The organism is uncultured Xanthomonas sp., assembly GCF_964278005.1.
In the GTDB taxonomy this organism is placed as follows: Bacteria; Pseudomonadota; Gammaproteobacteria; order Xanthomonadales; family Xanthomonadaceae; genus Xanthomonas_A; species Xanthomonas_A sontii.
On record NZ_CAXYKF010000022.1, the window covers coordinates 57,672 to 111,531 of the forward strand.

Annotated in this window: 63 protein-coding genes (2 of these 63 only partly in view); 42 read left to right on the top strand and 21 right to left on the bottom strand. The window is 67.6% G+C overall.

The features are described from left to right. The 3 genes in view from aroD to ACHWVH_RS13960 are tightly spaced (at most 36 nt apart) and all read right to left on the bottom strand, a layout consistent with a single transcriptional unit that may run on beyond the window. Positions 1 to 169 carry the beginning of a type I 3-dehydroquinate dehydratase gene (aroD, locus tag ACHWVH_RS13950; protein WP_394687396.1) on the bottom strand. It extends 737 nt beyond the left edge of the window, so only the first 169 of its 906 coding nucleotides appear in the window; its start codon is at positions 167 to 169; its stop codon lies beyond the left edge, outside the window. 36 nt (positions 170 to 205) lie between these two features. Beyond that, positions 206 to 1,501 (bottom strand): carbohydrate porin, encoded by a 1,296-nt coding sequence (locus tag ACHWVH_RS13955; RefSeq protein WP_394687397.1) that lies wholly within the window; start codon positions 1,499 to 1,501, stop codon positions 206 to 208. Continuing rightward, positions 1,498 to 3,006, bottom strand: a complete 1,509-nt coding sequence (locus ACHWVH_RS13960; RefSeq protein WP_394687398.1) for a nitrous oxide reductase family maturation protein NosD — start codon at positions 3,004 to 3,006, stop codon at positions 1,498 to 1,500. The genes ACHWVH_RS13955 and ACHWVH_RS13960 overlap by 4 nt, the downstream gene beginning before the upstream one ends. 276 nt (positions 3,007 to 3,282) lie before the next feature. Here ACHWVH_RS13960 and ACHWVH_RS13965 point away from each other — a divergent pair, with 276 nt between their 5' ends. From ACHWVH_RS13965 to ACHWVH_RS14000, 8 genes are all read left to right on the top strand, one after another. Beyond that, positions 3,283 to 3,822: a gamma carbonic anhydrase family protein gene (locus ACHWVH_RS13965; protein WP_017915009.1), complete on the top strand. Its 540-nt coding sequence runs from the start codon at positions 3,283 to 3,285 to the stop codon at positions 3,820 to 3,822. A 97-nt stretch (positions 3,823 to 3,919) separates the two neighbouring features. Further along, a complete protein-coding gene (locus tag ACHWVH_RS13970; RefSeq protein ID WP_394687399.1) occupies positions 3,920 to 4,843 on the top strand; it encodes a DUF2167 domain-containing protein in 924 nt (307 codons plus the stop codon). A 172-nt stretch (positions 4,844 to 5,015) separates the two neighbouring features. Beyond that, positions 5,016 to 5,693, top strand: a complete 678-nt coding sequence (locus ACHWVH_RS13975; RefSeq protein ID WP_043094282.1) for an RDD family protein — start codon at positions 5,016 to 5,018, stop codon at positions 5,691 to 5,693. Beyond that, entirely contained in the window at positions 5,690 to 6,751 is a 1,062-nt protein-coding gene (locus ACHWVH_RS13980) for a stage II sporulation protein M (RefSeq protein WP_295928910.1), read from the top strand. The genes ACHWVH_RS13975 and ACHWVH_RS13980 overlap by 4 nt, the downstream gene beginning before the upstream one ends. Continuing rightward, positions 6,741 to 8,426 (top strand): DUF4129 domain-containing protein, encoded by a 1,686-nt coding sequence (locus tag ACHWVH_RS13985; protein ID WP_394687400.1) that lies wholly within the window; start codon positions 6,741 to 6,743, stop codon positions 8,424 to 8,426. The genes ACHWVH_RS13980 and ACHWVH_RS13985 overlap by 11 nt, the downstream gene beginning before the upstream one ends. Further along, positions 8,423 to 9,610, top strand: a complete 1,188-nt coding sequence (locus ACHWVH_RS13990; RefSeq protein WP_267095626.1) for a DUF4350 domain-containing protein — start codon at positions 8,423 to 8,425, stop codon at positions 9,608 to 9,610. Before ACHWVH_RS13985 ends, ACHWVH_RS13990 begins: the two co-directional genes overlap by 4 nt. Continuing rightward, on the top strand, positions 9,607 to 10,599 hold the full coding sequence (locus ACHWVH_RS13995) for a MoxR family ATPase (protein WP_043094277.1): 993 nt from the start codon (positions 9,607 to 9,609) through the stop codon (positions 10,597 to 10,599). Before ACHWVH_RS13990 ends, ACHWVH_RS13995 begins: the two co-directional genes overlap by 4 nt. A 166-nt stretch (positions 10,600 to 10,765) precedes the next feature. Continuing rightward, positions 10,766 to 12,064, top strand: a complete 1,299-nt coding sequence (locus ACHWVH_RS14000) for a DUF58 domain-containing protein (protein ID WP_394687401.1) — start codon at positions 10,766 to 10,768, stop codon at positions 12,062 to 12,064. A 49-nt stretch (positions 12,065 to 12,113) separates the two neighbouring features. Here ACHWVH_RS14000 and ACHWVH_RS14005 read toward each other — a convergent pair whose 3' ends face one another. The 6 genes from ACHWVH_RS14005 to ACHWVH_RS14030 all read right to left on the bottom strand — a co-directional run bounded on the left by ACHWVH_RS14005 (position 12,114) and on the right by ACHWVH_RS14030 (position 17,519). Next, entirely contained in the window at positions 12,114 to 13,076 is a 963-nt protein-coding gene (locus ACHWVH_RS14005) for a hypothetical protein (protein ID WP_226977985.1), read from the bottom strand. Further along, a complete protein-coding gene (locus ACHWVH_RS14010) occupies positions 13,073 to 13,456 on the bottom strand; it encodes a hypothetical protein (RefSeq protein ID WP_223875556.1) in 384 nt (127 codons plus the stop codon). Before ACHWVH_RS14010 ends, ACHWVH_RS14005 begins: the two co-directional genes overlap by 4 nt. A 158-nt stretch (positions 13,457 to 13,614) precedes the next feature. Next, positions 13,615 to 14,223 carry a hypothetical protein gene (locus tag ACHWVH_RS14015; RefSeq protein ID WP_394687402.1) on the bottom strand — a complete coding sequence of 203 codons (609 nt, stop codon included), beginning with the start codon at positions 14,221 to 14,223 and terminating at the stop codon, positions 13,615 to 13,617. Between the two features lie 61 nt (positions 14,224 to 14,284). Further along, a complete protein-coding gene (locus ACHWVH_RS14020; RefSeq protein WP_394687403.1) occupies positions 14,285 to 15,466 on the bottom strand; it encodes a glutathionylspermidine synthase family protein in 1,182 nt (393 codons plus the stop codon). A 34-nt stretch (positions 15,467 to 15,500) separates the two neighbouring features. Beyond that, complete coding sequence (locus ACHWVH_RS14025; protein ID WP_193314267.1) at positions 15,501 to 16,055, bottom strand: DUF1190 domain-containing protein; 555 nt, start codon at positions 16,053 to 16,055, stop codon at positions 15,501 to 15,503. Between the two features lie 102 nt (positions 16,056 to 16,157). Continuing rightward, positions 16,158 to 17,519 carry a glycoside hydrolase family 5 protein gene (locus ACHWVH_RS14030; protein WP_394687404.1) on the bottom strand — a complete coding sequence of 454 codons (1,362 nt, stop codon included), beginning with the start codon at positions 17,517 to 17,519 and terminating at the stop codon, positions 16,158 to 16,160. A 245-nt stretch (positions 17,520 to 17,764) separates the two neighbouring features. On the opposite strand from ACHWVH_RS14030, the gene ilvD reads away from it, so the two are divergent. The 30 genes from ilvD to acpA all read left to right on the top strand — a co-directional run bounded on the left by ilvD (position 17,765) and on the right by acpA (position 36,345). Continuing rightward, positions 17,765 to 19,603 carry a dihydroxy-acid dehydratase gene (ilvD, locus tag ACHWVH_RS14035; RefSeq protein WP_295920257.1) on the top strand — a complete coding sequence of 613 codons (1,839 nt, stop codon included), beginning with the start codon at positions 17,765 to 17,767 and terminating at the stop codon, positions 19,601 to 19,603. 515 nt (positions 19,604 to 20,118) lie between these two features. Next, on the top strand, positions 20,119 to 20,577 hold the full coding sequence (locus tag ACHWVH_RS14040; protein WP_394687405.1) for a hypothetical protein: 459 nt from the start codon (positions 20,119 to 20,121) through the stop codon (positions 20,575 to 20,577). Positions 20,578 to 20,753: 176 nt separating this feature from the next. Next, positions 20,754 to 21,200, top strand: coding sequence for a hypothetical protein (locus ACHWVH_RS14045; RefSeq protein ID WP_394687406.1), 447 nt, complete (start codon positions 20,754 to 20,756; stop codon positions 21,198 to 21,200). A 61-nt stretch (positions 21,201 to 21,261) separates the two neighbouring features. Further along, complete coding sequence (locus ACHWVH_RS14050; protein WP_267102784.1) at positions 21,262 to 21,702, top strand: OmpA family protein; 441 nt, start codon at positions 21,262 to 21,264, stop codon at positions 21,700 to 21,702. Positions 21,703 to 22,249: 547 nt separating this feature from the next. Next, positions 22,250 to 23,245: a GxxExxY protein gene (locus ACHWVH_RS14055; RefSeq protein ID WP_267097708.1), complete on the top strand. Its 996-nt coding sequence runs from the start codon at positions 22,250 to 22,252 to the stop codon at positions 23,243 to 23,245. 19 nt (positions 23,246 to 23,264) lie between these two features. Beyond that, entirely contained in the window at positions 23,265 to 23,717 is a 453-nt protein-coding gene (locus ACHWVH_RS14060; protein ID WP_394687407.1) for a hypothetical protein, read from the top strand. A 59-nt stretch (positions 23,718 to 23,776) separates the two neighbouring features. Then, positions 23,777 to 24,076 (top strand): DUF705 domain-containing protein, encoded by a 300-nt coding sequence (locus ACHWVH_RS14065; protein WP_267097706.1) that lies wholly within the window; start codon positions 23,777 to 23,779, stop codon positions 24,074 to 24,076. A 57-nt stretch (positions 24,077 to 24,133) separates the two neighbouring features. Beyond that, positions 24,134 to 24,355, top strand: a complete 222-nt coding sequence (locus ACHWVH_RS14070) for a hypothetical protein (protein ID WP_394687408.1) — start codon at positions 24,134 to 24,136, stop codon at positions 24,353 to 24,355. A gap of 11 nt (positions 24,356 to 24,366) precedes the next feature. Next, on the top strand, positions 24,367 to 24,579 hold the full coding sequence (locus ACHWVH_RS14075) for a hypothetical protein (RefSeq protein ID WP_394687409.1): 213 nt from the start codon (positions 24,367 to 24,369) through the stop codon (positions 24,577 to 24,579). A gap of 68 nt (positions 24,580 to 24,647) precedes the next feature. Then, the gene (locus ACHWVH_RS14080; protein WP_394687410.1) at positions 24,648 to 25,019 is read left to right on the top strand and encodes a hypothetical protein; all 372 of its coding nucleotides are present in this window, start codon (positions 24,648 to 24,650) and stop codon (positions 25,017 to 25,019) included. Positions 25,020 to 25,409: 390 nt separating this feature from the next. Then, on the top strand, positions 25,410 to 25,772 hold the full coding sequence (locus ACHWVH_RS14085; RefSeq protein WP_394687411.1) for a hypothetical protein: 363 nt from the start codon (positions 25,410 to 25,412) through the stop codon (positions 25,770 to 25,772). Then, entirely contained in the window at positions 25,772 to 26,092 is a 321-nt protein-coding gene (locus tag ACHWVH_RS14090) for a hypothetical protein (RefSeq protein WP_394687412.1), read from the top strand. Before ACHWVH_RS14085 ends, ACHWVH_RS14090 begins: the two co-directional genes overlap by 1 nt. A 119-nt stretch (positions 26,093 to 26,211) precedes the next feature. Beyond that, the gene (locus ACHWVH_RS14095) at positions 26,212 to 26,505 is read left to right on the top strand and encodes a hypothetical protein (RefSeq protein WP_267112607.1); all 294 of its coding nucleotides are present in this window, start codon (positions 26,212 to 26,214) and stop codon (positions 26,503 to 26,505) included. 329 nt (positions 26,506 to 26,834) lie between these two features. Then, complete coding sequence (locus ACHWVH_RS14100) at positions 26,835 to 27,176, top strand: hypothetical protein (protein ID WP_394687413.1); 342 nt, start codon at positions 26,835 to 26,837, stop codon at positions 27,174 to 27,176. Continuing rightward, a complete protein-coding gene (locus ACHWVH_RS14105; RefSeq protein WP_267112605.1) occupies positions 27,173 to 27,589 on the top strand; it encodes a hypothetical protein in 417 nt (138 codons plus the stop codon). Before ACHWVH_RS14100 ends, ACHWVH_RS14105 begins: the two co-directional genes overlap by 4 nt. Before the next feature lie 35 nt (positions 27,590 to 27,624). Continuing rightward, on the top strand, positions 27,625 to 27,999 hold the full coding sequence (locus ACHWVH_RS14110) for a hypothetical protein (RefSeq protein ID WP_394687414.1): 375 nt from the start codon (positions 27,625 to 27,627) through the stop codon (positions 27,997 to 27,999). Between the two features lie 56 nt (positions 28,000 to 28,055). Beyond that, positions 28,056 to 28,595 carry a hypothetical protein gene (locus ACHWVH_RS14115; RefSeq protein ID WP_394687415.1) on the top strand — a complete coding sequence of 180 codons (540 nt, stop codon included), beginning with the start codon at positions 28,056 to 28,058 and terminating at the stop codon, positions 28,593 to 28,595. An 89-nt stretch (positions 28,596 to 28,684) separates the two neighbouring features. Further along, the gene (locus ACHWVH_RS14120) at positions 28,685 to 29,221 is read left to right on the top strand and encodes a hypothetical protein (protein WP_394687416.1); all 537 of its coding nucleotides are present in this window, start codon (positions 28,685 to 28,687) and stop codon (positions 29,219 to 29,221) included. Positions 29,222 to 29,438: 217 nt separating this feature from the next. Next, a complete protein-coding gene (locus ACHWVH_RS14125) occupies positions 29,439 to 29,675 on the top strand; it encodes a DUF1161 domain-containing protein (RefSeq protein ID WP_150409514.1) in 237 nt (78 codons plus the stop codon). Positions 29,676 to 29,748: 73 nt separating this feature from the next. Then, positions 29,749 to 30,051: a hypothetical protein gene (locus ACHWVH_RS14130; protein WP_394687417.1), complete on the top strand. Its 303-nt coding sequence runs from the start codon at positions 29,749 to 29,751 to the stop codon at positions 30,049 to 30,051. A gap of 189 nt (positions 30,052 to 30,240) precedes the next feature. Beyond that, a complete protein-coding gene (locus ACHWVH_RS14135) occupies positions 30,241 to 30,438 on the top strand; it encodes a hypothetical protein (RefSeq protein ID WP_394687418.1) in 198 nt (65 codons plus the stop codon). 392 nt (positions 30,439 to 30,830) lie between these two features. Continuing rightward, positions 30,831 to 31,139 carry a cyclic-phosphate processing receiver domain-containing protein gene (locus ACHWVH_RS14140; protein ID WP_017915152.1) on the top strand — a complete coding sequence of 103 codons (309 nt, stop codon included), beginning with the start codon at positions 30,831 to 30,833 and terminating at the stop codon, positions 31,137 to 31,139. A gap of 84 nt (positions 31,140 to 31,223) precedes the next feature. Then, a complete protein-coding gene (locus tag ACHWVH_RS14145) occupies positions 31,224 to 31,445 on the top strand; it encodes a hypothetical protein (protein WP_394687419.1) in 222 nt (73 codons plus the stop codon). An 83-nt stretch (positions 31,446 to 31,528) separates the two neighbouring features. Then, positions 31,529 to 31,825, top strand: a complete 297-nt coding sequence (locus tag ACHWVH_RS14150) for a DUF2695 domain-containing protein (RefSeq protein ID WP_226978688.1) — start codon at positions 31,529 to 31,531, stop codon at positions 31,823 to 31,825. Positions 31,826 to 31,840: 15 nt separating this feature from the next. After that, entirely contained in the window at positions 31,841 to 32,134 is a 294-nt protein-coding gene (locus ACHWVH_RS14155) for a hypothetical protein (protein ID WP_152240409.1), read from the top strand. Positions 32,135 to 32,152: 18 nt separating this feature from the next. After that, a complete protein-coding gene (locus ACHWVH_RS14160; protein WP_394687420.1) occupies positions 32,153 to 32,491 on the top strand; it encodes a hypothetical protein in 339 nt (112 codons plus the stop codon). Beyond that, complete coding sequence (locus ACHWVH_RS14165; protein ID WP_017907682.1) at positions 32,488 to 32,877, top strand: VOC family protein; 390 nt, start codon at positions 32,488 to 32,490, stop codon at positions 32,875 to 32,877. Before ACHWVH_RS14160 ends, ACHWVH_RS14165 begins: the two co-directional genes overlap by 4 nt. Positions 32,878 to 33,145: 268 nt before the next feature. After that, complete coding sequence (locus ACHWVH_RS14170; RefSeq protein ID WP_017907681.1) at positions 33,146 to 34,144, top strand: AI-2E family transporter; 999 nt, start codon at positions 33,146 to 33,148, stop codon at positions 34,142 to 34,144. 38 nt (positions 34,145 to 34,182) lie between these two features. Beyond that, on the top strand, positions 34,183 to 34,473 hold the full coding sequence (locus ACHWVH_RS14175; protein ID WP_394687421.1) for a hypothetical protein: 291 nt from the start codon (positions 34,183 to 34,185) through the stop codon (positions 34,471 to 34,473). Positions 34,474 to 34,632: 159 nt separating this feature from the next. Beyond that, positions 34,633 to 36,345 carry an acid phosphatase gene (gene acpA, locus ACHWVH_RS14180; protein WP_394687422.1) on the top strand — a complete coding sequence of 571 codons (1,713 nt, stop codon included), beginning with the start codon at positions 34,633 to 34,635 and terminating at the stop codon, positions 36,343 to 36,345. Between the two features lie 68 nt (positions 36,346 to 36,413). Here acpA and ACHWVH_RS14185 read toward each other — a convergent pair whose 3' ends face one another. Then, complete coding sequence (locus ACHWVH_RS14185) at positions 36,414 to 37,718, bottom strand: MFS transporter (RefSeq protein ID WP_320745347.1); 1,305 nt, start codon at positions 37,716 to 37,718, stop codon at positions 36,414 to 36,416. Between the two features lie 377 nt (positions 37,719 to 38,095). Here ACHWVH_RS14185 and ACHWVH_RS14190 point away from each other — a divergent pair, with 377 nt between their 5' ends. Together ACHWVH_RS14190 and ACHWVH_RS14195 are read left to right on the top strand one after the other, a co-directional pair. Next, complete coding sequence (locus tag ACHWVH_RS14190) at positions 38,096 to 38,563, top strand: metallophosphoesterase family protein (RefSeq protein ID WP_267121784.1); 468 nt, start codon at positions 38,096 to 38,098, stop codon at positions 38,561 to 38,563. Between the two features lie 154 nt (positions 38,564 to 38,717). Next, on the top strand, positions 38,718 to 39,146 hold the full coding sequence (locus tag ACHWVH_RS14195) for a hypothetical protein (RefSeq protein WP_394687423.1): 429 nt from the start codon (positions 38,718 to 38,720) through the stop codon (positions 39,144 to 39,146). Between the two features lie 56 nt (positions 39,147 to 39,202). Here the strand turns inward: ACHWVH_RS14195 and ACHWVH_RS14200 are convergent, their stop codons facing one another. The 9 genes from ACHWVH_RS14200 to aroE form a co-directional block, all read right to left on the bottom strand. Then, positions 39,203 to 40,774, bottom strand: a complete 1,572-nt coding sequence (locus ACHWVH_RS14200) for an SDR family NAD(P)-dependent oxidoreductase (protein WP_394687424.1) — start codon at positions 40,772 to 40,774, stop codon at positions 39,203 to 39,205. Between the two features lie 234 nt (positions 40,775 to 41,008). After that, entirely contained in the window at positions 41,009 to 41,566 is a 558-nt protein-coding gene (locus tag ACHWVH_RS14205) for an ankyrin repeat domain-containing protein (protein ID WP_394687425.1), read from the bottom strand. Positions 41,567 to 41,630: 64 nt separating this feature from the next. Continuing rightward, positions 41,631 to 43,154 carry a catalase KatB gene (gene katB / locus ACHWVH_RS14210; protein WP_394687426.1) on the bottom strand — a complete coding sequence of 508 codons (1,524 nt, stop codon included), beginning with the start codon at positions 43,152 to 43,154 and terminating at the stop codon, positions 41,631 to 41,633. Between the two features lie 305 nt (positions 43,155 to 43,459). Beyond that, positions 43,460 to 43,957, bottom strand: coding sequence for a hypothetical protein (locus tag ACHWVH_RS14215; protein WP_295928840.1), 498 nt, complete (start codon positions 43,955 to 43,957; stop codon positions 43,460 to 43,462). A 146-nt stretch (positions 43,958 to 44,103) separates the two neighbouring features. After that, positions 44,104 to 46,233, bottom strand: coding sequence for an ATP-dependent DNA helicase DinG (gene dinG, locus ACHWVH_RS14220; RefSeq protein ID WP_394687427.1), 2,130 nt, complete (start codon positions 46,231 to 46,233; stop codon positions 44,104 to 44,106). Positions 46,234 to 46,300: 67 nt separating this feature from the next. Further along, positions 46,301 to 46,657 carry a hypothetical protein gene (locus ACHWVH_RS14225; RefSeq protein ID WP_295928837.1) on the bottom strand — a complete coding sequence of 119 codons (357 nt, stop codon included), beginning with the start codon at positions 46,655 to 46,657 and terminating at the stop codon, positions 46,301 to 46,303. Positions 46,658 to 46,700: 43 nt separating this feature from the next. Beyond that, positions 46,701 to 47,045, bottom strand: coding sequence for a hypothetical protein (locus ACHWVH_RS14230; RefSeq protein WP_267112586.1), 345 nt, complete (start codon positions 47,043 to 47,045; stop codon positions 46,701 to 46,703). Between the two features lie 130 nt (positions 47,046 to 47,175). Next, positions 47,176 to 47,520 (bottom strand): hypothetical protein, encoded by a 345-nt coding sequence (locus ACHWVH_RS14235; protein ID WP_152236827.1) that lies wholly within the window; start codon positions 47,518 to 47,520, stop codon positions 47,176 to 47,178. Positions 47,521 to 47,557: 37 nt separating this feature from the next. Further along, positions 47,558 to 48,406, bottom strand: coding sequence for a shikimate dehydrogenase (gene aroE / locus ACHWVH_RS14240; RefSeq protein WP_267100105.1), 849 nt, complete (start codon positions 48,404 to 48,406; stop codon positions 47,558 to 47,560). 52 nt (positions 48,407 to 48,458) lie between these two features. Here aroE and ACHWVH_RS14245 point away from each other — a divergent pair, with 52 nt between their 5' ends. Then, complete coding sequence (locus ACHWVH_RS14245; protein WP_394687428.1) at positions 48,459 to 49,349, top strand: TolB family protein; 891 nt, start codon at positions 48,459 to 48,461, stop codon at positions 49,347 to 49,349. 270 nt (positions 49,350 to 49,619) lie between these two features. Here ACHWVH_RS14245 and ACHWVH_RS14250 read toward each other — a convergent pair whose 3' ends face one another. Continuing rightward, entirely contained in the window at positions 49,620 to 52,127 is a 2,508-nt protein-coding gene (locus ACHWVH_RS14250; protein WP_394687437.1) for a PepSY domain-containing protein, read from the bottom strand. A gap of 200 nt (positions 52,128 to 52,327) precedes the next feature. Between ACHWVH_RS14250 and ACHWVH_RS14255 the strand changes: the two genes are divergently transcribed. Continuing rightward, positions 52,328 to 53,083, top strand: coding sequence for a DNA/RNA non-specific endonuclease (locus ACHWVH_RS14255; protein WP_048491289.1), 756 nt, complete (start codon positions 52,328 to 52,330; stop codon positions 53,081 to 53,083). Positions 53,084 to 53,200: 117 nt separating this feature from the next. On the opposite strand, the gene ACHWVH_RS14260 is transcribed toward ACHWVH_RS14255, so the two are convergent. Beyond that, positions 53,201 to 53,860 carry the 3' portion of a LysR family transcriptional regulator gene (locus ACHWVH_RS14260; RefSeq protein WP_295928829.1) on the bottom strand. The gene runs 228 nt beyond the window's last position, so the window shows 660 of its 888 coding nt (coding positions 229-888); its start codon lies beyond the right edge, outside the window; it ends in the stop codon at positions 53,201 to 53,203.

The window sequence follows — 53,860 nt, forward strand, 5'->3', positions numbered from 1 at the left end:
CGATGGCGAGCCCGCGGATCTGCAGCACGCGCGGCGGCGGCAGCGGCGCGGCCGCGGACGGCGCGGCGGGCGCCGCTGCCGGAGGCACCGCAGGTGCGGCCTGCAGCGGCGATGCCAGCAGCAGGCCGGCGCAGCACAGGAAGGTCAGTCGTCGTGGCAACAAGGGCATCGGGATCGGCCTGGGCAGGAGGCGCGCAGCGCGCGCTCAGAAGGTGAGCTTGACCTGCAGCCCCACCGCCAGCGCATTGTCGGTGCGCGCATAGGCGAAGGTGCCGGGGTTGACGATGTACTGCACGTCCGGCCGCAGCATCAGCCACGGCGTCAGCTGCGCGCTGTAGGACAGTTCGTAGAGTTCCTCGGCGGTGTCGAGCGCGAACACCGGCGCCTCCGGTGGCACGCCGGCATCGAGCAGCGCCGCGCGCCGCGCGTCGAGCAGGCGGTGGTTGATGTCGGCGCCGACGTAGCCCAGCGCGATGCGGTCCTGGCTGCGCCGGCCGATGCCCTGGTAGACGCCGCCCACGGCGTACCAACGGGTGATCTGCGCGGTGGCATGGTCGGACACCATGTACTGGGCGAAGCCAGTGAGGCCGCGGCCGCGCTCGCCGCCGGGCGAATACAGCTTCTGTTCCACCAGCAGGTAGGCGCCGTCGCGGCCGGTGGTGGCGCGCGGGTCCAGGCCCTTGCGCGGCACCCGAGAGGAGTCGTAGTAGCCGCCGAACTTGTAGGTGCCCGGATAGGCGCCGCTGGCGCCGGGCGTCCAGGTGAGCTCGACGGGGAACAGCGAGCCGGTGGTGCCGCGCGCGGCCAGATCGAAGGCGGTGTGCACGTTGTTGTTGGTGCTGGGGTTGACCTGGAACCAGCCGACCCGCAGGTTCGCCGCCGGCGTCAGTTGCTGCGCCGCCTCCGCGCCCCAGCGCGCGTTGGGATAGTTGTACCAGCCGCTGTTGCCCGACATCGCCAGCGGATGCGCGCAGAACGCGGCGTTGACGAAGTTGGTCAGCAACGTGTGCGCGCCGAACTGGTTGCCCATCGCGTAGAAGCCGGCCTTGATGTACGAGCGTCCGTCGTTGAAGCGGCGGTCGTAGCTCAGTTCGGTCAGCCGGGTGAACTGGCCGCCGTAGGCTTCCTGGATCGGGAAGCGGTTGCCGAGCAGGTCGGCCGAGGTGCTGCGGCCGCGGCGGTCGTTGACGGTCACGTGCAGCGTGCCGCCGTCCCAGCCGGCGAGTTTCGCCAGGTCCAGGTCCACGCCCAGCCGCACCTGCTGCGCATAGCGCGCACCGCGCTCGCCACGGCCGCCGTCGACCAGGCCCATGGCTTCGCCGACGTAGTCGCCGCGCACGTTGACGCCGCGCTGCAGCCAGTCGCTGCGCGTGCCGTCCCAGTCGCCGGTCAAGGTGCTGTGCGCCAGGTCGGCGGCGTCCTGCGCGGCGGCGACCGCCGGGGCGAAGGCGATGGCCGCGGCCAGCAGCGACCAGGCCGGTAGCGACGCTAGGCGGCTCACGGCGCCACCGCCAGCGGCGCGCTCAGCGGCGAGGTCGCGCCATCGTCGCTGGTGACGGTGGCGGTGAGCGTGGCCAACGCCGCGCCGTCGCCGTCCAGCGGCAACACAAAGCGGCCCTGTCCCAGTGCATCCACTTGCGCCTCGACGCGGCCCAGATAGCGTTCGGCCTCGTCGTCGCCGGGCCGGCGATTGCCGAACAGCTCCACCGTGTAGAGATGGCAGGGCCGGCCGACGAAGCTGCCCTGCACCTGCGGCACGCCGGCGCCGCGTTCGATCTTGCGCAACTGCGGGGCGGCCTGGCCGAAGTTCGGCGCAGGCTGGCAACCGTCCGCCGCCGTGGCGCCGCAAATCGCCGCGCGCTTGCGCGGGTCCGGATCGACGCCGATGCCGCGCGAGCCGACGAAGGACGCATGCTCCAGGCCCGGCACGCCGAACACGATGGCACCGCGCGGCTGGCCCGGGGCGCAGGCACCGCCGGCGAAGCAGCGTTCGATCTTCAGGCCATTGCCGGACAGCAGGTTGGCGCTGAACCGGTTGGGCTCGCTGCGCGGCTGCGGGCGTACCGCGATGCCGATGCCGTTGCCGGTCAGGCGGTTGCCCTCGATCAGATTGTCGCGGCCAGTGACGCTGACCCCGATCGAATTGCCGGCGAAGTCGTTGTCGGCGATGGTGTTGCGGTTGCCCCAGTTGATCTGCAACCCGTCGGAATAGCGCTCGAACCGATTGCGCAGCACGGTGTTGTCGTTGCCCCACAGGATCTCGATGCCCTGCGAGGGCTCGGGGTTGGCGTCGGTGGAGCGGAACAGGTTGTCGGCCACCAGGTTCCAGGCCGCGCCGCGGGTCAGTTCCAGGCCGTCGCCGTTGTCGAGGAAGGTGTTGCGCTCGATGCGGTTGCGCACCGTGGTGGTGGCGGTGGACTGGCCGTTGCCGTCGTCGCCGGTCAGCATCACCCCGGCCCCCCCGTGGTTGGCGACGATGCGGTTGTCGCGCAGCACATTGTCGCTGGCGCGGTTGAGCAGCACGCCGATGCAGAAGTTGCGGATCTCCAGGCCGCTCAGTTCCACGCCATGGGTATCGCGCAGCACCAGGCCGGGCAGCGTGGTGCTGCGCACGTTGGTGCCGAACTGGCCCTTTTCCGCGCCCGGGCAGGCGGCGGTGCCCTTGCCGTGGATGTAGCCGGCACCGTCGATGGCGATGTACTGGCCGTCGTGCGCCCGCGCCAGGCCCACCACCTGCAGCGGGCCCTGCAGTGCCGGCAACGGCGCGCGCGGGCGGATCACGTACGGCGGCGCGCCCACCGCGGCGATCTCGATGCGGTAGCGGCCGGGGGCCTGGTTGGCGGTGGTGATCGCCCAGCGCAGGGAGCCCGGGGCATCGTCGTCGGCGTAGCGGTCCACGGTGAGCACGCTGCGCTCCGGCGGCGGCGGCTCGGCCTGGTAGGCGCACACGGCGCCGGGAAGCAGGGCCGCGAGCAGGGCCAGGCCGCGGGAAAACGCACAGGACATGCACCATCTCCAACAGAATCGGGACCGCACCGGCGGCGGGCGGCGCCGCGGCCGCCAGCGGGCACGCGTCGCGCGCTGCCAGGCGCCGGGACAGCGGCAACGCTAGTTTTATCGCACTGCACCATTCAAGTGCGAATATCGATTAGCGGTGCGTTTATCGCACAATCGCGTGCTGCGCCCAGCCGCTCGGGCGCTCCACGGGCGGCAGCCGGCGCCAGGCGCCGCGCTATCATCGGCGCCCGTGTGGCCGCCGGCCGCCCACCGCCGGAGAGCAGCATGTCCCCGATCCGCCCCTACCTCGACACGACTCCGCAGCTGGGCGCGCGCGTCTATGTCGACCCGGCCTGCACCGTGATCGGCGACGTGGTGCTGGAGGACGACGTGTCGGTATGGCCGGGCACGGTGATCCGCGGCGACGTCAACTACGTGCGCATCGGCGCGCGCAGCAACATCCAGGACGGCACCATCATCCACGTCAGCCACCACAGCCCGTTCAACGCGGCCGGCTACCCGACCCTGATCGGCGCGGACGTGACCGTGGGCCACGGCACCATCATCCATGCCTGCACCATCGAGGACCTGTGCCTGATCGGCATGGGCGCCTGCATCCTCGACGGCGCCACGGTGAAGAAATACGGCTTCGTCGGTGCCGGTGCGGTGGTCGGCCCGGGCAAGACCGTCGGCGAGGGCGAGCTGTGGCTGGGCAATCCCGCGCGCAAGGCGCGCATGCTCAGCGACAAGGAGATCGAGAGCCTGCACTACTCGGCGCAGCACTACGTGCGGCTGAAGGACCGTTACCTCACCGGCAACGGCTGAGGCCACTGCGGTGGTTGCGGCACCTGCGCCGCGGCTGGCGTGCGCCGCGCGCTTGCGCGACACTAGGCGCCTCTGGCGTGGGGACGCCACCGAACGAATGGAATCGCCGATGCTCAAGATCTCGCTGCGCGGCCTGCTGGCCGCTTTTTTCTGCGCGCTGTGCGCCACCTCCGGCCCGGTGCTGGCCCAGGACAGCGGCACGGACATGACCGCCGAGCAGTTCGTCGGCTCGCTGCATTTCCGCGACGGGCATATCGAACTGCCGCAGGCCAAGGTGCATTTCGACCTCGGCCCGGCGTTCCGCTTTCTGGACAAGGCCGACGCGCGCAGGGTGCTGGAGAGCTACTGGGGCAACCCGCCCGACGACGACGTGCTGGGCCTGATCGTGCCGCGCCAGCCCGCGCTCGACGAGAAGGGCAGCTGGGCGGTGGTCGTCACCTATTCCGACGACGGCTACGTGTCCGACGAGGACGCCAGCAAGATCGACTACCAGGCCATGCTCAAGGACATGCAGGAGGAGACGCGCGAGTCCAACGCGCAGCGCAAGAAGGCCGGCTACGAGCAGGTCGACCTGATCGGCTGGGCGGTGCCGCCGCGCTACGACACCGGCAGCAAGAAGCTGTACTGGGCGCGCGAGCTGGCGTTCGCCGGCGAGCACGAGCACACCCTCAACTACGACATCCGCGTGCTCGGCCGGCATGGCTACCTCAGCCTCAATGCGGTCTCCGGCATGGGCGAACTGGCGCAGGTGCGCGAGGGCATGCAGCAGTTGCTGCCGATGGCCGAGTTCGACAGCGGCGCCCGCTATGCCGACCACAACCCGTCCACCGACAAGATCGCCAGCTACGGCCTGGCCACCCTGATCGGCGGCGGCCTGGCGGCCAAGGCCGGCCTGTTCGCCAAGCTGGGCCTGTTGTTGGCCAAGGCCTGGAAGCTGCTGCTGATCGGCCTGATGGCGCTGGTCGCCGGCGTGCGCAAGCTGTTCTCCGGGCGCCAGCGCGACGGCGGCACGGTACGCTGATCGGCGCCGCCGGCGTGCTGGGCAATTCACGCCACGCCGGCTAAAGTGCCGCTTCGGAGCAGGACGCAGTCGAGAGCAGCATGCCGCCACAGGCAGCCGGCCGAACGGAAGGACGGCCTCCCCACATCGCAGGTGCCCGTGTCCGCCGCACCACCTGGCGGCGGTAAGCGGCATGCTCGATACCTACCGCGAAGTCATCACCCCCGAGGGCGTGCCGCTGCATCTGCCGGCCGCCGGTGCGGTGCCGCGCGCGCTGGCCTGGCTGATCGACCTGGCGCTGCGCTTCGCCCTGCTCACCGCCATGGGCATGTTCCTCGGCCTGCTCGGCGGCCTCGGCCAGGGCCTGTACCTGGTGGCGATGTTCCTGGTGTTCTGGGCGTACCCGATCGTGCTGGAGGGCTGGCGCGGCCAGACCCTGGGCAAGCAGGCGCTGGGCCTGCGCGTAGTGGCGCGCAACGGCGCGCCGGTGGGCTGGATGGCCGCGATCACCCGCAACCTGCTGCGCACCGTGGACATGCTGCCGTTCGGCTACGCCGTCGGCCTGATCGCCTGCCTGTTCGACACCCATTCGCGGCGCCTGGGCGACCTGGTCGCGGGCACGCTGGTGGTGCACCAGCCGCCGCGCGAGGACGAGGCGCTGCCGCCGATCGCCAGCGCGCTCGCGCCGCCGCGACCGCTGCTGCCGGCCGAACAGGCGGCGCTGATCGCCTTCGCCGAGCGCGCGCCGCGGCTCACCCCGGAGCGGCAACTGGAACTGGCCGCGCTGGCGCAGCCGCTGACCGAGACGCCGGGCCAGGCCGGGGTGCTGCGCCTGTACGCGATGGCCAACTGGCTGCTGGGCCGCCGATGAAACAGGAACAGTTCGTCCTCCGTCATCAGCAGGAATGGCAGGTGTTCGAGGCCTGGCTGCAGCGCAGCGCGCGCAGGTCGGCGCCGAACAAGGCCGGCGCCGCCAGCGACGCCAGCAAGACCGCCGCGCCGCCGACCGCGATCCCGATTCCAGACCAGCCGACGCCGCTCGCCGACGAGGACATGCCGGCGCGCTACCGGCGCGTGTGCCATCAACTGGCGCTGGCGCGCAGGCGCGGCTACAGCCCGCAGGTCACCGCGCGCCTGCAGCACCTGATGCAGCAGGGCCACACCGTCCTGTACCGGGCGCCGCGTCCGCGCTGGCGGCGCGCGGCGGAATTCCTGTTCGCCGAATTCCCGCAGCTGGTGCGCAGCCAGGCCGGCTACATGGCGGCGGCCACCGCGCTGTTCGTGGTGCCGCTGGTGACCATCTTCGTGCTGCTGCAGTTCCGTCCGGAACTGATCCACGGGTTGATGGACCCGATGCAGGTCACCCAGGTCGAGCGCATGTACGACCCGGCCGCCAGCGCACAGAAGCTTGGCCGCGACAGCGGCACCGATTGGCAGATGTTCGGCCACTACATCATGAACAACATCAGCATCGGCCTGCGCACGTTCGCCAGTGGCCTGCTGGCGGGACTGGGCACGGTGCTGGTGCTGCTGTTCAACGGCATCACCATCGGCGCGGTGGCCGGGCACCTGCACCAGATCGGCTACGGCGTCACCTTCTGGCGCTTCGTCGCCGGGCATGCGCCGTTCGAACTGACCGCGATCGTGATCGCCGGCGGCGCCGGTCTGCAGCTCGGCCTGAAGGTGCTGGCGCCGGGACGGCGGCGGCGCATCGATGCGCTGGTCGAAGGCGGCAAGATCGGCGCGCGGCTGTGCCTGGGTGTGGCTGCGATGCTGCTGGTGGCCGCCTTCATCGAGGCGTTCTGGTCGTCCATCGCGACCGTGCCGGCGTGGATCAAGTACAGCGTGTCGGCGGCGCTCTGGACGCTGGTGCTGGCGTGGCTGTGGCGCGGCGGGCGCGGCCGCGCGGAGGCCATCGATGCGGATTGAGCGCCTGGACGTGGTGCTGCGCGCACGCTCGGCATGGGAAGCGATGGAACTGGGCAGCGCCCTGGTCCGCCGCCACGCCGGGGCGATCTGGAAGCCCTGGCTGCTGGTCACCCTGCCGCTGTTCGCCGTGCTCAACCTCGGCGCCTGGGCGATCGATGCGCTGTGGCTGGCGCCGCTGCTGCTGTGGTGGCTGAAGCCGGTGCTGGACCGGATCCCGCTGTTCGTGATCTCGCGCGCTGTGTTCGGCGACGTGCCGCGCGTGCGCGACACCGTGCGCGCGCAGGGCGCCTGGGGCTGGCGCACCCTGATCGGCTACCTGACCTGGCGCCGGTTGAGTCCGGCGCGCAGCGTGTTCATGCCGCTGGAACTGCTGGAAGGCGCGAGCGCCAGCCAGCAGCGCGAGCGCCGCCGCACCCTGGGCGGGGCGATCTACGGCCACGCGCTGCTGATGGCCAGCGTCTTCGCTACGTTCGAGGGCATGCTCAGCCTGGCCTGCATCGCCACGATCTTCCTGTTCGTGCCCATCGACCTGCTGCCGGAAACCGCGCGCGCGGCCTGGTCGCTGATCGGCCAGCAGACCCCGGTGTGGGCGGACATCGGCTTCAACGCCATCGCCTGGCTGGCGATGACCCTGATCGAACCGTTCTTCGTCGGCGCCGGCTTCGGCCTGTACCTCAACCGGCGTACCCAGCTCGAAGCCTGGGACGTGGAGATGGCACTGCGCCGGATGGCCGCGCGCCTGCGCGGCGCCGCGCCGCTGCTCCTGCTGTGCGTGGCGCTGCTCGCCGCGCCGGCCGCGGCGCTGCGTGCGCAGCCAGCGGCCGACGACACAGCGGTGCAGACGGCGGCGGAGCAGGATGCTCCCGCCGACGCCGGGCGCGATGACGGGACCGATGCCGACACGGACACTGACAGTGATGCGGATGCGGATGCCGACACCGACAGCAAGCCCGCCGCCGATACCCACCACCACAACGCCGCGCATCCGGTCCCGCTGGACGAAGTGTTCGACACCGAGCCCGCCGCCGATGCGCGCTTCGCCCGCGCCGCCGACCGCGCCTACGCCGATCCGCTGCTGACCGCCAAGCGCACCATCGGCTACTGGAAGAAACGCAATCCCGACGAACCGCCCAAGCCGGACGACAAGCAGCAAGACCTCACCGCGTTCGGCAAATGGATGAAGGCCGCCGCCCAGGCCATCGCGTTCGTCGGCGAGTGGGGCATGTGGGTGCTGGCCGGCATCCTGCTGCTGGTGCTGCTGCTGACCGCCAGGCACTGGCTGCCGTGGATGCGCGGCAGCGGGCGCCGGCGTGCAACGGTGGCGACGGCACCGGAGCACACGCCGGTGCTGGCGCCGCAACCGCTGCCGGACGACGTGGCGACGGTGGCGCGACGCGCCTGGCGCGAAGGCCGCCACCGCGACGCGCTGGCGCTGCTGTACCGGGCCAGCGTGGCGACGCTGTGCGAGCGCGCCGATCTGGTGCTGCCGCCCAGCGCCACCGAGGCGCAGTGCCTGCGCGCCGCGCAACGCCTGCCCGACGACGCCGACCGCGGCCTGTTCGCGCGCATGGTGCGGGTCTGGCAGCACGCCGCCTATGCGGGCCGGCTGCCCGAGGACGGCGCCTTCGACGCGCTGGTCGACGACCTGCAGCGCCAGTTCCGGTGGCAGGCATGAACAGCGGCACGCGCAATGCGCTGATCTTCCTGGTCGGCCTGCTGCTGGTCAGCGTCGGCGCGGCCTGGTTCTTCGGCCGCTACGAACGCGCCGAGCGGGAGATCGTGCTGCCGCCACGCGGCGAGGCCGCCTACAACCCGCTGTACGCGCTGCGCCAGACCCTGCGCGCCGACGGCGTGCGTGCCGAGTCGCGGCAACGCCTGGACCTGGAGGCGATGCGCCTGCGCCCGCACGACAGCGTGGTGCTGTATGGCGACCCACGCATGCTCGGCAAGGCCGACGGCGACGCCTTGCTGGACTGGGTGGAGCATGGCGGACATCTGGTGCTGCGCACGCCCACCGCGGAGGTCAAGCGCGGCGACGTGCCGATCCTGGAAGCGCTGGACATCACCGTCGAGGCGCGCAGCCCGGACGACTGCCTGGTCATGGCGGTGCCGGGCGCGGCGCCACACAAGGTGTTCTGCGGCGGCCGCCGCTTCAACATCGACCCGGATACGCCCAGCAACTGGTGGAGCGGCGAGGACGACGACTTCGTGTTCGCGCGCGTGCCCTACGGCGACGGCAGCGTGGACGTGCTGTCGGAACTGGATTTCCTCGAGAACCAGGACGACCGGCTCGGCAAGATGTTCGAGGGCTCGCCGATGGAAGACGATCCGGTGCTGCGCAGCGGCGGGCTGCGCGAGGCCGGCAACCGCCTGCTGGCACGCCAGGTGCTGGGGCCGAACTACGGCCAGGGCACCATCCACCTGATCTATTCGGCCGAACTGCCATCGCTGTGGCGCACCCTGTTCACCCGCGGCTGGCCGGCCTGGCTGCCCGCGTTGCTGGTCCTGCTGGCCTGGCTGTGGTCGCGCATGCAGCGTTTCGGGCCGCTGCTCGCGGCGCCGGCCGAGGATCGCCGTTCGCTGCTGGAACACGTGCGCGCCAGCGGCGAACACCTGCTGCGCTACGGCCGCGCCGACCTGCTGCACGCGGCGGTACGCGAGGCGTTCCTGGCGCGGCTGCGCCGGCGCGCGCCGATCGCCGCCGCGCTGGAGGGCCCGGCCCAGGCCGCCGCCATCGCCGAACGCCTGCAGCTGCCCGTGGCGCAGGTCGAACAGGCGCTGCAACCGCCGCCGCCCAACCAACCCGCCGCCTTGCGCGAGCGCATCCGCCTCCTCGTCCAGATGAGAAACCAGTTATGACCACCGCCTCCTCCGACGCCGTCGCGCCGCTCGCCGGCCCTGCCCTGATCGAACGCGCCGAGGCGATCCGCGCCGCGGTCGGCCACGCCTTCATCGGCCAGCCGGAGGTGCTGGAGCAGATCCTGATCGCGCTGCTGGCCGGCGGGCATGTGCTGATCGAGGGCGTGCCCGGCCTCGGCAAGACCCTGCTGGTGCGCGCGCTGGCGCAGGCCCTGGAACTGAACTACGCACGCGTGCAGTTCACCCCGGACCTGATGCCCAGCGACGTCAGCGGCCACGCCGTGTACGACCCCAAGACCGAGAGCTTCAAGATCCGCCGCGGCCCGGTGTTCACCCACCTGCTGCTGGCCGACGAGATCAACCGCGCCCCGGCCAAGACCCAGTCGGCGCTGCTGGAAGTGATGCAGGAAGGCCAGGTCACCATCGAAGGCACGGCCTTCCCGCTGGCGCCACCGTTCCTGGCGCTGGCCACGCAGAACCCGGTCGAGCAGGAAGGCACCTACCCGTTGCCGGAAGCGCAACTGGACCGCTTCCTGCTGAAGATCCTGATCGACTACCCGCAACTGGAAGACGAGGCGCGCATGGTCGCCGCGGTCACCAGCGGCCGCAGCGCCGGCGACTTCGACCTGTCGCAGGTGCCGCGCGTGCTCGGCGCCGAGGACGTGGTGGCGATGCAGGCCGGCACCGCGGCCATCGCCGTCGACCCGCAAGTCATCGACTACGCCGTGCGCATCGTCGCCGCCACCCGCCGCTGGCCGGGCATTGCGCTCGGCGCCGGCCCGCGCGGCAGCATCGCCCTGGTCCGCGCGGCGCGCGCGCAAGCCGTGCTGTCCGGCCGCGACTTCGTCATCCCCGACGACATCCGCGACGTGGCCAAGCCGGCCCTGCGCCACCGCATCGCCCTGGCCCCGGAACTGCAGATCGAAGGCCAGAGCGCCGACGACGCCCTCGGTGGGTTGCTGGCCAAGGTGGAGGCGCCGCGGAAATGAGCGGGGAGTCGGGAATGGGGAATCGGGAATGGGAAAAGCCGGGGTTCCCGGCGTTGCCCGTAATTCCCGATTGCAGTGAGCTGACGAACGCAGCGACCCGTCGCGCTGCAGCCCTGCCGCTTTTCCCATTCCCCATTCCCCATTCCCCACTCCCGGCCCCCAAGCGATGAGACCCGCCCCGCTCCTGCTGGCCCTGCTCGCGCTGTGGGCGCTGTACGGCCTGGCCGTGGCGCTGGGCTGGCTGCCGCTGTGGAGCTGGCAGGCGGTCGCAGCGGGCATCGCCCTGGTCGCGGCGCTGGATGCATGGCGGCTGTGGCGCCGGCCGACGCCGCAGGTGCGCCGCGAGCTGCCCGAAGCGCTGCCGCTGGGCCTCCAGCGCGACGTGGTGCTGCACCTGGACAGCGCGCAGCGCCAGCGCGTGGACCTGTTCGACCTGGTGCCCAGCGGCTGGGAGCTGCAGGGCCTGCCGCAGCGCATGACCCTGCCCGCCGCGCATCAGACCCAGGTGCGCTATCAACTGCGTCCGACCGCGCGCGGCCGCTTCGTCTTCGACGGCACCCACCTGCGCCTGCATGCGCCGTGGCGCCTGTGGTGGCAGCAGCGTCTGGCCGGGTCCGCACGGACCGTGCGCGTGTATCCGAACTTCGCGCCGCTGACCCGCTTCGCCCTGTTCAGCGCCGAACAGGCTTCGCGCCTGGTCGGCGCGCACCTGAAGCGGCGCCGCGGCGAAGGCACCGACTTCCACCAGATGCGTGAGTACCGCGTCGGCGACAGCCTGCGCCAGATCGACTGGAAGGCGACCTCGCGCGCGCGCAAGCTGATCTCGCGCGAGTACCAGGACGAGAAGAACCAGCAGTTGCTGATGCTGATCGACACCGGGCGGCGCATGCTGGCCAGCGAGCGTGGCCTGTCGCACTTCGACCATGTGCTCAACGCCGCGCTGGTGGTGTCGTACCTGGCACTGCGCCAGGGCGACGCAGTCGGCATGATGGCCAGCGGCGGCGACGCGCGCTGGGTGGCGCCGCAGCGCGGCATGGCCACCGTCGACGTGCTGCTGCGCGCCAGCTACGACCTGCAGCCGCAGCCGGTGGCCACCGATTACCTGACCGCGGCCACCGAACTGTCGCTGCGCCAGCGCCGCCGCGCGCTGGTGATGCTGGTCAGCAACGTGCGCGACGAGGACATCGAAGACCTGCTGGCCGCCGTACGTCTGCTGCAGCGCCGCCACCTGGTGTGCGTGGCCAGCCTGCGCGAGCGCGAACTGGACCAGGCGCTGGCGGAGGACGCACACGAGCTGCCGCAGGCGGTGCAGGCCGGCGCGGTGGCGCGCTACCTGCAACAACGCAGCGCTGCGCACGACGCACTGCGCAGCCACGGCGTGATGGTGCTCGACGTCACCGGCGAGGAACTGCCCGCCGCGCTGATCGAGCGCTACCTGGCGGTGAAGCGGGACGGGTTGCTGTAGCGCGTGGCGGCGGCGCCGCCGCACCGCTCGGCCGCGCAAACCACGGCACTCACTGGCAGTGCTGCAACAGCTTCTCCAGTTCCGCCGCGGCGACCGCGGCAGGTGCCTTGCTCTTGATCAGGTCATAGCAGGCCATGGTCGATATGCCGCTCGCCAACCGTTGCGCAGCCACGCCGGTCGAGAACATCTTGCCCAACCCGATCGACGCCGAGCCCTTGCCATTGACGGTGCTCGTGCCATCGAAGCTGCCAAAGACGGAATAGGAGTCGCCCAGATTGCTGCGCGCGATCTTCGCATTGGCGGACTTGAGAATGGCTTCCTGCAACTCCGACGCTTTTTGCTTGCTGGCGTACTCGGACGCCACGGCGGCGGCGTTCTGCCGCAGGTCGTTCTCGCTCTGAGCGAAGCCCGCGAGAATCGCCTGATCTTCGGCAGTGGGCGCGAGCGCGTCCATGGCGCTCTTCGCGGCGATCACGTCCGCCTCTTCGACCGTGCCCGGGCTCGCAGCCGCTGCCTGCAGCGACGCCCATTTCAGCTTCGCCTGATCGTATGCGCTTTGCCGCTTGGCGGCTGCGCTGTAGCTGTCGCGCAGTTGCTTGAGCTTGCTATCGGCCTCGATCATCGCCTGCTTCGCCAGCGTCTCCTCCGACAGCGCCCTCGCATAGTCAGTCGATGCCTTCTTGGCCGCTTCGATCCGCGCATCTTCGCTGGTCCCGTCGGCGTCCGAATCGCCCTCTCTGGCGACGCCGGAGATCACCAGCAGCTCGTAGCCCTTTTTGCTGCAGTCGGCACCGGCAACGCCGTCGTTGCACTTTCTCGCCACCGCCACCGGCACATAGGCCGCATCCACCTGCTTGTAGCCCAGGTTCATCGAAATGCCTGGGTTTTCGGTGGATGCCGTGGAAACATCGACACCGAAGCTCGTCTTCGACGCGTAGACCAACGGCGCCTGCTCCAGATGTGCGCAGCCGCCCAACAGCAGAACAGAGAAACAAGCCAGAGACGTTTTCATCGTGACACCTCCTGTGATGCGATGCAGACCTGAGACACATCGCCACCGCCGGCCTGCAGGATCGCAAGCAGGCGGCGGACCTCGGCTTCGGTATTGGACATCAGCACGATGCGGCACGCGTCCGCATCCAGGGGAACATAGATCGCGGTTTCGGCGTGCCAGCCCAGCGTCCACGCGCGCGGGGTCTGCGAAATTCCCAGCCCGCGCGAACGGATCGCCACAGGGGCCAATCCCGTCGTGGCGACGCGTGCACCGAACAGGCCACGCACGACCACGTCCTCGCGCGCGGTGGAGACCGTCACCACCGCGCACGCACTGCAGTTGGCTGCGACGCACGCCAGCAGCACCAGCACTCTGGCGCGAATACGAGATGCAGACATGCCGGCCCCCGCAGCACTCCCCGATGTCGATCTTCGTCAGACGGGCAAGCCCGGTCAATCGTGACGAGTATCACATCGTAGACATTTCGCATGCGTCGCGCGTGGCGCGACTGCGCCGGCCGCATTCACGGCGAAGAATGAAACCGCAGACGCCGCCGCTACGTTGCCGCGGCAGGCACCGACGGCAGCTGCGCACTGGCCTGCTGCAGACGCTGCAAGGTCCGCAGCATAAGCGGCCGATGCCGCGCCAGCTTCATCCACGCCGGCAGCCGCGCCACCATCGAGCGCCCGAACAGGCCGCGGCGTTCGCGCAGCGTCGCCGCCACGTAGTCCTGCAACTCCTGCAGATGGCGCGGGTTGTAGGCCCACAGCAGGCCGGCGCGGGTCGGCGCGACCAGCGCCAGCGGCATGCCGAAATGCGGATCGTGGGGCGAGCCGTCGCGCACGCGCCGCGGCTGCACGGCCACCGCACAGTCCTTGCGACACGACGCGCAGCGGCCGGGCAAGGTGTTGGGCGGCGGTACAGCGGCGGCCGACGCTGCGCAGACATGCACCCACTGATGCCCGCAGTGGCCGCAGGCCCGGCGGCCGACCAACTGCACCATTCCCACCCAGTCGTCCGCCGCGCTGTCCAACGCAGCGCTGCACTGCCCGCAACGGAAGCGTGCCTGCCAGCGATACGGCTCCCACTGCGCCAGCACCCAGCCCAGCGTGCCGCAGCGATGGCAGCGCACTGCGATCTGGTCGGCGTAATCGACCAAGCGCACGCCGAGGTTTCGATGCCGACGCGGCGCTTCAGGCGACGCCGCGTCGGCGCGCGACACCGACTCACGCATACAGCACACCCGGCCGCGCGTCCTCGACGATGGCGTGCGGCAGGAACCGCGCGCTGTCGCGGGTGATCGGGCCATCGTCCTCGCGAATGCCGATGCCGCAGGCGCGGTCGCCGACGATCCAGCTGCCGACCATCGGGTAGCGCCCCTCGAACGCCGGCAGCGGATGCGCCTGCTGGCGGATGTAGGGCCCGGCATAGGGACCGTCGCTCTCCAGCACGCGGCCATCGTCCAGGTGCAGCACGATGTTGGCGCCCTCGCGCGAATGCAGCGGCTTGCGCACCCAGCCCGGCGGCAACGTGGTGCCGTCGTCGAATGCGGCCGGCAGCAGGTTCGGATGGCCGCGATGGCGCTCCCACAGCAGCGGCAGGATGCCCTTGTTGCTGAGCAGCGCCTTCCACGGCGGCTCCAGCAGGCGCAGGCCCGATCCCGGCAGCGCCTGGCCGAAACGCTCGGCGAACATGTCCTCCAGCGGATACAGCTTGAACAGCGCGCCGATCACCGTGTCGTCCAGATCGGTGTAGCGGCCGTCGCTGGACAGGCCGATGTCCTCGATCGCGATCAGCTCGCCGCCGACGCCGGCCTGCGCGGCGCAGTCGCGCAGGTAGGCGATCGTGCCCTGGTCCTCTTCCGAATCGCGCACCGCGGCGAAGTACAGCGACGGCGGCAACCCGCCGGCGATCGCGGAGAAGCGCTCCAGCAGGGCTTCGTGGATGGAGTTGAACTGGTCGGCCTCGTCCGGCAATCGGCCCTGCGCGCGCTGGTCCTCCAGCCACTGCCACTGGAAGAACGCCGACTCGAACAGCGAGGTCGGCGTGTCGTAGTTCAGTTCGTACAGCTTGGCCGGGCCGCGGCCGTCGTAGGCCAGGTCCAGGCGCCCGTACAGATGCGGTTCGCGGCGCCGCCAGCTGTCGGCGATCCAGTCGCGGAACGCCGGCGGGATCGCCAGCCGCTGCATCAGCGCCTCGCTGGCGACGATCTCGTCGAGCAGGCCCATCGCCATCGCGTGCAGTTCGGCGCTGGGGTCTTCCAGATCGCGCTCGATCTGGCGCAGGCTGAACGCGTAGTAGGCGCGTTCGTCCCAGTAGCGCTGGCCGTCGATGGTGTGGAAGCGGAAACCGTACTCCGCGGCCTGGGCGCGCCAGTCGCCGCGCTCGACGATCGCGATACGTTTCATGCGGGGTCTCGTGCGATGAGGGAAAAAGCGGTACTCAGCTGCCGAAGCCGCGCCCACCGGCGGATTCGCCGAAACCGCCGCGGCTGACGGTGACCGCCCGGTTCGGCGTGGCGCCGATATGGGTCATGGTCTGGTTGCCGCGCAGCATCGTGCCGCTGCTCGCCGCACCGGCGCCACCGGAATAGGACGCCGGCCGCTGCCACTGGTTCTGCCGGTCCTGGTAGGCGGGCGCGGCATTGAACCCGGCAGCGCGGTTGTTGTTGAGCATCTGCGACAGGAAGAAGCCGGTCATCATCGGCCCGATGAAGGAATGGCCGTGGCTGTCGCGCTGCTCCACGCAGCGATCCTGCGCATAGTCCTGCGCGCACTGCTCGCGGCTGGCGTACTTGGGCCCCTGCTCGGCCGCCTGCTTCTGCGCCTGCGCGAAGGCCTCGCGGCAGGTCGCGATGTCATGGGTCTGCGCCACGCAGGCGTCCACCGAGGTGTACAGGCCTTCCTGGGCCTTGGCCTCCGGCTCGCGCCCGCAGGCGGTGAACAGCAGCGGCGCGGCGCTCATCAGCAACAAGGCGGTCGTCTTCGACCTTTTCATGGCAACGTCTTCCTGAGTCCAACCACGATGATGCCCGGTTCCGCCGGCCGCGGAAACCCGCGGCCGGCGGTTGGGCATCACCGCGGACGCACGCGCGACGCGTCAGCTCGGCGGCGGCGGCGGCACGTAGCTGGACAGGCGCGCGTCGAAATACGGCTGCACCGCGGCGATGTTGGACTTCACCTGGATGTCCATGCCGACGTCGCGGCTCATGCCCAGCACGTCGTTGTCCGGCCAACCGGGACCGAAGCACCACTGCGTGCTGGGAATGTTGTTGGCCTGCAGGTGCGCGAGCATGCGCTTGGTCGCCAGTTCCGCGCTGGCGTTGCCGGCCGGATAGCCGTGCTCGCCGAGAAAGCCGCGCTTGCCTCGGTGTCCCAGCCAGTCGATGAACGGCTTGACCATCTCGATGCCGGTGTCCGGCGCAACGTTTTCATTGCGATTGGTCCAGGCACCGCCTCCGCGGCCCTCGTCGTCCAGATAGTTGTGCGCCTCGTAGACGATGCGGTCGTACGGGTCGGGGATCGTGTCCAGGTTGTTGGACGCCTCTTTCCACCGGCGGGCGCTGGCGTATTCGTTGCCGCAGACGAACACGTAATGCGACCGGTCGAAATCGAAGATGCGCGCCGCGGTGGCGGTGGCAGTGCGCAGCCAGTGATCGGCCATCACCAGCGTGCTGCCGTCGGCGTTGCGCTCCGGCCCCTGGTAGGGCTCGTTCATCAGGCCCCAGCCGAAGATCGCCGGATGCGAGCGGAAGCGCTGCACGATGCGACTCCACAGATCCGGCAGGCCGGCGGCGTTGTACAGCGTGCAGCCCGGCGTACCGATCACGCGATATTCGTAGAGCTTGAGCAGGTTGTCGGCAGGATCGAAGTAGGCCAGGTACAGGAAATTGCCTTTGCGGTAGGTCCCGTTCCACACCGATTGGTCGGCCGGATCGGCGACCGCGCGGCCGTCCGGCCCGATCAGCTGGCCGGCGCCATCGCGCCGGTAACCGGACTTGCTCGCGACCTTGATCGGCAAGCGCATGTAGTCGTGCAACTCCAGGATCGCCACCTTGCCGCGCTGCGCGAGCCGGTTCAGCACTTTCTCGACTTGGTCGCAATACGTGGCGTTGAGCGGCATGCCCTGGCCGGTACTGAAGCGTGCGGCGGTGGTGGGCAGGCGGAACAGCGTGCAGGCGCCGGCGGCAACGATGTGCTGGTCGCTGATGTCGCGGTAGTGCCGGTCGATGATGGCGTTGTCGACGAAGTTGTTGGACGCCAGCCCGGACAGATTGAGGCCGGCGAACGGCAGCGTGCCCGCGGCGCGGGCCTGGCCGCCAAGGCCCCACAGCACGGCGCCGGCGGCGATGCCGGCACCGGCGCGCAGCACGCTGCGGCGGCCCGGATCGGTAGGGGTGGAGGCAAGGGACGGGATGGGGGAGGAAACAGCGGAAGACGACGAACGCACATGCCGAAGCATGGACACCTCCTGTGGTCATGATGGGCGAGCCGGGCCTACGCCCCCTGACGCACCGGCCACCGCAGTCTGCCAAGCGCAGGCAGGCGGGTCTGCGATCCGCTTCGCACTCCAGGCCGGCGCGCGGCGGCGCCAGCGTGCGTGCTAACGTGGTCGGCCCACCCGGTGGATGCCCAGGACGGTTGCAGCAGCAACGATCCGATCGCGCCACCATCGCCAGCCTCCCCGCCCGCTCGTTCGCTGCTCCCATGCCCGACTATCGCTCCAAGACCTCGACCCACGGCCGCAACATGGCCGGCGCCCGCGCGCTGTGGCGCGCCACCGGCATGCAGGACGCCGACTTCCACAAGCCGATCATCGCCATCGCCAATTCCTTCACCCAGTTCGTGCCCGGCCACGTGCACCTGAAGGATCTCGGGCAACTCGTCGCGCGCGAGATCGAGCGCGTCGGCGGCGTGGCCAAGGAGTTCGACACCATCGCCGTGGACGACGGCATCGCCATGGGCCACGACGGCATGCTGTACTCGCTGCCCAGCCGCGAAATCATCGCCGACTCGGTCGAGTACATGGTCAACGCGCACTGCGCCGACGCGCTGGTGTGCATCTCCAACTGCGACAAGATCACCCCCGGCATGCTGATGGCCGCCCTGCGCCTCAACATCCCCACCGTGTTCGTCTCCGGCGGGCCGATGGAAGCCGGCAAGACCAAGCTCGCCGACCACAACCTGGACCTGATCGACGCGATGGTGATCGCCGCCGATCCCACCGCCTCCGACGAGAAGGTCGCCGCCTTCGAGCGCAGCGCCTGCCCCACTTGCGGCTCCTGCTCGGGCATGTTCACCGCCAACTCGATGAACTGCCTGACCGAAGCGCTGGGCCTGGCCCTGCCCGGCAACGGCACCGTGGTCGCCACCCACGCCGACCGCGAGCAACTGTTCCTCAAGGCCGGCCGCACCGCGGTGGAACTGTGCCACCGCTGGTATGGCGCCGAAGACCCGCGCGCGCTGCCGCGCGGCATCGCCACCTTCGAGGCGTTCGAGAACGCGATGACCCTGGACATCGCGATGGGCGGCTCCACCAACACCATCCTGCACCTGCTCGCCGCCGCGCAGGAAGCCGAGGTGCCGTTCACCCTGCGCGACATCGACCGCTTGTCCAAGCGTGTGCCGCAGCTGTGCAAGGTGGCACCGAACACGCAGAAGTACCACATCGAGGACGTGCACCGCGCCGGCGGCATCGTCGCCATCCTCGGCGAACTGGCGCGCGGCGGCCTGCTGCACACCGACCAGGCCACCGTGCACAGCCGCACCCTGGCCGACGCCATCGCGCAGTGGGACATCACCCAGAGCGACGACCCCGCGGTGCAGACCTTCTACCAGGCCGGGCCGGCCGGCATCCCCACCCAGGTCGCCTTCAGCCAGGCCACGCGTTGGCCGAGCCTGGACGCCGACCGCGCCAGCGGCTGTATCCGCGACGTCGCCCACGCCTACTCGCAGGAAGGCGGCCTGGCAGTGCTGTACGGCAACATCGCCGAGGACGGCTGCGTGGTGAAGACCGCCGGCGTGGACGAATCCATCCATGTGTTCGAGGGCAACGCCAAGGTGTTCGAAAGCCAGGACGCCGCGGTCAAGGGCATCCTCGCCGATGACGTGAAGGCTGGCGACGTCGTGGTGATCCGCTACGAAGGCCCCAAGGGCGGCCCCGGCATGCAGGAAATGCTGTACCCGACCTCGTACCTGAAGTCCAAGGGCCTGGGCAAGCAGTGCGCCCTGCTCACCGACGGCCGCTTCTCCGGCGGCACCTCCGGCCTGTCGATCGGCCACGCCTCGCCGGAAGCGGCGGCGGGCGGCGCCATCGGCCTGGTCCGCGACGGCGACCGCATCCGCATCGACATCCCCCAGCGCCGCATCGACCTGCTGGTCTCCGACGCGGAACTGGCCACGCGCCGCGCCGACCAGGACGCCCGTGGCTGGAAGCCAGCGGAGCCGCGCCCGCGCAAGGTCAGTACGGCATTGAAGGCCTACGCGTTGCTGGCGACCAGTGCGGACAAGGGGGCGGTGCGGAACAAGGCGCTGCTGGAGGGGTGAGGCATTTCCTCCAGCAACCTCGGCGGTTGATGCGCCGTTACGCCTTCATCGTCACGGGTGTAACTCATACGATAGTTCGAACGTCGGGTAACGTAGCCAGCATTGGCGCACGGAGCCCCGGCCACCATCAGGCAAGTCATTGATGCAGGGCGGGAATTTCCCGCTTTGCAGACGTCTGGCGTTGGTTGATACTTGGGGCATCACCGCTTTTGGGCCGTCCAAATAGTAGTTAGGCCGCAATGGAAAGAACTTCTGGGAAGTGCGATGAATGCGGGAGCCGATACATCGCAACGGCTTCAAGCATGTCATCGCTTTGTCCAGAGTGCACTCATATTCTGTATGGCACTCCAAAGTGTCCACATGAGTTCATTTCAGGGCAATGTGCCATCTGCGGCTGGGATGGCTCCAGTTCGGCATACATTCAATCTCTACTCCGGTCGCGTCCGTCGCCGGCCTAACAACTCATTCAAGCCGACGTCGCTTCGCGGCGCAGCTTAATTCAAGCATTAGACGCCATGGACGCAGATCGGGATTTTGAAGTAAAGAGCTATCAAGAGATCGCCAACTTGACGCTTGGCGGCTACCAGCTTATCGAGGCACTGCTAAAGACTTACTTGCGTAACTACTTCAACATCGCCAAGCATCGCTTGGGTCGCGACTTCCACTTCGGCTTCACGGGCAGCGACTATGACAACGCCGCGCTTGGCACACTCCTGAAGGTCTTCGCAAAGACATGCTCAGACTCTCAGCTTGTCAAAGATCTCCAAGCCGAGATTCCTCATCGAGACTATGTTGCCCATCAGGCTTCGCTGGTCATGTTCCGGCGACAGCCGTGCAGTTCGGAGGAAGTTCAGGCGCTGTCCAAAGAACTATCAACCCGTAGTAGTTCAATTTCTAGCCTTCTGACTCGCTTGAACAACGTGCACAACCTTCTTTTGGCGCCCGACCGCGGAGAACCCGGGCTTGGCGCCTAACAATTCTGTTGAGGCTAGAGGTAATTCCATTTGTGCGTGGGTACACTCATGTCCATGCGGGCTGAGCAGCGGTTCGTTTCGAGGCCTGTAGTGCTCCCCGCTGCAAGGCCTAACATCTCGTTCAAAGCGGACGCACTGACGCGCGCCGCTTAACTCTAGCGTTGGGCATCACAAGTATGAGCTACACGCTGCAGGCAGTGATCGCAAAATCGGGAGTGCTTCCCGATTCTTTACCGTTCGAGTTAGAACGGGTCCAGCTCCAAAATGGCTTCGAGCTCGTTCCGCTCACATCAACTATTCGAGATGTCCATAGGATTGCCTTCTGTCCACTGACTGATGAAGGAGACGAAGAGCTTCCACTGTCACTCCTGAAACTTTGCGAGCCTTTGAGTGCAGGCGGAGAAGTTGCCTACATAGAAGCAGAGATTTTTGGTGGAGCGGGAATGCAAGCTCACGCAATTTTCGCTCATGGCAAAGCAATTGGGTCGCCAGTAGTCGCTCAATCCGCCATCAACACTGCTCTTGCTAGGCTGGGCGCAGAGCGGGGAGAAGCCACGGACGAATTCGAATCGGTCGGGCTAGGTTTGCACCGAGATACAGATCAATGGGTGCCGAGAACATGACGCCCAACCAATCGCTCCATCGGACCGCTCCGGCGGCCGCTGAACTCAAACGTTAGATGCCATGTCCAAGCTCCTCTCAATCCTGCTATCGACAGTTCTGCTCGGTGGATACTCCGCCGCTGCATGCAGTTCTTCACTGGACCTGTATGGTGCTTTCTTCAAGGCCGGCCATCCCATCAAGGGCGAGACGATCGACGAGGCTGTTACTGGGGCAGACCAAATTGCCAACTTGAATCGCTCTGTCGAGCTAATCAAGCGCTACCCGGACGTCAGGTTCGAGATTGCGGGCCATACGGATCAGTATGAGTGTTCCGGGCAAGAGTGCCGCTATCTCGCCCAACGTCGAGCGCTTCTCCTATACAGGTTCCTGCTAGCCGCTGGGGTAGATCCGCTTTGTGTCATTGCTCTAACCGAGTACGGGTCCACTCGCCCGATCGCTGGAAAACGGGAGGAGAACTCGCTCAATCAGCGCGCCGAGCTAAACGTGGACATTGAGCCGTAAAGTGCTCCAGCATGGCACCTAACAATTCATTCAAGCCGACGCCGCTTCGCGGCGCGGCTTAATTCAGGCGTTAGGGAGCGCGGACAGATTCATGGACCTTGATACAATTCATGGGCTGGAGGAACTGGCACTTGGCGCCGCGCTCTTGCTGCTCCCGGTGCCAGTCCTTGCCCTCGGTGCACGAGAAGGCCGCAAGCTTCTGGCGGCAGCACCCGGCGTCGTTTCCTTCGCCCTCTTTGTACTTGCCTTCGCTCAACTACACCTTGCACGCCGTGAGGCTTCAGATCTTCTCCAGTCAGCCTATGGAATCGGTGCGGTAGTAGCTGCCACCCTACTGCTGCCATCTGTCTTAAATCTCCGCAGCCGCTGGCTCGGTCTGGTCCACCTAGTCACGTTGGCCGGCGTGCTCTGGTCCTGGTTCATTGGTGCAATGCTGCTAGCCCGGGATGGCCTATAGATGGGAGCGCTAGGCTTGCCCCCTAACAATTCATTCAAGCCAACGCCGCTTTGCGGCGCGGCTTAACTCAGGCGTTAGACCCCAAAAATCATGGACCTCGTTGACACTCTGCGAAAGAAAATCGACGTGCTGGAGGACGGCGATTACGTAACTGGACTGAAGGCAGTGCTGCTGCACATTGAGACCGCCTTCAGACATCTTTCACGCGGACAAGACGCCGACGATGAAACGGCCTTCACCGATGCGATCTATCGGACAAACCAAGCGTTTGAAGGCAGTGTCAAGGAAGCCTATCGAGTATTGGCTGGCCAAGATCCTGCAAAGAAGCGTCCCTTCGACATCGAAAACTATCTTGAGCAGAACAACGTCTTTCGCAGTAGAGTTCTCAGCCAACTAACTACGTATCGTACGGAGTGGCGCAACCCATCGGCCCATGACTACAAGCTCGACTTTGACGAGAGCGAGGCGTTTCTAGCAATAGTTTCTGTATCCGCCTTTGCATGCCTTCTCCTCGATCAGATTGCTGAACGCCTCGCCTACACAAGATCACAGGCGGAGGCCGAAGCGCAGAAGGCAGCACTGGAAGCTAGCCTGGCCCAAACCGTGAACGCCGACCTGCTGGTCAGAGTCACAGAGCTACTGAATCAGTTCTGTGCAATCCACTTGCCCTCTGCATCGTCATCCGGCAGAGCAACTGAGTCGCAAGTGATTGGCGCACTCCATGGCTTTCTGTCGTCAGCCGCACCGGAACTCACGGTTCAGACCGAAGCTCGTTTGGATGCTGAGAGGTCATTTCGAGCTGATTTGCTGGTATCGCGCGGTGGAGAGAAAGTCGTCATCGAGCTCAAGCGGCGGCTGATGAAGCAAAGCTATGCGAATGCTGTCGCACAGGTGGAGCAGTACTTGCTCATCGGTGGTATCAAGGATGGCATCCTGTTGTTCTTGCCGGATGCTCCGAGCGATATGGAGCGACTTGACACAACCATTGCAGGCATAGATGGGCGGCTCGTCGTTCTGTCGCCCGTGGGGTCTAACCCGTCGCTCAACCGGACGGCTTCCGGCCTGCGGCCTTCAGCCGCCGGTTAGCTCCAACGTTAGGTGCGCGATGCTAGATCCGCTCTCTTTTGAGGTTAGGGAAAAGCTGCTCAATCGCTTCCCGGAATGGCGGGAGCATGCGCGCGAAGAGACTGAGGAGTCTGGATCTAGCTACCTAGCCGTTTTTGTTCCGGCACCTCCGGAGGCTCAGACTCCCCACGGTCTGTGCATTACCACAGAAAACGCGGAGATAACGGTCGGCTTTGATCATTACCACGCACACTTCGGCGTCATCTCGCCCATGCCAAACCAGATCGAACCCGATGCGCTCAGCTTTATCGAGCAAATTGTTGGGGAGGAGGTCGCTGTGGTCTCATGGTGGGAAGGCGAAAGATGGCTGGGCTCCAGCCAGCTGCTGCCCAACGAGCGGCTTAGCCAGCCGGAGTGGCTGGTTCATTTAGGTGGGGGCCTGCCTCGTGTACGCTCGTGGAAGGGCGCGCACAATCACTGGTCACGCACTTAACAATTCATTCAAGCCAAACCCGCTTCGCGGGTCGGCTTAACTCAGGTGTTGGGTGTCACATGAAACAACGCATAGTATTTGTAGATGTTGATGACACGCTGATCCGCTCTGCCGGCACCAAGCGCATTCCAATGCCTCCGGTTGTGGCTCGCATTCGTGAGCTGCACGCCCAGGACGTTGCCCTCTACCTGTGGAGTTCAGGTGGCGTGGAATACGCCCGCGCCTCAGCTATTGAACTGGGCATTGAGGATTGCTTCGTGACTTTCTTGCCAAAGCCTGACGCTTACATTGATGATCAAGCAGTTCATGAGTGGCGCTACTGCCAGCACGTGCTTCCGGGCAATGCAGGTGACGCCTAACAGTCCATTCAAGCCGAACACGCTTCGCGTGTCGGTTTAATTCAAGTATTAGGTGCTATGGAAGGTTCCAAGAGTCGTGCCGCATTGCTCCGCGAGGTGTTCGCGCAAGGGTTCCGCACTCCTGATTGGCGACACAAAGAGCCGCCGCCTGTTGTGCCCGCCGAGCTATTCTTCGCCGACAACGGCGACAACGAATGCATCGCCATCAACCTCGACGATCACCTGGCATTGGCTTTTTCCGTGACAAGCTTCAAGAGATCGCTGCAAAGCCCGAGGTAGCGGCTGTTCTGGTGAATATTTACGACCTTGACCCGATCATCGACGGGGCGTGGCCGTATGCAGAGAACGTCCATATTCTTACGTCTGCGCCGGAAGATGTAGTTCAGTCGTGGGCTGCTGAACTGCGCTCTGATGGCGCAGACCAAGGCTGGCCTTACGGCGAACCGCGCGAGCTGCCTCCGCTGGTCGAAGGTCAGCGTTGGTGGTCGCTGTCGTGGGACTAGCCCGCGCCTAACAATTCGCCCAAGCCGACGCCGCTTCGCGGGTCGGCTTAATTGAGGTATTAGGCATCATGAAAAGTGGCCTGCTGGCTTTGATTTTTCTAGCGATGCTCGGCTGCGCTCGAAACGTCCAGCATGACCAGCTCACAGACATTCCATTGGCACAGAAGCCCGACGTTCCTGGTACAGAAGCTGCGTGCAAGGCTGCCGACCAGTTCTGGATCGAACAAGGGTTGCCCGGTGGCGACAAGTCGTGCGCAGTCAAGACAAGCGACGGGCTGAAAATCTGCACCGATAGCACGCAATGCGAAGGAGCGTGCCTGGTGGCGGATGCGGTGCCCGTTGGCACTCAGGCGATTGGTAGCTGTTCGACTTGGATGGCAACCTATGGCTGCCACAAGTACATCAAGGATGGGCTGGTCCGTGAAATGTGTGCGGACTGATGCCTAGCTAATCATTCAAGCCGACGCTTACCACGCGGCCCAACTCGGGCGTCAGGCTGCGGAATGACTCTCCTCGATCGGCTACCACCCCCGCTTTCACCCTGCTGCTCGCTGCCTGCACGCCCGGCGCGTCAAAGGACGCGCCGGCAAAATCCGGGCTACCGACCACGGAGAATTAATGCATCGCGAGAGGGGGTAGTTGGATGCCCCCGAACCACGACGCCTCCCTTCTCTTTTGTAACCCGAGCTGTGGCAGACTCTCCGCAACGCAGCGCGCTTACAAAAACCTTGGATCCGATTGCGGTCCCGGTGGTGGCTGTCTGCCAAATGAGGCGCTCTTGCGGGCGAAGTGGTGCAACAGCGAGCGCTTCACTCACATCCAGGTGCCACATGAACTACGTCGTCGCCCTTTCAATAGCAATCGGCAGTTGGCTTTCACTCCCCGGCGGCTCGTGGACGCCGAATACCGAGGATGTCGCCGCAGCCAGGCAGCAGCTCGAGCCGTATGTGACGCGCCAAGCGTCCATGGGCAAGATTCGGCTTCCCGACTGGAGCAGCTACACCTTCCAATACCAGGGCCAGACGTTTCGTGGTGACAAGGTCATCCTGATCAATGCGTTCTGTAGCACTCCACCAGCGACGGCTGCCACCCACATGGTCGTGGTCTTCGATGGCGGACCATGCTACTTCACTGCACGCTGGGATCCTGTCGAGAAGATCTTTCTGGATGTCGTCTTCAACGGACACGCATGATGGCAACCAAGGATTCGATCGACTACCCGGCGGGTGATCTTGAAGCACGTGAACCACTGCTGGTGAGCTGTGGCCCCAATGGCGAACGGATCGCCAGCGTGGTCTGCCGGCATCTGCTCCGTTGTCAGCCGGCGCCCGCGGGATTCATAGAGAACAGCAGCGATCCCAACGACCTTCAGGCCTGGTGCCATGACTGCGAGGAGATGTTCACCACCGAAGGTGACATGACGAAGGCTTTCAGGGCGTTCAACGACATGAGACTCGTCTGCGTCGACTGCTATGCCCAGGCAAAGGCACTGCATGGTATCTCGATGAGCTAAAGCACCTCGTTCAGTTCGGCACTGAATTGGGCGCTGACAGCGATGGAAGCGACCCGGTCCACCATGCCACCCAAACGGACTAAAGGCTCCTTTCCATCCAGCCAACACGACATCAGCCCGTGAAATACAGCGCGACACTACGATTGCTGAAGCTGAAGAATATCCACCTGGCCGCTGGCGACGACCATGGGGAACCGATCGACGCCATTTCGATGCCAATGCCTGACCGCATCGAGATCGAAGTCGAGCCGGCGACCGGATATTGCTTCCTGTATCGCTACACTGCGACCGGGCAGTTCTGTGGCGACACTTGGCACGAAAACCTGGATGCAGCATTCCAGCAAGCCAGTTTTGAGTACGGCCTCTCTCCGCAAGACTTTCTGATAACGGAACAAAGCGATCCGTCGCACTAGCCAGGCGGCGCAGCACCGAAATGCTGAGGATCGGAGAAAGGAATGCGTCCACTTAGGCGGTTGAAGCCTATATGCCTGGTGCGTGGTGGTGGCTTCCGGCCTATTGGCGCGGCCCGTGTCAGCATTCGAGCTCCATACTACTGCGGCAGTGCTGCACTTACCGATGTTGATCGGTGGCTCGGTATTCCCGCCGCGCTACCTCCTGCTCCTCTGCTCCATTCTCGATTAGTCTTTTCCAACGCGGCGAAGTGCGATTGACCGCTCTGAGCATCGTCATTGCACGCCAGCCGCGGCACTAGACATCCCAGACATCGGCCAACGAACAACACATGCAAACGCATCTGACTCAGCATGACTACGTGCAAGCCTGCCAGAGGCGAGCAGTGGAAATTGCCACTGGCATCGTGACCGGCTCGATTCCGCTGCTGGATGGCTGCCACCGCCTGGCCGCCCTTGGCCATCGTGTCGGTGTTGCCGACGATGACCCTGACTTTCGCATGTTCTCGCTGATCGAGTCGGAAACGGATGCGCTCCCCATCGGGCCGATCCGCAAGGAATGGGCGCCCGACGCCCTGGCGGAACTGGCCCCCGAACTACTGCATGCAGAGGGCTGGGCCAGGCCGATGGCCATGCGTGCCTGCCATTCCGTGATTGCCCGGTTCGGGCCATGAGCCAGACGACAGTCACTCGCGGCATGATGCCGCATCCCGTCCTATCCACACATGCTCCAATGCAATCGGCGAGCTTTGCACTGCGTCTGGCGATGAGCACGAGCATCCTGATGGCAACCTTGCCGTCAGCGCGTGCGACGGAGGAGTTGGAGCAGGCTTGGCTGTCCTTGATCCGTGAAGCGCTTCCCCCGTCCTGTTATGCAGAGAGGCTGGCCGTCGAAGCCACCGTCAGCGGCAATAATGGCTGGCGTCAAGAACGCTGGCGCGTGGTTACCTGCCGAGGGGAGGCGAGCTACGTGGTCGCCTACTATCCGCCGGTCGCGTTTCCGAACCGCAAAAGCCCGTTCGAGATCACCAGGCTCGATACGGGAGCCTTGACGATCGTCCACCGCGCTGCGACGGACAGTCGTTGAACTCCGCTTCCATCACGCACCTCGGAAATGCCCGCATGAACTGGAAAGCGATCCTTGCCTACACCGCGCTACTGTTCCTTTTCCAGTGGGGCACTGGCATTGCCAGCAGGTTATTCGACCCTCTTGGATGGATCAATGCCTGGAATCTCCTCTCGTTCCTGCTATGCTCCGCGCTGTTTGCACACATGACGCGACGCGTGGCGCAGCATCGCCTCGCGCACGCCTGCCTCATCCTGGTCATCTACGCCGCTTTCGCGGATGTTCTCGCGGCGCTATTGCCACCAGACATGACGGACGAACCAGCCATGTTCGTCGCTGTGGAATGGCTGCAGCTGCTCGCCTCCGCAGGCCTCGGCCTGCTTGTCGGCTGGGTGCTTCGGCGCGCGGCCGATCAACGCCGGCTGCTGTAGTCGCGTGCAGCACGCGACTACACCTGCCAATGTCGCCCGAAGGTTGGCTGACGCTCATGGTCAAGATCATCAGATTCGTTGAAAAAGGAACGGCGCTGCTCCTCCTGGCAACGCTTGTCGCATTGGTCGCTTACGATGCGCTCGCTGTCCGCCCACATCTGGCCCGAATCCGCGATCTGCTCGCCCACGCCAATCCAGAAGACGCCACTCCTCCCGAAGCGATTCGCAGGCTGATCGATGCGAATGTGGGATCGCCCTCCCCGCATGCGGCTCGCCTGGTGACGTCCCTCGTCTACACGGATTTGGCGCAAGGTCAGTCGCACGTGCGCAACGCGCTTTGGAGCGTGCTGCTACCGGTGCACTTCGACGAGTCGCACATCTACGGCCTCTACTGCAGTCTTTCCTACAACGGCACAGATCATGGATTGAGCAGCTTTGCCAATCGGGAATTCGGCAAACCGCTTAGCCAGCTCTCACCACTGCAGGCAGCGACCACCGTTGCGGTCACCCATGCTCCTACAATCTACTTGAAAGATCGCGACAAGCTGGGCAGGCGCGCTCGGACGCTATTGGCAAGGTCCCGGCCTCCGCATTAGACCCCCATGCTGCCGCAGGAGGCGACACCGTCGTTTTGTCCACACCGACTCTCCTCTGACATGACCCGGCACAACGGGATTGGCACAACATGAAGAAGACAATCGCAAGCATTGCCATGACAGCGACCTTGACGAGCCTGCCGCTCGCAGCACTAGCGTCTGAGCCAGTGCCATCCATCAGCCAAGCGACACTGCAGGAGTCCGAGAGCGAATACCAGCACAGCCAGCTCTGCGGCAAGGACGAGCTTACCCTGTGGACGTGCCAGACGCGCAAGCGAGAGTTTTCGCTATGCTCGTCGAAGGCGGTCAACCGGACCTCGGGCTACCTGCAGTATCGGGCGTCGGAGAGCGGCAAGCTGGTGCTGCAGTACCCCGCACAGCAGAAGCCGCCGACGGGTCTCTTCACTTACAACACGTTTCCCAACGGAAACGCATCGATCGAGTTCAGCAACGGCGGCTACCGGTACAGCCTGTTCGACCCGCTCAGATCCGCTTCGTCCATCTCCGTCTCCGGACCTGGAGCATCGGACAAGACCACGCAGATCGCCTGCGGCCCGAACCAGACACTCCAGCTCAACTACACGATGCGGTTGATGTACGACGCAGGCGTGTGGGTCGATCCCTGAGTGCGCCGAAACAGGCCGCGGCGTCGGCGTCCCGCTCCTCCCGACCGGCCGCCGACCGAGTGCGGTGGCGGTAGCGGTCGATGCAATTTGCGCTTGCTACACTCGGCGCGGCGGCGCTGCTCCCGAGAGCGACCAGGTCGACCGCCATGCCAAAGCCGCCACACCTTACGTTTTTTTTCCGCAACCTCTTTCTCCCTCATCGACTATCGGTGCCATCATGAAACAAGCCATCGCGCTTCTGCTGCTTGCCTTCGCCTCCTCGTCCGCTTTCGCGGCGGGCAGATCCTGCGAGGAGTTGAAGGCCGAGCTCACCGCGAAACTCGATGCCAACGGCGTCAAGGACTACACGCTGAACATCGTCGACAACGCCGACGTCAAGGATCGGAAGGTCATCGGCAGTTGTGCGGCGGGAAGCAAGAAGATCGTGTACAGCAAGAACAAGCCGTCGACGTAAGCAACAGGAGCTGTTACGTCATGCATGCAACGTGGACGCGAGGCATTGTCCTCGCACGTCGAAGGAGCGTTTCATGCAGGTAGTAGATCACGAACCGCATGCCTGGTTCCTTCTGCGCGACGGCGACACACTGCTGCTCGACGTCAACTGCAGCCATGGCCCCGTCGGTTATGCGTGGACCATGGCGCTGACAGCTCAGGAAGTTGCGCAGTACCGCGCGCTCGGGCGTGATTTCATCGCGCAGCTCGCCGAGCGCGTGCAGTCGACCGCGCCGGGGGTGTTGGGCAATCGGTCGCCGTATCTGATTCGCAAGGCGGATGCAGAGACCCGCCAGCGCGTGACCTTGTGCATCAAAGCCTGGAGGCAGAGCGACTGACCGTCCTGGGAGTTTTGCATGGAAATCCGTGCGGATTTTCTGCTCATGACAACTGCGTTGTGCAAGCCACGCCTGGTGATCAGGTGATGCATCCGACCGGCATCAACAGCGTAAGCCACTCCTTATCGCATCCAGCCCCGCTCTGGCATGATTCATGACAGGCTAGGTACCCGGAAAGAGAAAGCCGCCATGCATGACATGACCTGGAGCGCTTCCGAGAAAAAGGCAGCCAGGGCACTGTTAGACACCGCGCTTCAACGCGAACTCCAAGCCTATCTCCAAGAGTTCAAACGCAGTGCCGCAAGCATCGACACGCCGGGCGCTCTATGGCCCTTGGTCGACCAGGCAGTAAAAAAGCAGCGCGAAATCGCTCAGACATACGACTAACGCTATTCTCAGCTCACCCTCGTCTTCGCCGTCCTTTTGCGTCGCGGCATCATTCAGGAAGCGGAAGTAGGCGCGCTTGGTGACGAGAAGGCCAGGCACATCATCGCCCTTGCAAGCCTGAAGGTGTGATGTATCCAATCGCGTGTCGAACTGCCGCCGTCTACGGCACACGATGCAGTACGCCGGCACCAATACCCGCCGGAAGGCCTTGTGTTCCGACATACGCTGCTACGGATGTGCTGAGTTTATGGCGATTCGCCGGCTGATGCAGCGCGCCGCGTCGCCCTTTTCTCGCGGCATTGCGAGATCGCGCCGACGCTCGGACTGTAGTAGGTTCATCGCGTACGGGTCGATGGGCAGACCCGCCGACGCGAAGACAGGTGCCGATTACCATGCGTGTATTTCTGGACGATGAGCGCGAGACACCCGCAGGATGGACAAGGGCCTATTGGCCGGATGACGTCATCGCGCTGCTCCAAACCGGGAAGGTAGAGGAACTCAGCCTGGACCATGATCTCGGCGACGATGCACGCGGAACCGGTTACGACGTGGTGCTCTGGATCGAGGAAGCAGTGGCACTTCGGTCCTTCGTTCCGCCCAGGATGCACGTCCATTCTGCAAACACTTCGGCGAGAGATAAGATGCGTCTTGGCATCGAGGCGATCGAGCGGCTAGCGGCAAAGAACAGACCCGTTGCATGATCCCATTGCGATGCGGCTGAGATGATGGAGAAGCCGACTACTTGTCCGGCACGTGCCTACTGCTCCAATACCTGACACTCGCAGATGATCAATCCAGATTGGACAACCAGAGGCAAATCGGTCGCGCAGTTGATCGAAGAGCTCAAGACATTCGAGAACCAGGACATGGAGGTCAGAATCTCCGTCGATGGCGGCAACAGGTCCTTCCCGATTTCGCTGATTGGCAAGACGGATGGCAAGTATGCCGTCTTGAGGAATTGCGAAGACAATCCTTCCATCGTTCATCATGTGTCTGAGGATGGTTAGCGATTCATTGGCACGGTATTTCAATCTCAGCTTTCACGCTGATGGCAGGCCTCGCCGCAGCATCCTCCCTGTGACAGTCGACAATGACAGAGAATCCGGAAGCCCAACGTCGCAACGCGCCCCGCACAACGGTGCAGTCCGAGCCGCGCGCATCCGAAGAGGCCGCGCTTCCCCTTCCGAAGGAAACGCTCTGGGCCTTGTTCGATTACTTGAACGACGCGCTCGCCGATGGCTGCGATCACTCCTTGCGACTCACCACACAGTTCCTCGCGTCCCAGGATGTCGCTCCGGAGTCGGTCATCCCCTGGCTCGGTGCGCACGGAGGCTTCTGCGATTGCGAGGTGCTGTTCAATGTCGAGGAGCGCTGGGGCAAGCCGTGACCGGACATCGACCTGATGCATGACCTTCCGCATCACTTCCTGGCCGATCTGCTGCTGCATCCTGCGCAACCAGGAAGCAAGGCGACTGCGCTCGTCTCCGGCCAGTGGTGCGCCATTCTCTGCATCGACCAGCAGCAGTGGTCGGCCCGCCTCACCTTCACCGGCAGCCCGGCGCCCGGGGTCACGTTCCGCGCAGGGGTACAGTTGCTGATGCCTGACGCACTTGCCCACTTCCCGGCGGGCGCCGATTTCACGCTCTGGGCGAACGGCAGCGAAGGGACAGGCCACGTGGTCTTGAGGGCGGCCTGACAGGCACACGATACCCGCATGCACGTCGACATCACCCACCACGTGGACGCCAGCGAGCCCGACGACGGGTACGGTTACTACTATGCCTACACCCTCTACCGCTTCAGCGACGGCAGCGATCGGTTGCTGGCGCGCAGCTACGACGACGATGCGGATCATGCGCATTTCCTGAACATCGAAGTGGACGGGCACGTGCGCTTGATGATCGACGCGGACCTGCGGCATCCGCTGCTGCTGGCCGCCGCGGCGTACCTGGGAGAGACCGGCAAGCGTAGACTGCGCTGGCTGAGCGGCCGCGGCGACGGTTACGAGCCCCTGCCCGCCCAGCCCACCATCGGACCAGCGGAGGCTCCATGAAGCGCGTCACCGGGATTGGCGGCATCTTCTTCAAGGCACAGGACCCGGCCGCGCTGCAGGCCTGGTACCAGCGGCATCTCGGCATCGACGTGCAGGCCTGGGGCGGCACCGCCTTCGCCTGGAACGACGGCAGCGGCGCGCCGGTCACCGGTTCCACCGTCTGGTCGATCGGCGCGGCGGCGCAGGAGCCGCACTTCTCGCCCGGCACGGCACCCTTCATGATCAATTACCGGGTGCACGATCTGCACGCGCTGGTCGCGGCACTGCGCGAGGAAGGCTGCCACGTGCTGGACCGCATCGATGAGTCCGAATACGGCGCCTTCGCCTGGGTCATCGACCCGGAAGGCAACAAGGTGGAGCTCTGGCAGCCGCCCGCCGGGCAGTAGTGCCCGCTCCGGCCGGTCGACTGGCCGGCCGGTAGCACGGGACGCCCGACCGATCAGCGTCGAACCAGCCCCGCCGACATCGCCCGTGCACGCCGACCGGTGGATTGGCGCCGCCGACCGGCGGCACACGATCTTCGCTCGCCCTGCACTGCGCTATCACTACTGTCCGCGCTCATTGTCCTGATCGGGATCCGCGCCACCAATGAATGCCTCCCTCCCGAGTTCCCCCTCGCCCCTGCGTCCCTTCGCGGCGCGGGTCCTGGTCGTCATGGCGCTGGGCGCGCTGGCGCTGCTGGCCTGGCAGTTGTCGGAGCTGCTGCTGATCGTGTTCGGTGCGGTGGTGGTGGGCGTGCTGCTGCACGGGCTGGCCACGCTGTTGCGCAAATGGTTGCCGCTACCGGAGTGGGCGGCGCTGGCGCTGGTGATCCTGGTGCTGGTGCTGGCGCTGTCGGCGATCGTGCTGCTGTTCGGCGCCGAGGTCGCCGCGCAGATCGACACCTTCCGCGCCACCCTGCCGGCGGCCTGGAACAAGTTCCACGCCTGGCTGCAGTCCGGTCCGCTGGGGCCGCAGATCGAGCGCATCCCCGACCAGTTGCGCGACGGCGCCTCGACCCTGGCCACGCACGCCGGCGCCATCGTGCTGTCGGCCGGCGGCGGCGTCACCGACGCGGTGCTGATGATGGTGGGCGGGCTGTACCTGGCCGCGCAGCCGCGGCTGTATCGCCAGGGCCTGCTGCACCTGTTGCCGCGCGACCGCCGCGGCGTCGCCGACGAGGCGCTGACCGCCAGCGGCCAGGCGCTGCGCGCGTGGCTGACCGGCCAGTTGCTGGCGATGGCGGTGATCGGAACCCTGACCGGCATCGGCCTGTGGCTGCTGGGCGTGCCGGTGGCGCTGGGCATCGGGCTGCTGACCGCGCTGCTGGACTTCATCCCCATCGTCGGCCCGATCGTGGCCGCGGTCCCGGCGATCCTGCTGGGCTTCACGGTCAGCCCGCAGGTGGCGCTGGGCGCGCTGCTGCTGTTCGTGGTCCTGCAGCAACTCGAAGGCCACGTGCTGCAGCCGCTGATCCAGGCGCGCGCGGTGGACCTGCCGCCAGCGCTGCTGCTGTTCTCGCTGTTCGGTATCGGCGTGCTGTTCGGGCCGATGGGCGTGGTGCTGGCGGCGCCGCTCACCGTGGTGCTCTACGTGCTGGTCAAGCGCCTGTACGTGCAACATGCGCTGGGCGATGCCGAGGGCGCGGATGGCGCCGGAAAGCCCGCCGCCTGATCTGCGGTGCGTGCTCCCACCCCGCCCCGCACGCGACGATGCCCACCGATCCGCAGGACCTGCAACGCGATCTGGCCGAGACCTTGCACGGTGCCGCCGCGTACAACGACAAGGGCTATGCCTGGCTCGGACACGATGCCCAGCAGATCGCCGACATGCAGCACCGGTTCCAGGCCCAGTTGACGGAACTGGCCGCGCGCCTGGGCGAGGCGCGACTCGGCGCGGCGCTGAGCGCCGCCATCGCCAGCGGCGCGGCCGCACGCGACGGCTCGGGCGACTATGTGTTGCTGTGCGAGCAGGTATTCGGCCGCGCGCGGGTGCGCCGCTGACGGCCTCGGGCACCGCCCGGCGCAGCGTCATCCAGCGTCACGGGAGCGCGGCCTGCGATACGGCCGCTGAACGCCGGCCCCGCGCTGGGACCGGCTGGCTTTGACTTGTCATTCACGCGGCCCACACTGGCGGGTGCCTTTCCCTCGCCCGATGACCCCGTGAAGAAGCCGCCCCAGGATCCCGCGTCCACCCCGCCCGCCGACACCGACACCACCCCCGAAAACCCGCAACGCCGACGCCTGCTCGGCGGCCTGGCGCTGGCCGGCAGCGCCCTGGCGCTCGGCGGCCCCGCCGAAGCCCACGCCGAGAGCCCCAAGCGCGCGCCAGCGCGTGCGCTGTCGCCGACGGAACTGGATCGGCAGCTGCGGCAGAAGATCGAGCACGTGGTGGTGATCTACGCCGAGAACCGCAGCTTCAACAATCTGTTCCCCGAGTTTCCCGGACTGCAGCAGCCGCTGTCCAAGGTGACGCCGGCGCAGGCGCGGCAGGTGGACCGCGACGGCAGCGTGCTCGACATCCTGCCGCCGATCTGGGGCGGACTGGCGCCGGACGAACAGGTGGTGGCGCATCGCCGCTACAAGATCGGCGAGGACGCGATCGGGCCGCTGCCCAATGCGCCGTTCGCGCTGCGCACGCCGGACGGCCAGCTGCTGCCGCACGGCATCGTGACCCGCGATCTGGTGCACCGCTTCTACGAGAACCAGATGCAGATCAACGGCGGCCGCAACGACGGCTTCGCCGCGTGGAGCGACGCCGGCGGCCTGGTGATGGGCCACTACGCCGATGCGCCGGCCACGCTGCGGCTGTGGAGCCTGGCACGCGACTACACGCTGTGCGACAACTTCTTCATGGGCGCGTTCGGCGGTTCGTTCCTCAACCACCAGTACCTGATCGCCGCGCAGGCGCCGTACTACCCCAAGGCCGACAGCAGCCCGGGGCGGACGCAGATCAGCGTGCTGGCCAGCGACCGGCCCGACGAGATCCGCCTGGCGGTGCAGGACGATTCGCCGGGCACCGCGCTCAACGGCCGGCCGCGCTTCGTGCGCAACGGCGCGCTGACCCCGGATTTCTGGGCGATCAATACCCTGAGCCCGCCGTTCCAGCCCAGCACCAGCCAGGACCCGACGCGCCCGGACTACGCCGACCCCAACAGCCCCAACACGCTGCCGCCGCAGACCCACCGCCACATCGGCGACGCGCTCGACGCCAAGGGCGTGGACTGGGCCTGGTACGCCGGCGGCTGGGCGCTGGCGGTGCAGGGCAAGGGCGACACCGGCGACACCAGCGAGTTCCCCGGCAGCCCCAACTTCCAGATCCACCACCAGCCGTTCAACTACTTCGCCAACCTCGCCCCGGGCACGCCGGCGCGGACGCGCCGCCTGCGCGACGGCGGCCTGGGCGACACCGCCCCGCAGAACCGCTTCCTCGCCGACGTGCAGGCGGGCACGCTGCCGCCGGTGACGTTCTACAAGCCGCAGGGCAACCTCAACATGCACGCCGGCTATTCCGACGTGGCCGCCGGCGATCGCCACATCGCGATGGTGGTGGAGGCGCTGCGCAACAGCCCGCTGTGGGAGAAGACCGTCGTGTTCATCACCTTCGACGAGAACGGCGGCTGGTGGGACCACGTGGCGCCGCCCAAGGCCGACCGCTGGGGCCCGGGCTCGCGCATCCCGGCGCTGGTGGTGTCGCCGCACGCCAGGCGCGGCCACGTCGACCACAGCGTCTACGACACCGGCTCGATCCTGCGCTTCATCACCCGCCGCTTCGGCCTGGAGCCGTTGCCGGGCCTGGTCGAGCGCGAGCGCGCGATGCACGCCGCCAGTGGCATGGTGCCGGGCGACCTCACCGCCGCGCTGGACCTGGGCTAGGCCGGCGCAGGTTGCGCAGGACGGGGCGGACTGCCGCCGCCCTGCCCCGCGTCCAGGCAATGCGGCACTCAGGCGGCGTGGAACGTGCCAGCGCCGCGCTGGCGACGGAACAGCAGCAAGGTGCAGGCCAGGCCGATCAGCGCCGCCAGCGACAGCCACAGCGCCGGGGCAGCCCGGCTGTGCGTGGTGTGGATCAGCCAGGTCGACACCGCCGGGGTGAAGCCGCCCATCGTGGCGGTGGCCAGACTGTAGGCCAGCGAGAAGCCGGTGGTGCGCACCTCGGCGGGCATCACCTCGGTCAGCGCCACCACCATCGCGCCGTTGTAGGCGCCGTACAGCAGCGACAGCCACTCGCCCACCAGCAGCAGCCGCACGAACGACGGCGCATCGACCAACCACTGCAGCGCCGGCCACACCGTCAGCAGCATCGCCACGCTGGCGAACACCAGCAGCGGCTTGCGGCCGATGCGGTCGCTCAACGCGCCCATCACCGGCAGCCACACGAAGTTGGACAGGCCGATGCAGCCGGTCACCACCAGGCTGTCCAGCTCGCTCAGGTGCAGCTCGGCGCGGCCGTAGGTCGGCATGTAGGCGGTGATCAGGTAGAACGACACGGTGGTCATCATCACCATGCCCACGCCGGCCAGGATCAATCCGACATTGGCGCGCAGCGAGCGCGCGATGCCGGCCAGGTCCGGGGCCTGACGCGCGGCGAACTCCGGGGTTTCCTGCAGCGAGCGGCGGATCAGGAAGATCAGCGGCACGATCAGGCTGCCGATGGCGAACGGCACGCGCCAGCCCCAGCTGTCCATCGTGCTGTCGGAGAGCAGCGCGTGCAGGGCCACGCCGAGCGCAGCGGCGAACACCACCGCCACCTGCTGGCTGGCCGACTGCCAGGCCACGTAGAAGCCGCGCCGGCCCGGCGTGGCGATCTCGGCCAGATACACCGACACGCCGCCCAGCTCGGCGCCGGCGGAGAAGCCCTGCAGCAGGCGGCCGAGCAGCACCAGCAACGGCGCCAGCACGCCGATGGTGCCGTAGCCGGGGACGAAGGCGATCAGCAGCACGCCGGCCGACATCAGCCCCAGGGTCAGGATCAGGCCCTTGCGACGCCCGTGCCGGTCGATGTAACCGCCGAGCACCAGCGCGCCGATCGGCCGCATCAGAAAGCCGGCGCCGAACGTGGCCAGCGACAGCATCAGCGAGGCGAACGCGCTATGCGACGGGAAGAACGCATGGCCGATGGCCGTGGCATAGAAGCCATAGACCATGAAGTCGTACATCTCGAGGAAGTTGCCGGTGACCACGCGGAACACGGCGGCGGCGCCGTGCGGCGCGGCCTCGGCGGCGGGGGGCGTAGCGGAAGAAGTCATCGATCGGAGTCTGCTGGAGAAGAAACGGCACCGCCTTGCGATGTCGTGCGACGGCACGGGCGGCGCGCGCGGCAACGGTACAACACGTCGCGTACGCATGCCGCCATGACGCTGCACGTCGCTACGTACGGGTTAATGCACAGCGGTACGACGCCCAGGCCGGAACTGCCGCTGATGCAACATCGGGTGCATCTCGATACGCGCCGGTGATGCACCAAGCGTCGATGTCGATGTCGATGTCGATACGATCTCTACGTCCGCTCTCGGCTCGCTGGCGCCATCGCCTCACGAAACAGGCCAGCACGCGCAGGTCGCAACGACGCCACCACGTCCGAACGGGTAGCCTGCACGCTGTCACGCACCAGGAAGCGCCACCGATGCGTCCCGTTCGACCGCTGCATCTCGGCGTGATCGCCGACACCCATGGCCTACTCCGCCCCGAGGCGCTGGCGGCCTTGCGTGGGTGCGCCGCGATCGTGCATGCCGGCGACATCGGCAAACCGGACGTGCTCGACGCACTGCGGGAACTGGCACCGCTGCACGCGATCCGCGGCAACATCGACACCGCGCCATGGGCACAGGCGCTGCCCGAGACCCTGGACCTGGACATCGACGGCGTTCGCGTGCACGTGCGCCACGACCTGAAGACCCTGGCACGCGTCGCCGACGGCGTGGACGTGGTGATCAGCGGCCACTCGCACAAGCCCTTGCTGGAGACCCACGACGGCGTGCTCTACCTCAATCCCGGCAGCGCCGGGCCGCGCCGCTTCCGCCTGCCGATCAGCCTCGGCCACCTGTATCTGACACCGACCGGCCCGCGCGGCGAGTTGCAGACCCTGGGCTAGCGCAGGCGGTTCCCGCGCCGTGGCGCAGCGACACGCGACGCGCGGCGGGCAGGCGACGAACGCGCGCGATCTTCGCTACAGTGGAGGCGGGGAGGTGTGCGGCCAGCGGAAGGCGTGGCGACGCCAGGATGCGGCAATGCGAAGGGGAGCGAGCATGCGCAAGGGATGGAACGTGTTCAGCAGGGTCGGCCTCGGCCGCATGACCAGGGACGAGTACCAGGCCAATCTCAACGGCCTGAACATGTTCTTCGGTGCGGTCCTGGGCCTGGTGCTCACCGGCACCGAGCGCCTCAACGCCTGGCAGTTCGGTGTGGTCCTGGGCGTGCTCGCCAGCCTGGTCACCTCGATCCTGTTCATTTCCAGCAGCCGGCACCGGGTGGCGTACGCGATCTACACCCTGCTGATGGTGCTGGCGCTGCCGAAGGTGATCGACGTGATGCTCAAGGGCCAGGCCCTGCTGCCGGACAAGGTGCAGCCGACGCTGATCGTGTGGACCATGATGACCATCATGGTGGAGTTCTGGGGCCGAGAGAAGGACGCCGAGACCGCTGCCGCAACGGCCGCGGACCGCACGCTCGGCTAAGGCGGCGCGCGGGCGCGAATACACGTCGCGCACCGTTGCGATGGCGGCGCGTCGCCTCACCAATCGGTCGGCGCGTAGTCCTTGAGGAACTGGCCCCACACGTGCTCGCCGGTGTTGAAACCGTGGATGATCGGATCGACGATGCGCGCGGCGCCATCGACGATGTCCAGCGGCGGATGGAAGCGCTCTTCCTGCACCTTGCGCGCGGCGATCTCGGCCGGATCCTCGTCGGTGACCCAGCCGGTATCCACGCTGTTCATGTGGATGCCGTCGTTCTGGTAATCGGCCGCCGAGGTGCGGGTCATCATGTTCAACGCGGCCTTGGCCATGTTGGTGTGCGGATGCCGGGTGGTCTTGAAGTTGCGGTAGAACTGCCCCTCCATCGCCGACACGTTGACGATGTGCTTGTCGCGCTCGGGCGTGCGCAGCATCAGCGGCTTGAGCCGCGCGTTGAGGACGAACGGCGCGACCGCGTTGACCAGTTGCGTCTCCAGCAGCTCCACCGAGGACACTTCGTCCAGCAGCAGGCGCCAGGAGTTGCGCCCGCGCAGGTCCACCTGCTGCAGGTCCTGGTCCAGGCGCCCCTCCGGGAACAGGTGCTGCTGGGCGAGCAGGTCGTCGGCCAGCAGCGGCACCTGCGACAGCTCCGCGGCGCGCAGCAGGCCGTCGGCACCGGCGCGCCCCTGGCCCGCCCCGGCCATCTGCGTGCTGCCCCCAGCCGGCAGCAGATCGGGACCGCGCAGGCCTTCGTATTGGCCCACCAGCCGGCGCACGTGCTCGGGCAGGTCGTGCAGCGCGGCGGTCTCGCCGGCCAGCATGTGCGCGTAGAACTGCGGCGGCCGGCGCACGGTCTGGCAGGCGTTGTTGACGATGAAATCCAGGCGGCTGCGAGTCGCCAGCAGCTCGCTGCAGAACGCCTCGACGCTGGGCGTGTGGCGCAGGTCCAGCCCGTACACCTGCAGGCGGTGGCCCCACTCGGCGAAATCCGGCTCTTCCGCGTAGCGCGCCGCCGAGTCGCGCGGGAAGCGCGTGGTCACGATCAGCTCCGCACCCGCACGCAGCAGCTTGAGCCCGGCCTGGTAGCCGATCTTGACCCGGCCGCCGGTGAGCAGCGCCACGCGCCCGCGCAGGTCCGCGGTCTCGGTGCGCTTGAAGTAGTTCAGCTCGGCGCAGGGCGGGCACATCTGGTCGTAGAAGTGATGCAGCTCGATGTACTTCTGCTTGCACACGTAGCAGTGGCGCAACTCGGGCGAATGCACCGCCGGCGCCTCGGCCACGGCCCGCGCATGGGTCAGCGCTTCCGGGGTGTGCGGCGGAAAATAGTTGGGCGTGCTGAACACCGGTTTGCGCCGCAGCGCGCGGATGCCGGTCTGCGCCAGCAGTGCCTCGGCCTTGCGCACCTTCTCCTGGTGGCGCTCGCGCGCCTGTTCCTTGAGCAGCTTGCGCCGCGCCTTGGGCTCGGGATTGAAGACCTGGGCGACCACCTGCAGCAGGCGCACCCGCTCGGCTTCCGGCAGGGTATCGAGCACGCGCCGGTCGGCGGCGATGGTCTCGAGCAGGTCCAGGGTGATGCGCAGGCGCTCGGCCTGGGGCAGGTCGTCGGGAGAAACGGGGGCAGTGGCGTTCAAGACAGATCCGGGATGGGCGACGGCGGGCCGCGGCAGAGCGCCGGCACGATGCCGACAGGGCAGCACGCGGCCCTGCGGCGCCACCGCCCGCCGAAGCGGGAACAGCGGCGGCACGGGCCGCGGCGGGCCGGAGGAACCGGCCACCCGGGCATTTTCGCCGATCCGCGGCTTGCGATCCACGCGCGCTGCGATCGCCGTGCCCGACACCCCGCCCCGGAGGCGGGCCGGGGCCGCTCAGCGCGCTGGTGTGGTCGCGAACTCGCCGCGCTGCAGCTTGGCCACGTCGTTGCCTTGCGCATCCCTGGCCTGCAGGTCGGCGCCCTTGGCGGCGAGATCCTTCAGCACCTCGGTGCGCTGGAACAGCGCCGCGTACATCGCCGCGGTCTGCCCGGCGTTGTTGCGCTGGTCCGGCGCGCAATCGGCCTGCATCAGCCGCTTGGCGATGCTCAGCTCGCCCTTGAAGATCGCGCCCATCAGCGCGGTGTTGCCGCGCTTGTCCTGCGCGCAGGGGTCGGCCCCGGCGCGCAGCAACTGCTCCACCGCCGCCTGCTGGCCGTGGTAGGCGGCCAGGATCAGCGCGGTGTAGCCCTTGTCGTCGCGGGTATCGAGGTCGTAATGGGCGCGGATGAACTCGGCCAGCATGTCCTGGCGGCCCTGCCGCGCGGCATCGAAGAAATAGCTGCGCAATTGCGCCTGCACCGCGGCCGGATCGGGCGCCGCAGGTGCGGCCGGTGCAGCGACCGCCGTGGCGCTGAACGCGAGGCCAAGAAGGACGAGGACAACACGACGCATGGGGAGTCTCCGCAAGAAAGTGAGCGGCGCGGCGATACCGCCGCCGGGCCGCGCGTGGGACGGATCAATCCTGCAGCTGCGCGGCCAGTTGCCTGACCCGCGCCAGGTCGCCCTTGGCCACCCGCGCCACGCCGCTGCCGTAGGCCGGGTCGGCCTTGTACAGGTAAGAGAGCATGAGGTGCTTGCTCGCGTCGTCGGTGCCGGCCAGCGATTCGCCGAAGCTCTGGATCAGGTCCTGCTGTTCCTTCTTGCTGTAGCCGCGGAACAGTTCGCCGGCCTGCTTGAAGTTCTGCTCGCGCGTGATCCTGGCCTGCTGGGTGGTGCCGGACAGCGGCAACTGGCTGTAGCGCGCGTTCGGATCCTGCGGCCGCGCGCTGAGACGGCTCGGCTCGTAGTTCACGCCGCTGCTGGTGCTGCCGGCATTCATCGCGCCGTCCTGGTTGCCGTTGTTGACCGCCACGCGCGGCCGGTTCACCGGCAGGCTCAGGCCATTGGTGCCGACGCGGTACAGCTGCGTGTCGGCGTAGGAGAAGATGCGCCCCTGCAGCAGGCGGTCTTCCGACGGCTCGATGCCAGGCACCAGATTGGCCGGCGCCATCGCCACCTGTTCGGTCTCCTGGAAGAAGTTGTCCACGTTCCTGTTCAGCACCATCTGCCCGATCTTGCGCTCGGGCACGCCTGGCCAGATCTTGGTGGCGTCCAGCGGATCGAAGTCGAACTTGGCCAGGTCCTCGGGCGCGAGCACCTGGATGTACAGATCCCACTTCGGATAGTCGCCGCGCTTGATCGCGCCGACCAGGTCGTTGGTCAGGTGGCTGTAGTCCTTGCCCTGCACCGCCACCACCTGCTGCGGATCCAGGTTCTTGAGGCCCTGCAGGCTCTTCCAGTGGAACTTGACGTAGTGCACCTGGCCCTGCGCGTTGACCAGCTTGTAGGCATGCACGCCGTTGCCGTCCATGAAGCGGTAGCCGGCCGGCGTGCCTTCGTTGGAGTACAGCAGGGTCAGGGTGCGGGTCGCCTCGGGCACGTGCGAGAAGAAGTCGAAGCGGCGCGAATCATCGTCGAGGTTGGTGCGCGGGTCCGGCTTGAACGCATGCACCATGTCCGGGAACTTGATCGCATCGCGGATGAAGAAGGTCGGGAAGTTGTTGCCGACCAGGTCCCAGTTGCCTTCGCTGGTGTAGAACTTGGTGGCGAAACCGTGCGGATCGCGCAGCGTCTCCGGCGAATGGTTGCCGTGCACCACCGAGGAGAAGCGCACGAACACCGGCGTCGTCGTGCCCGGCGCGAACACCTTGGCCTTGCTCAAGTTGGAGATGTCGGCGGTGGCGGTGAACTCGCCATGCACGCCGGTGCCGCGCGCATGCACCACGCGCTCTGGGATGCGCTCGCGATCGAAGCGCTGCAGCTTCTGGATCAGTTGCACGTCCTGCAGCAATGTCGGGCCGTTGGGCCCGGCGGTCTGCGAGTTCTGGTTGTCGCCTACCGGCGCGCCATTGTCGCGGGTGAGCGTGGACTGCGCGGCGCTGGCCGACAGGATCAGGGAAGGCGACAACAGGACAAGCAACAACAGGGATCCAGGGCGCATGGCGTCGGCTCGTGTGAAGGGAGCTGCAGCATGGCGGGAGTGCGACGCGCAGAACATTCGTTCCTTGCGATCGATGCCATCGACGCGGCCAATCGCATCCGCGCACTGTGATCGCGACCATTGGTAGAGCGCGCAATCCGTTGCAGCTGCAGCGTCGTCGCTGCGTCACTCGACGACGATGCAGCCGCAGATCGACCGCAAAATGTAGACGCGCGCGCGTGCCAGCGGCAGCGGCGATGCCTGGCGATGCGGCCGCAAGCGCACCGCGGCGCGATGCACCGCGCGTAGCGCCGCGACGGCGGACGCTAGCGCTTGGCGCTCAGCGCGCGGCTGCGATCGGCGAACAGGGCCTGATCGGCTTGGCTGTAGGCGGCGCGCTGTACGGCCGCATCGATGCCGCGCTGGAAGTCGGCGCGGAACGCCGACTCGGTGATGCGCTGGGCGATCAGGAACACCGCGTGCGCCGTGTCGGCGCCGACCGCCTGCGCATCGGGAAAGCCCTGGCGTCGGATCAGATCGGTCAGGCGCTCCTGGCTTTGCTTCTGCGCCATGCGCACTTCGCGTGCATACGCGCGCAACGAGACGGTATCGTGCTGCAGACGCTGCGGCGAGTAGTCCCGCTTGAGATCGGCGCGCGCCTGCGCGTCGTCGCTGATCAACTGCAGCAGTTGCGTGCGATAGGCCGGATTGGCCGGCGCCGCCGCGGCAGCGTCATCTGTCGGTGCACCGGTCGGACCCGCCGCGGCGATGCCGGTCAGCACGCACAACGCCGCTCCGAACGCCCAGCGTGTGGCGATTCGCATGATGATGTTTCCCCCTGTCGCCCGCGATACTAGACCAGCGCGCGCGGCCTGTCCGCGCCGCGGCGGCGACCGCACGCCGTTGCCCTCAGTGCGATGCCAGCTCGGCAAACGGCGTCACATCGACAACCCAACCGACGTCACATCACCTAGCCGATCACCCGCTTGAACGGCGGCAGCGCGTCGATGATGCGCTTGCCGTAGCGCTTGGTCAGCAGCCGCGAATCGAGAATGATCACGCGGCCGTGGTCGTCGGCGGTGCGGATCAGGCGGCCGGCGAACTGGGTCAGGGTGCGCAGCGCGTGCGGCACCGCGATCAGGTTGAAGGCGTTGAGGCCGCGGCTCTCGAACCATTCGCCGAGCGTGGCGGTCTGCGGATCGGTGGGCACCGCGAACGGCACCTGGGTGATGACCACCGTGGTGCAGGCCTCGCCCGGCAGGTCCAGGCCCTCGCCGAAGGAATTGAGGCCGAACAGCACCGAGCCTTCGCCGGCGCCGATGCGGCGCATGTGCTCGCCGATCATCTGCGACTTGGAGCCCTCGCCCTGCACCAGCACGCGGTTGCGCTGCGCGAGCGGCAGCAGGTCGGCCACCTTGAGCATCTTCCAGCGCGAGGTGAACAGCACGATCGAGCCCTTGCCCCAGTCCAGTTCGCGCACCAGGTAGCGTGCCACTTCGCGCGGATGGCCCTCGCGGTCGTCCGGCGCCACCGGGAACGCCGGCACGATCAGCTCGGCCTGGTTGGGCAGATCGAACGGCGAGGACAGCGACACCATCTCCGCATGCGCGGGCAGGCCGTTGTCGATCGCCAGCGCTTGGAAGTCGCCGCCGCCGGTGAGCGTGGCCGAGGTCAGCACCGCCGCGTCCACCTCGCTCCACAGCAGCGAGCGCAGCACCTGCGCGGCCGACACCGGCGAGCAATGGCAGATCAGATCGGCATCGCGCGAGGCGGTGATCCAGCGCGCCATCGGCGGCTGCCCGTCCTGGTCCTCGCGGCGCCAGCCCAGCCACAGCGCGTACTGCTGCTCGACCATCTCCAGGGCCATGCCCAGGTTGCGCTGCAGGCGTTCCTTGGCCGCATCCTCCTGCTTGGACTTGGCCGCCATCTGGTGCGCGGCCTGCACCCAGTTCAGCAGCGCCCCGGTGTCCTGCGCCTGCGCATCGATCAGCGGCTTCCAGTCCTCGGGCAGGCGGCCGTTGGGCGCGCGCCACATCGGTTCGTCCTGGCCCGGCTCCGGCACCCACACCCGTTCGATCTCGGCGCGGAATGCCTTCAGGCCCTTGGCCACCCGCGCGGCCAGTTCGACCGCTTCGTTGGGCAGCTGATTGCCGATGCGGTCCTTGTCGGCGAGCCGGTAGGCGGCGCCGACCAGCGCCTGCAGGCGGCCGGTGCGCCGCGCCATCTCGTCCAGCGGCAGGTTCGCCGCGCCCTGGTCGATGGCGACGCCGGCGATGTGGTGGCCTTCGTCGAGCACCAGCAGCATGTCCGACGGCGGCGCGATCAGCGGCTGGCCGTTGTCGCTGTCGCCCAGCGACAGCGCCGACAGCAGCAGGGCGTGGTTGGTGACCACGATCTGCGCATCGCGCACCTCGCTGCGCGCCTTCAGCACCGGACACTGCACCGCGAACGAACAGCGGCGCCCGGCGCAGCCGGCCGCATTGGTGGTGATGCGCGCACGCAGCGACGGCGGCACCGGCTCCGGCGTGGCATCCAGGTCGCCGTTCCAGGTCCGGTCGGCGTAGGCCTTGGCCAACGCCCGCGCCTGCTCGGCCTCGGCCGGGCTCAATGGGCGGTCGTACAGCGGCGCCTCGTCCTCGAACATGCTGTCCTGCGCGGCCTCGCCATGCAGCTCGGCGACGTTGCGCGTGCACAGGTAACGGGTGCGGCCCTTGGCCAGCGCCACCGTGGCCTCCAGCCCGGTGGCCTTGAGGAAGGCCGGGATGTCGCGCTCGACCAGCTGCGACTGCAGCGCCACCGTGCCGGTGCTGATCACCAGTTTCTTCTTGCTCGCCAGCGCGATCGGCACGCCGGCGGTCAGATAGCCCAGGCTCTTGCCGACGCCGGTGGGCGCCTCGGCCACGCCGACGCCGCCGGAGGTGCCCAGCGCGCGCGAGACCACGCCGATCATCTGGCTCTGCGCGCGGCGCACGCGAAAGCCCGGCGTATTGGCCTGCAGCTTGGCGTAGGCATCGCGGATCGCCAGCTTGACCGGTTCGGTGAGCTGACGCGGGGACGGGCCGGACGCGGGCGGCGTCGACGGCGAAGCGGAATCGGTCATCCCGGCATTTTCTCACGTCCCGTCGCAAGGACTGAAACGCGGGAAATGAACGGCGCTGCGCGCCGCGTTACGGCTGCGGCGGCGCGGCCTTGCGCGGCAGCGCCAGCCACAGCGCGCGCAGCAGCAGGCCCAGCCCGACCACGTACAGCGCATCGTCCAGCAGATGCACCAGCGCATAGGCGTCCGGATGGGTGCCGCGGAACTGGGGCGTCATCAGTTCCACCCAGCCCAGCACCGCGTTCAACAGGCGCGGCAGGATCGCGCCCATCAGCAGCACCGTCAGCCCGAGCCGCGCCAGCGTGCGTGCGCGGCCCGGCGCCAGCCGCGGGAGCAGCAGCAACGCGATCAGCGGCAGCAACAGCCGCGCCAGCAGGCCGAGCCCGCCGGTCAGCACGCTCATGTCCAACACCGGGTGCACGCTCATCGCCAACATCCTCGCCTCCCTGGACGACGCACGCCCTTGTTCTTCAGTGCGATGGCGCCCGCCGCGCCGGCAGGGCGAACCACAACGCCAGCACCAGCAACAGCGCGCTCACTGCAGTCAGCAGCGCGACGATCGCCTCCGACGTGACCATCCACAGGTTGGATTCGGTCGCGTTCGCCGCGCGCGACATCAGCCACGCCGGCAACAACGACATGCCCGTCGTTAGTACCACGACCAGCACCAGCACTCCCAACCCCCACAAGCCGAGGGTACGCGGCCGGCCAGGGCCGCGCGTGGCCAGCAACCCCAGCCCGACCGCAGACATCGCCAGGATCGGGAACTGGAACAGCGCGGTGAGCAAGAGATAGTTCACGGCGACAGAGTCCACGCGGGGTCTCCTCTTGATGGGCAGCGAACGGGGCGATCGGCGCCGACCAGGACCACGCCATAGGCGCGGCCCGGGCGTCCCTGCGGTTCTCGCAGCACGATCTCCCTGGACGCGGGTCGCCGCGACGCCATCAGCGCGGGTTTGCGACGCGCGGCGGCATGGCGAAGCGCAACGCCAGCACCACCAGCAGCATGCCCACCGCGAAGATCAAGGCGACCGCGCCATTGACGATGCCCAACAAGCTCGAGATCGACGAGTAACTATGGCCTTGGGAAATCAACCACATCGGCACGAACCACAACGCCAGCCCCAAGCCCAGGGCCAGCAGCAGGACCGCCAGCCCGCAGATTCCCAAGGTGCGCGCACGGCCGGGACGGCGCGTGAACAGCAGCGCCAGTCCAACCACATAGACCAGCGCGAGCGGCAACTGCGTGAGCAGTCGCGTCAGCACCTGCAGCATCAATGATTCGTCCATGCGTTTATTCCCGGATAGAGGGTGGAGGCGAAGTGTTTCAGTCGGCGCTGACCAGCACGGCATCGCGCTCGCGCAGCGCGGCGTACACCGGGTCGGTGTCCGGGCGCACGCCGTGCCAGGCCTCGAAGCTCTCGGCGGCCTGTTCCACCAGCATGCCCAGGCCATCCACGGTGTCGCGGCAGTGCGCCGCGCGCGCCCAGGCCAGGAACGCGATCGCCACCTCGCCGTAGTTCAGGTCCACCGCCAGGGTCATGCTGTTGATCAGCGACAGCGGCAGGGTGAAGCTGGCGGCCGGGTCGCGGCCGATGGTGGTGGCATTGACGATCAGCTCGAAATCGCCCAGCTCGCGCAGGTCCTCCCAGTAGCGCGAGATCGCGCGCGACGGCTCGCCCAGCGCATCGACCAGCGCGTCGGCGCGTTCCGGCGCACGGTTGACCACCACCAGTTGCTGTACGCCGGCCTCCAGCAGCGCCGGCGCCACGCCGCGCGCGGCGCCGCCGGCGCCCAGCAGCAGCGCACGGCGGCCGCGCAGGTCCAGGCCGTTGCGGCCGGTCAGGTCGCGCACCAGGCCGGCGCCGTCGGTGTTGTCGCCATGCCACTGGCCGTCGCGGAAGCTGAGGGTGTTGACCGCACCGGCCGACTGCGCGCGTGCGCTGTGCACCACGCTGTGGGCGAACGCGGCTTCCTTCAGCGGCAGGGTCACGTTGGCGCCGACACCGCCGGCGGCGGCGAAGGCGGCCAGCGCCGCGGCGAACCCGTCGGCCTGGACGTCGATCGCCTCGTACTGCAGGGCGATGCCGGTCTGCTTGGCGAAGGCGGCATGGATGTGCGGCGACAGCGAATGGGCGACGGGATGGCCGAACACGGCAAAACGGGAGTTGGGCATGGAGCGCTCGTTGGTTGTTTTAGACTGGCGGCGACATTCCATGGAATCCCTCATGCGGACCCCTGTCCTGCCGCTCGCGCTGGCCGCGAGTTTACTCTGCGCGCCGTGTGCGTTCGCGCTTTCCGAATTCGGCATCGAGGGCATGGGTGTGGTATCGACCGCCGCCGACGAGACCCGCGCCAGCGTCGCGCCCGACGGCCAGCGCATCGTCTGGGCCAGTCCCGACCGCGCCGGCGGGCCCGGCGGAGGAGACCTGTGGCAGGCCGTGCTGCGCAACGGCCGCTGGCGCGACCCGCAACCGCTGCCGGCGCCCGTGAACTCGCCGAGCCTGGACAGCGACCCGTTCTTCAGCGCCGATGGGCGCTGGCTGTACTTCGCCTCGGATCGCCCCGGCGGCCATGGCGGCAGCGACCTGTACCGCGCGCCGGTACTGGCCGACGGCGGCTACGGCGCGCCGCAGAACCTGGGCGCGGCGGTGAATTCGCCGGGCAACGAGCGTGCGCCGACCCTGTCGCTGGACGGCACGCGGCTGCTGTTCGCCAGCGACGGCCATGGCGGCGCCGGTGGCCTGGACCTGTTCGTGGCACGCCAGGAGGGCCAGGCGTTCGCAGCACCGCAGGCGTTGGCCGGGGTCAACAGCGCCGACGACGAGACCGATGCGGCGTGGCTGGGCGACGGCCGTGCGCTGCTGTTCGCGCGTGCCCATGGCGGTACGAGCAGCCAGGTGCTGCTGGCGCAATGCGCCGGCGGCCGCTACGTGGATCCGCAGCCGCTGTCGCTATCGTTCAACGGCAGCGACGGCCACACCGCCGGCGCCGTGCTGGATGCGTCCAAGCCCAGCGAACTGCTGCTGTCCGGCAGCGCCCGCGCGCCGAAGGCCGGCAAGCGCGACCTGTACCGGATCAAGGCACCGGCCGCCACCGGTAGCGGCGACTGCAGGTAAGCGGATTGCGCGGCGACGCGAGGCAGATGCCGGTCTGCTGCCGCGCCGACACACAACAAGCGGGACCAGAAGGCCGTTGTGGGAGGGACTTCAGTCCCGACGCATGGCACTCGGACGCATCGCCCGGGTCGCTACACGCGCGCATCCCGCTCGGATCAGAGGCTCCCTGAAATGGCTGCCACCGTCCTCAGCCCAGCATCATGATGCGCAGCGACGATCGGGGCTGGCACGCAAGAAGACCCTGGATCGCACTGCGATCGGCGCATCGCCTCAATACACATCGCGTCGATAGCGTCCATCCGCGCTGAGCGCATCGAGCGCGTCCTCGCCCAGGATCTCGCGCAACGCCGTATCCACGCCGCGCGCCATGCCGGCGAGGCTGCCGCAGACGTACACGGTGGCGCCACGCGCCACCCAGTCGCGAACCGCGTCGGCAGACTCGCGCAACCCGTCCTGCACGTAGCGCTTGTGCGCCTGGTCGCGCGAGAACAGCAGATCCAGGCGCTGCAGATGGCCGGCGTCGCGCCAGGCGCGCAGCTCGTCGCCGAACAGCGCATCGTGCGCGGCATTGCGTTCGCCGAACAACAGCCAGTGCCCCTGCACACCGGCCTGCGCGGCCTCGCGCAGCAGGCTGCGCAGGCCGGCGATACCGGTGCCGTTGCCGATCAGCAGCATGGGCGCATCGCCATGCCGGCGGAACCCGGGGTTGGCGCGCACCTGCGCGCGCAGCACCGCGCCCACCGGCGCATGCTGGCACAGCCAGCCGGCGCCCACGCCGGGGCGGCCGTCGTCGCGCAGGGTCAGGCGCACCACCAGTTGCAGCAGCCCGTCGGCCGGCACCGAAGCAATCGAGTATTCGCGCAGCGGCAGGGTCGGCAGCGCGTCCAGCCAGGCCTGCAGGTCGTCGCCCGGCGTTGGCGGCGTCAGCGCGCGTGACGCCAGCGCCTGCCACAGCGGCTGCCGCAGGCCATCGGCCTGTACCGCCTGTTCCGCGTCCAGCGCCTGTGCGGCGAGCCAGGTGCGGATCGCGTCGGCCGCATGGCAGGGCTGAACTTCCAGGATGTCGCCGGCATGCCAGTGCGCCTGCGGCGGCGGCACGAGGTCGATACGCCACACCGGTGCGCCGGCGCTGCCGGGATTGAGCAGGACGCGATTGGTCAGGCGCCAGTCCAGCGGCTCCGGCGCCTGCAGCACCGGCGCCGACGCCGCCACGCCGGTGAGCGCGGACAGTTGCCATTGCCACTGCGCCAGTGCCTGCGGATCGGCGTTGTCCACTTCCAGCGGCGGGAACAGCGCCTGTGCGCCCTGCGCGTCCAGCCAGTGCTGCACCTCCCGCGAGAAGCCGCAGAACTGCGGGTACTGGCGATCGCCCAGGCCGAGCATGGCGTAGCGCAGCTCCGGCAGGGCCTGCGCCTGGCGCAGCACGCGGCGCACGAAGCCGCGCGCCGCGTCCGGCGGTTCGCCGTCGCCGAAGGTGCTGACCACGAACAGCGCGCGCTGGCTGCCGCGTAGCTGGGCCAGGTCCAGCTGCGCCAGCGAACGCACCTCCACCGCCAGCCCGGCGGCCTGCAATTGCGCGGCGGTCTGCCAGGCCAGGCGCTCGGCCAGGCCGCTCTGGCTGGCAAAGCCCACCAGCCAGGCGCCGGCGGCATCGCCGACCAGCCCCGGCAGCGCGCGGCGCGCGGCGCGCAATGCGCGCTTCTTGCGCCGGCGGTCCAGGTACAGCATCCAGCCGGTGACGAAGAACAGCGACATGCACAGGCTCGCCAGCAGCATCGCCACGCGCCCGGGCAGGCCGAAGAAGCTGCCGCTGTGCAGCGCGAACATGCTGGTCAGCAGGCGCCGGCCCAGCGGTTGCTGGCGATATTCCAGGTGGCGCAGGACGCGGCCGCTGGCCGGATCGACCTCCACGCTGTCGTAGGCACGGTCGTGCGCCGGATCGGGCGGCAGGTAGCGGGCCACGATCGGCTGGCCGCTGCGGCCGGGCAGGCGCAGGTCCAGGTAGGCGCGCTGCGCGGCCGGCACGGTGGCGAGGGCCGCCTGCAGCCGCGCGTAGTCCACCGCCGGTGGCTTCCCGCCGCGGCCGCCTTCCTTCTCCTTGGGTGCGGCATCGCCGCCGAGCATCGCCACCAGCCCCTGCCGGTACCAGTCGTAGGACCAGTACAGCCCGGTCGCGGCGATCAGCAGGTACACCAGCAGACACCAGGTGCCGATCACCGAGTGCAGGCTCCACAGGAAGCTGCGCCCCTGCCGGTTCCACTCCACCGCCCACCAGGCGCGCCAGCTCCACCAGCGCCGCGGCCAGCGCAGGTACAGGCCGGACAGGCAGAAGAAGATCAGCACGAAGGCGCAAACGCCGGTGACCGCCTTGCCGCGCTCGCCGGCGGCCAGGCGCCGGTGCAGGTCTTCGACGAAGGAGAAGAACCCATCCAGGCGCGGCGCCGGCAGCACCGCGCCGGTGTAGGGGTCGAAGTACAGGCGGCCGGCGTCGCGGCCCGGCAGGCGCACCGCGGACGGCCGCGTGCCGGTCGGATCGATCAACACGCGGTTGCTGCGGTGCGCCCCTTCCAGGTCCAGGCGCCGCGCCAGTTCGGCCAGCGGCAGCGGCTGCTCGCCGGCGGCATGACGCGCGGCGATGGCGGCCAGCGGCGGATTGGCCAGGCGCACGATCTCGTCCTCGAAGGCGAGCGTGGCCCCGCTCAGGCCCATCACCGACAGCACCAGCCCGGCGCTGATGCCGAGCAGCCAGTGCAGCTGGAACAACAAGGACTTGATCACGTCGGCGCAGTGCGGGACAGGGCGGTCGCGCATTGTAAATGAGAACGCTTATCGCATGCGATTGATCCGTCGCCGCGCGGCGTCTACCGCCAAGCGTGACCCACGGCGCAGTTGCCATTTGCGGCACATCCAGCGGTCACCCGACAGACATCGAATCTCGCCAGTTTCTTCACCTCCCCTGACCAGCCGAGGTTCCTGCAATGTCCGTCTCCCTGCGCGGTTGTCTTGCCCTGCTTGCGCTGTTCGCCGCCCAGGCGGCAAGCGCCGCCACCAGCTGTCCCACGCTCTACGCCGGCGGCAAGGCGCCGACGCTCGACGCGTCGATCACCAGCCGCACCACCGAGGTCTGCCATACCGAATACGTGCTGATGGCCTCCGGCGTGACCAAGGGTCCGCTGTACTCGGCCGAGCACATCACCGACCAGCAGGTCGCCGGCGCCGAATCGATCGGCCGCGTCGGCTCCTTCCACGACGAGACCGGCATCCCGGCCGCCGACCGCTCGCACACCTCGGACTACACCAACTCCGGCTTCGACCGCGGCCACATGACCCCGGCCGGCGACGCCTCGACCACCAGCTCGGAGAAGGAAACCTTCTCGATGGCCAACGTGGTCCCGCAGGACCACAAGCTCAACACCGGCGAGTGGGCGCGGATCGAAGAGCAGGTGCGTCAGCTGGCCAAGCAGCGCGGCGAGGTCTACGTGGTCACCGGCCCGGCCTTCGACAGCGGCACGCGCAGCAGCATCGGCGCCGACAACGTGCAGATCCCGAACTACGTGTGGAAGGCGGTGTACGAACCGGGCAACGGCGCGGCCGCCTACATGTGCGTCAACGACAGCACCATCAACTGCGACGTGGTGTCGATCAACGACGTCATCACCATGTCCGGCGTGGATCCGTTCCCGGCGATCAGCGCCAGCATGAAGGCCAACCCGATCGCGCTGACGCTGCCGTAAGCGGGGATTCGGGAGTGGGGAGTCGGGATTGGTAAAAGCGTCCTGATTCCCTGCCCGGGTTGGGGGCGGCCGGAGGCGCGTGCGCGCCAGCCGGCCGCCACCGCAAGCGCACGCCCCTCAGGCGGTGTGCGCGGTCATCGCCTCGACCAAGGCCGCGAACACGGCACTGCAGGCGGCGCTGCCGCGCACGTCCTGGTGCATCACGATCCAGCTCTCCAGGCCGACGCGCACCTGCTGCGGCAGCACCGGCAGCAGCGCCGGCGTGCGACGCGCCAGGGCAACCTGGCAGAAACCGATGCCGCAGCCGGCGCGCAGCAAGGCCAGTTGCGCCAGGTCGCTATCGGCGCGCAACGCGAACGCCTCGCGCCGCCACGGCGGCAGCGCACTGCGGGCGGCGCGCAGGAACGGCGTTTCCGTATCGAAACCGATCAGCGCGTGCTGCGGCAGTTCCTCCAGTGACTGCGGCAGACCATGCCGGTCCACGTAGTCCTGGTGCGCGAACAGCGCCACTGCCACCTCGCCGACGCGGCGCGCGACCAGCACGTCCTGGGTGGGCCGGGTCATGCGTACCGCCACGTCGGCCTCGCGGTGCAGCAGGTCCTGCACCCGGTTGCTCAACACCAGTTCCAGCCGCAGCTGCGGATGCGCGCGGCGCAAGGCCGCCAGCACCGGCGGCAGCACTTCCGCGCCGATCACCTCGCTGGCGGCGATGCGCACCGTGCCGCGCACCGCATCGCCGTGGCGGCCCGCCGCGCGCTGCAGCGACGCGGCCAGGCT

Bases quoted from the DNA above. Each gene is read 5' to 3' on its own strand.
- ACHWVH_RS14205 (WP_394687425.1), bottom strand. From the start codon at position 41,566: ATGCGTCGTGTTGTCCTCGTCCTTCTTGGCCTCGCGTTCAGCGCCACG.
- katB (WP_394687426.1), bottom strand. From the start codon at position 43,154: ATGCGCCCTGGATCCCTGTTGTTGCTTGTCCTGTTGTCGCCTTCCCTG.
- ACHWVH_RS14155 (WP_152240409.1), top strand. From the start codon at position 31,841: ATGCATGACCTTCCGCATCACTTCCTGGCCGATCTGCTGCTGCATCCT.
- ACHWVH_RS14125 (WP_150409514.1), top strand. From the start codon at position 29,439: ATGAAACAAGCCATCGCGCTTCTGCTGCTTGCCTTCGCCTCCTCGTCC.
- ACHWVH_RS14255 (WP_048491289.1), top strand. From the start codon at position 52,328: ATGTCCGTCTCCCTGCGCGGTTGTCTTGCCCTGCTTGCGCTGTTCGCC.
- ACHWVH_RS14120 (WP_394687416.1), top strand. From the start codon at position 28,685: ATGAAGAAGACAATCGCAAGCATTGCCATGACAGCGACCTTGACGAGC.
- ACHWVH_RS14185 (WP_320745347.1), bottom strand. From the start codon at position 37,718: ATGACTTCTTCCGCTACGCCCCCCGCCGCCGAGGCCGCGCCGCACGGC.
- aroE (WP_267100105.1), bottom strand. From the start codon at position 48,406: ATGCCCAACTCCCGTTTTGCCGTGTTCGGCCATCCCGTCGCCCATTCG.
- ACHWVH_RS14110 (WP_394687414.1), top strand. From the start codon at position 27,625: ATGAACTGGAAAGCGATCCTTGCCTACACCGCGCTACTGTTCCTTTTC.
- ACHWVH_RS13970 (WP_394687399.1), top strand. From the start codon at position 3,920: ATGGAATCGCCGATGCTCAAGATCTCGCTGCGCGGCCTGCTGGCCGCT.
- ACHWVH_RS13980 (WP_295928910.1), top strand. From the start codon at position 5,690: ATGAAACAGGAACAGTTCGTCCTCCGTCATCAGCAGGAATGGCAGGTG.
- ilvD (WP_295920257.1), top strand. From the start codon at position 17,765: ATGCCCGACTATCGCTCCAAGACCTCGACCCACGGCCGCAACATGGCC.
- ACHWVH_RS14065 (WP_267097706.1), top strand. From the start codon at position 23,777: ATGAAACAACGCATAGTATTTGTAGATGTTGATGACACGCTGATCCGC.
- ACHWVH_RS14170 (WP_017907681.1), top strand. From the start codon at position 33,146: ATGGCGCTGGGCGCGCTGGCGCTGCTGGCCTGGCAGTTGTCGGAGCTG.
- ACHWVH_RS14100 (WP_394687413.1), top strand. From the start codon at position 26,835: ATGCAAACGCATCTGACTCAGCATGACTACGTGCAAGCCTGCCAGAGG.
- ACHWVH_RS13960 (WP_394687398.1), bottom strand. From the start codon at position 3,006: ATGTCCTGTGCGTTTTCCCGCGGCCTGGCCCTGCTCGCGGCCCTGCTT.
- ACHWVH_RS14140 (WP_017915152.1), top strand. From the start codon at position 30,831: ATGCGTGTATTTCTGGACGATGAGCGCGAGACACCCGCAGGATGGACA.
- ACHWVH_RS14245 (WP_394687428.1), top strand. From the start codon at position 48,459: ATGCGGACCCCTGTCCTGCCGCTCGCGCTGGCCGCGAGTTTACTCTGC.
- ACHWVH_RS14070 (WP_394687408.1), top strand. From the start codon at position 24,134: ATGGAAGGTTCCAAGAGTCGTGCCGCATTGCTCCGCGAGGTGTTCGCG.
- ACHWVH_RS14105 (WP_267112605.1), top strand. From the start codon at position 27,173: ATGAGCCAGACGACAGTCACTCGCGGCATGATGCCGCATCCCGTCCTA.
- ACHWVH_RS14050 (WP_267102784.1), top strand. From the start codon at position 21,262: ATGTCCAAGCTCCTCTCAATCCTGCTATCGACAGTTCTGCTCGGTGGA.
- ACHWVH_RS14010 (WP_223875556.1), bottom strand. From the start codon at position 13,456: ATGTCTGCATCTCGTATTCGCGCCAGAGTGCTGGTGCTGCTGGCGTGC.
- ACHWVH_RS14150 (WP_226978688.1), top strand. From the start codon at position 31,529: ATGACAGAGAATCCGGAAGCCCAACGTCGCAACGCGCCCCGCACAACG.
- ACHWVH_RS14130 (WP_394687417.1), top strand. From the start codon at position 29,749: ATGCAGGTAGTAGATCACGAACCGCATGCCTGGTTCCTTCTGCGCGAC.
- dinG (WP_394687427.1), bottom strand. From the start codon at position 46,233: ATGACCGATTCCGCTTCGCCGTCGACGCCGCCCGCGTCCGGCCCGTCC.
- ACHWVH_RS13990 (WP_267095626.1), top strand. From the start codon at position 8,423: ATGAACAGCGGCACGCGCAATGCGCTGATCTTCCTGGTCGGCCTGCTG.
- ACHWVH_RS14215 (WP_295928840.1), bottom strand. From the start codon at position 43,957: ATGCGAATCGCCACACGCTGGGCGTTCGGAGCGGCGTTGTGCGTGCTG.
- ACHWVH_RS14225 (WP_295928837.1), bottom strand. From the start codon at position 46,657: ATGAGCGTGCACCCGGTGTTGGACATGAGCGTGCTGACCGGCGGGCTC.
- ACHWVH_RS14055 (WP_267097708.1), top strand. From the start codon at position 22,250: ATGGACCTCGTTGACACTCTGCGAAAGAAAATCGACGTGCTGGAGGAC.
- ACHWVH_RS14040 (WP_394687405.1), top strand. From the start codon at position 20,119: ATGGACGCAGATCGGGATTTTGAAGTAAAGAGCTATCAAGAGATCGCC.
- ACHWVH_RS14000 (WP_394687401.1), top strand. From the start codon at position 10,766: ATGAGACCCGCCCCGCTCCTGCTGGCCCTGCTCGCGCTGTGGGCGCTG.
- ACHWVH_RS14160 (WP_394687420.1), top strand. From the start codon at position 32,153: ATGCACGTCGACATCACCCACCACGTGGACGCCAGCGAGCCCGACGAC.
- ACHWVH_RS13995 (WP_043094277.1), top strand. From the start codon at position 9,607: ATGACCACCGCCTCCTCCGACGCCGTCGCGCCGCTCGCCGGCCCTGCC.
- ACHWVH_RS14090 (WP_394687412.1), top strand. From the start codon at position 25,772: ATGGCAACCAAGGATTCGATCGACTACCCGGCGGGTGATCTTGAAGCA.
- ACHWVH_RS14145 (WP_394687419.1), top strand. From the start codon at position 31,224: ATGATCAATCCAGATTGGACAACCAGAGGCAAATCGGTCGCGCAGTTG.
- ACHWVH_RS14175 (WP_394687421.1), top strand. From the start codon at position 34,183: ATGCCCACCGATCCGCAGGACCTGCAACGCGATCTGGCCGAGACCTTG.
- ACHWVH_RS14045 (WP_394687406.1), top strand. From the start codon at position 20,754: ATGAGCTACACGCTGCAGGCAGTGATCGCAAAATCGGGAGTGCTTCCC.
- ACHWVH_RS14115 (WP_394687415.1), top strand. From the start codon at position 28,056: ATGGTCAAGATCATCAGATTCGTTGAAAAAGGAACGGCGCTGCTCCTC.
- ACHWVH_RS14020 (WP_394687403.1), bottom strand. From the start codon at position 15,466: ATGAAACGTATCGCGATCGTCGAGCGCGGCGACTGGCGCGCCCAGGCC.
- ACHWVH_RS14030 (WP_394687404.1), bottom strand. From the start codon at position 17,519: ATGCTTCGGCATGTGCGTTCGTCGTCTTCCGCTGTTTCCTCCCCCATC.
- ACHWVH_RS14190 (WP_267121784.1), top strand. From the start codon at position 38,096: ATGCGTCCCGTTCGACCGCTGCATCTCGGCGTGATCGCCGACACCCAT.
- ACHWVH_RS14060 (WP_394687407.1), top strand. From the start codon at position 23,265: ATGCTAGATCCGCTCTCTTTTGAGGTTAGGGAAAAGCTGCTCAATCGC.
- ACHWVH_RS13985 (WP_394687400.1), top strand. From the start codon at position 6,741: ATGCGGATTGAGCGCCTGGACGTGGTGCTGCGCGCACGCTCGGCATGG.
- ACHWVH_RS14235 (WP_152236827.1), bottom strand. From the start codon at position 47,520: ATGGACGAATCATTGATGCTGCAGGTGCTGACGCGACTGCTCACGCAG.
- ACHWVH_RS14135 (WP_394687418.1), top strand. From the start codon at position 30,241: ATGCATGACATGACCTGGAGCGCTTCCGAGAAAAAGGCAGCCAGGGCA.
- ACHWVH_RS14085 (WP_394687411.1), top strand. From the start codon at position 25,410: ATGAACTACGTCGTCGCCCTTTCAATAGCAATCGGCAGTTGGCTTTCA.
- ACHWVH_RS14165 (WP_017907682.1), top strand. From the start codon at position 32,488: ATGAAGCGCGTCACCGGGATTGGCGGCATCTTCTTCAAGGCACAGGAC.
- ACHWVH_RS14005 (WP_226977985.1), bottom strand. From the start codon at position 13,076: ATGAAAACGTCTCTGGCTTGTTTCTCTGTTCTGCTGTTGGGCGGCTGC.
- ACHWVH_RS14080 (WP_394687410.1), top strand. From the start codon at position 24,648: ATGAAAAGTGGCCTGCTGGCTTTGATTTTTCTAGCGATGCTCGGCTGC.
- ACHWVH_RS14025 (WP_193314267.1), bottom strand. From the start codon at position 16,055: ATGAAAAGGTCGAAGACGACCGCCTTGTTGCTGATGAGCGCCGCGCCG.
- ACHWVH_RS13975 (WP_043094282.1), top strand. From the start codon at position 5,016: ATGCTCGATACCTACCGCGAAGTCATCACCCCCGAGGGCGTGCCGCTG.
- ACHWVH_RS14195 (WP_394687423.1), top strand. From the start codon at position 38,718: ATGCGCAAGGGATGGAACGTGTTCAGCAGGGTCGGCCTCGGCCGCATG.
- ACHWVH_RS13965 (WP_017915009.1), top strand. From the start codon at position 3,283: ATGTCCCCGATCCGCCCCTACCTCGACACGACTCCGCAGCTGGGCGCG.